General features: G+C 71.0%; 45 protein-coding genes, 1 tRNA gene and 1 rRNA gene. 17 read left to right on the top strand and 30 right to left on the bottom strand.

Features of this window, described 5'->3' with window-relative positions; translation table 11 throughout:
* Nucleotides 1–55: 55 nt before the first annotated feature.
* Complete coding sequence (locus ACWCQ1_RS40535; RefSeq protein ID WP_133046172.1) at nt 56–1,288, top strand: serine protease family protein; 1,233 nt, start codon at nt 56–58, stop codon at nt 1,286–1,288.
* Nucleotides 1,289–1,452: 164 nt separating this feature from the next.
* Here the strand turns inward: ACWCQ1_RS40535 and hflX are convergent, their stop codons facing one another.
* The 6 genes from hflX to miaA all read right to left on the bottom strand — a co-directional run bounded on the left by hflX (nt 1,453) and on the right by miaA (nt 10,093).
* Entirely contained in the window at nt 1,453–2,946 is a 1,494-nt protein-coding gene (gene hflX / locus ACWCQ1_RS40530) for a GTPase HflX (RefSeq protein ID WP_358606246.1), read from the bottom strand.
* Between the two features lie 134 nt (nt 2,947–3,080).
* Nucleotides 3,081–4,607 carry a M1 family metallopeptidase gene (locus ACWCQ1_RS40525; protein ID WP_451028667.1) on the bottom strand — a complete coding sequence of 509 codons (1,527 nt, stop codon included), beginning with the start codon at nt 4,605–4,607 and terminating at the stop codon, nt 3,081–3,083.
* 588 nt (nt 4,608–5,195) lie between these two features.
* Complete coding sequence (locus ACWCQ1_RS40520) at nt 5,196–7,301, bottom strand: RelA/SpoT family protein (protein ID WP_358606252.1); 2,106 nt, start codon at nt 7,299–7,301, stop codon at nt 5,196–5,198.
* Between the two features lie 298 nt (nt 7,302–7,599).
* Nucleotides 7,600–8,496 (bottom strand): diaminopimelate epimerase, encoded by an 897-nt coding sequence (gene dapF, locus ACWCQ1_RS40515; RefSeq protein WP_358606255.1) that lies wholly within the window; start codon nt 8,494–8,496, stop codon nt 7,600–7,602.
* A 46-nt stretch (nt 8,497–8,542) separates the two neighbouring features.
* Complete coding sequence (locus ACWCQ1_RS40510; RefSeq protein ID WP_133046224.1) at nt 8,543–9,046, bottom strand: hypothetical protein; 504 nt, start codon at nt 9,044–9,046, stop codon at nt 8,543–8,545.
* A 108-nt stretch (nt 9,047–9,154) separates the two neighbouring features.
* Nucleotides 9,155–10,093 (bottom strand): tRNA (adenosine(37)-N6)-dimethylallyltransferase MiaA, encoded by a 939-nt coding sequence (miaA, locus tag ACWCQ1_RS40505; protein WP_358606258.1) that lies wholly within the window; start codon nt 10,091–10,093, stop codon nt 9,155–9,157.
* Between the two features lie 182 nt (nt 10,094–10,275).
* On the opposite strand from miaA, the gene ACWCQ1_RS40500 reads away from it, so the two are divergent.
* Nucleotides 10,276–10,551 carry a hypothetical protein gene (locus ACWCQ1_RS40500; protein WP_451028666.1) on the top strand — a complete coding sequence of 92 codons (276 nt, stop codon included), beginning with the start codon at nt 10,276–10,278 and terminating at the stop codon, nt 10,549–10,551.
* 61 nt (nt 10,552–10,612) lie between these two features.
* Entirely contained in the window at nt 10,613–10,882 is a 270-nt protein-coding gene (locus tag ACWCQ1_RS40495) for an antitoxin (RefSeq protein WP_133046179.1), read from the top strand.
* A 116-nt stretch (nt 10,883–10,998) separates the two neighbouring features.
* Here ACWCQ1_RS40495 and ACWCQ1_RS40490 read toward each other — a convergent pair whose 3' ends face one another.
* From ACWCQ1_RS40490 to ACWCQ1_RS40475, 4 genes are read right to left on the bottom strand one after another with little or no spacing between them, the layout of a single operon-like run.
* The gene (locus tag ACWCQ1_RS40490) at nt 10,999–11,712 is read right to left on the bottom strand and encodes a class III extradiol dioxygenase subunit B-like domain-containing protein (protein WP_133046180.1); all 714 of its coding nucleotides are present in this window, start codon (nt 11,710–11,712) and stop codon (nt 10,999–11,001) included.
* A 10-nt stretch (nt 11,713–11,722) separates the two neighbouring features.
* The gene (locus tag ACWCQ1_RS40485; RefSeq protein WP_133046181.1) at nt 11,723–12,019 is read right to left on the bottom strand and encodes a hypothetical protein; all 297 of its coding nucleotides are present in this window, start codon (nt 12,017–12,019) and stop codon (nt 11,723–11,725) included.
* A gap of 33 nt (nt 12,020–12,052) precedes the next feature.
* Nucleotides 12,053–13,579 carry a tRNA (N6-isopentenyl adenosine(37)-C2)-methylthiotransferase MiaB gene (gene miaB / locus ACWCQ1_RS40480; protein WP_358606265.1) on the bottom strand — a complete coding sequence of 509 codons (1,527 nt, stop codon included), beginning with the start codon at nt 13,577–13,579 and terminating at the stop codon, nt 12,053–12,055.
* Complete coding sequence (locus ACWCQ1_RS40475; protein WP_133046183.1) at nt 13,576–14,031, bottom strand: pyrophosphohydrolase domain-containing protein; 456 nt, start codon at nt 14,029–14,031, stop codon at nt 13,576–13,578. Before ACWCQ1_RS40475 ends, miaB begins: the two co-directional genes overlap by 4 nt.
* Before the next feature lie 86 nt (nt 14,032–14,117).
* Here ACWCQ1_RS40475 and ACWCQ1_RS40470 point away from each other — a divergent pair, with 86 nt between their 5' ends.
* Nucleotides 14,118–15,116: a TAXI family TRAP transporter solute-binding subunit gene (locus ACWCQ1_RS40470; RefSeq protein WP_358606269.1), complete on the top strand. Its 999-nt coding sequence runs from the start codon at nt 14,118–14,120 to the stop codon at nt 15,114–15,116.
* On the opposite strand, the gene ACWCQ1_RS40465 is transcribed toward ACWCQ1_RS40470, so the two are convergent.
* The gene (locus tag ACWCQ1_RS40465; RefSeq protein WP_133046185.1) at nt 15,106–16,509 is read right to left on the bottom strand and encodes a sensor histidine kinase; all 1,404 of its coding nucleotides are present in this window, start codon (nt 16,507–16,509) and stop codon (nt 15,106–15,108) included. The genes ACWCQ1_RS40470 and ACWCQ1_RS40465 overlap by 11 nt on opposite strands.
* 9 nt (nt 16,510–16,518) lie before the next feature.
* The gene (locus tag ACWCQ1_RS40460; protein WP_208780423.1) at nt 16,519–17,205 is read right to left on the bottom strand and encodes a response regulator transcription factor; all 687 of its coding nucleotides are present in this window, start codon (nt 17,203–17,205) and stop codon (nt 16,519–16,521) included.
* A gap of 286 nt (nt 17,206–17,491) precedes the next feature.
* Here ACWCQ1_RS40460 and ACWCQ1_RS40455 point away from each other — a divergent pair, with 286 nt between their 5' ends.
* The 7 genes from ACWCQ1_RS40455 to ACWCQ1_RS40425 all read left to right on the top strand — a co-directional run bounded on the left by ACWCQ1_RS40455 (nt 17,492) and on the right by ACWCQ1_RS40425 (nt 23,975).
* Complete coding sequence (locus ACWCQ1_RS40455) at nt 17,492–18,271, top strand: amino acid ABC transporter ATP-binding protein (RefSeq protein WP_133046187.1); 780 nt, start codon at nt 17,492–17,494, stop codon at nt 18,269–18,271.
* A gap of 59 nt (nt 18,272–18,330) precedes the next feature.
* On the top strand, nt 18,331–19,170 hold the full coding sequence (locus ACWCQ1_RS40450) for a glutamate ABC transporter substrate-binding protein (RefSeq protein ID WP_208780422.1): 840 nt from the start codon (nt 18,331–18,333) through the stop codon (nt 19,168–19,170).
* Between the two features lie 127 nt (nt 19,171–19,297).
* Nucleotides 19,298–19,963, top strand: a complete 666-nt coding sequence (locus tag ACWCQ1_RS40445; protein WP_358606274.1) for an amino acid ABC transporter permease — start codon at nt 19,298–19,300, stop codon at nt 19,961–19,963.
* Nucleotides 19,960–20,868, top strand: a complete 909-nt coding sequence (locus ACWCQ1_RS40440) for an amino acid ABC transporter permease (protein WP_358606277.1) — start codon at nt 19,960–19,962, stop codon at nt 20,866–20,868. Before ACWCQ1_RS40445 ends, ACWCQ1_RS40440 begins: the two co-directional genes overlap by 4 nt.
* A 175-nt stretch (nt 20,869–21,043) precedes the next feature.
* Nucleotides 21,044–22,645, top strand: coding sequence for an FAD-dependent monooxygenase (locus ACWCQ1_RS40435; RefSeq protein ID WP_451028665.1), 1,602 nt, complete (start codon nt 21,044–21,046; stop codon nt 22,643–22,645).
* A gap of 347 nt (nt 22,646–22,992) precedes the next feature.
* Nucleotides 22,993–23,529, top strand: coding sequence for a cupin domain-containing protein (locus ACWCQ1_RS40430; RefSeq protein ID WP_208780418.1), 537 nt, complete (start codon nt 22,993–22,995; stop codon nt 23,527–23,529).
* Nucleotides 23,526–23,975: a rhodanese-like domain-containing protein gene (locus tag ACWCQ1_RS40425; protein WP_451028664.1), complete on the top strand. Its 450-nt coding sequence runs from the start codon at nt 23,526–23,528 to the stop codon at nt 23,973–23,975. The genes ACWCQ1_RS40430 and ACWCQ1_RS40425 overlap by 4 nt, the downstream gene beginning before the upstream one ends.
* Here the strand turns inward: ACWCQ1_RS40425 and recX are convergent.
* A complete protein-coding gene (recX, locus tag ACWCQ1_RS40420) occupies nt 23,972–24,865 on the bottom strand; it encodes a recombination regulator RecX (RefSeq protein ID WP_451028663.1) in 894 nt (297 codons plus the stop codon). The two genes, ACWCQ1_RS40425 and recX, sit on opposite strands and share 4 nt — an antisense overlap.
* 3 nt (nt 24,866–24,868) lie before the next feature.
* Nucleotides 24,869–26,002 carry a recombinase RecA gene (gene recA, locus ACWCQ1_RS40415; protein ID WP_451028662.1) on the bottom strand — a complete coding sequence of 378 codons (1,134 nt, stop codon included), beginning with the start codon at nt 26,000–26,002 and terminating at the stop codon, nt 24,869–24,871.
* 317 nt (nt 26,003–26,319) lie between these two features.
* On the opposite strand from recA, the gene ACWCQ1_RS40410 reads away from it, so the two are divergent.
* On the top strand, nt 26,320–27,150 hold the full coding sequence (locus ACWCQ1_RS40410) for a hypothetical protein (RefSeq protein WP_451028661.1): 831 nt from the start codon (nt 26,320–26,322) through the stop codon (nt 27,148–27,150).
* Here ACWCQ1_RS40410 and ACWCQ1_RS40405 read toward each other — a convergent pair.
* Nucleotides 27,144–28,448, bottom strand: coding sequence for an AI-2E family transporter (locus tag ACWCQ1_RS40405; protein ID WP_207929882.1), 1,305 nt, complete (start codon nt 28,446–28,448; stop codon nt 27,144–27,146). The two genes, ACWCQ1_RS40410 and ACWCQ1_RS40405, sit on opposite strands and share 7 nt — an antisense overlap.
* Nucleotides 28,449–28,508: 60 nt before the next feature.
* Nucleotides 28,509–28,703 (bottom strand): DUF3046 domain-containing protein, encoded by a 195-nt coding sequence (locus ACWCQ1_RS40400; RefSeq protein ID WP_451028660.1) that lies wholly within the window; start codon nt 28,701–28,703, stop codon nt 28,509–28,511.
* Between the two features lie 80 nt (nt 28,704–28,783).
* Here ACWCQ1_RS40400 and ACWCQ1_RS40395 point away from each other — a divergent pair, with 80 nt between their 5' ends.
* The gene (locus ACWCQ1_RS40395) at nt 28,784–29,728 is read left to right on the top strand and encodes a hypothetical protein (RefSeq protein WP_133046196.1); all 945 of its coding nucleotides are present in this window, start codon (nt 28,784–28,786) and stop codon (nt 29,726–29,728) included.
* 11 nt (nt 29,729–29,739) lie between these two features.
* Here the strand turns inward: ACWCQ1_RS40395 and ACWCQ1_RS40390 are convergent, their stop codons facing one another.
* Genes ACWCQ1_RS40390 through ACWCQ1_RS40380 form a run of 3 tightly spaced genes read right to left on the bottom strand, consistent with a single transcriptional unit; the run spans nt 29,740 to nt 31,666 of the window.
* Nucleotides 29,740–30,048: an AzlD domain-containing protein gene (locus ACWCQ1_RS40390; RefSeq protein ID WP_133046197.1), complete on the bottom strand. Its 309-nt coding sequence runs from the start codon at nt 30,046–30,048 to the stop codon at nt 29,740–29,742.
* Nucleotides 30,045–30,800, bottom strand: coding sequence for an AzlC family ABC transporter permease (locus ACWCQ1_RS40385; protein ID WP_133046198.1), 756 nt, complete (start codon nt 30,798–30,800; stop codon nt 30,045–30,047). Before ACWCQ1_RS40385 ends, ACWCQ1_RS40390 begins: the two co-directional genes overlap by 4 nt.
* Nucleotides 30,707–31,666 (bottom strand): AraC family transcriptional regulator, encoded by a 960-nt coding sequence (locus tag ACWCQ1_RS40380; protein WP_451028659.1) that lies wholly within the window; start codon nt 31,664–31,666, stop codon nt 30,707–30,709. The genes ACWCQ1_RS40385 and ACWCQ1_RS40380 overlap by 94 nt, the downstream gene beginning before the upstream one ends.
* Before the next feature lie 504 nt (nt 31,667–32,170).
* Here ACWCQ1_RS40380 and ACWCQ1_RS40375 point away from each other — a divergent pair.
* Genes ACWCQ1_RS40375 through ACWCQ1_RS40365 form a run of 3 tightly spaced genes read left to right on the top strand, consistent with a single transcriptional unit; the run spans nt 32,171 to nt 38,888 of the window.
* Nucleotides 32,171–37,210, top strand: a complete 5,040-nt coding sequence (locus ACWCQ1_RS40375) for an ATP-dependent helicase (RefSeq protein ID WP_451028658.1) — start codon at nt 32,171–32,173, stop codon at nt 37,208–37,210.
* 44 nt (nt 37,211–37,254) lie between these two features.
* Nucleotides 37,255–38,091 (top strand): Fpg/Nei family DNA glycosylase, encoded by an 837-nt coding sequence (locus ACWCQ1_RS40370; RefSeq protein WP_451028657.1) that lies wholly within the window; start codon nt 37,255–37,257, stop codon nt 38,089–38,091.
* A 32-nt stretch (nt 38,092–38,123) separates the two neighbouring features.
* Nucleotides 38,124–38,888, top strand: a complete 765-nt coding sequence (locus ACWCQ1_RS40365; protein ID WP_451028656.1) for an SDR family NAD(P)-dependent oxidoreductase — start codon at nt 38,124–38,126, stop codon at nt 38,886–38,888.
* A gap of 564 nt (nt 38,889–39,452) precedes the next feature.
* On the opposite strand, the gene ACWCQ1_RS40360 is transcribed toward ACWCQ1_RS40365, so the two are convergent.
* The 8 genes from ACWCQ1_RS40360 to ACWCQ1_RS40325 form a co-directional block, all read right to left on the bottom strand.
* The gene (locus tag ACWCQ1_RS40360; protein ID WP_133046205.1) at nt 39,453–39,827 is read right to left on the bottom strand and encodes a helix-turn-helix domain-containing protein; all 375 of its coding nucleotides are present in this window, start codon (nt 39,825–39,827) and stop codon (nt 39,453–39,455) included.
* A gap of 109 nt (nt 39,828–39,936) precedes the next feature.
* Complete coding sequence (locus ACWCQ1_RS40355; protein ID WP_451028655.1) at nt 39,937–40,482, bottom strand: CinA family protein; 546 nt, start codon at nt 40,480–40,482, stop codon at nt 39,937–39,939.
* Nucleotides 40,479–41,201 carry a CDP-diacylglycerol--glycerol-3-phosphate 3-phosphatidyltransferase gene (gene pgsA / locus ACWCQ1_RS40350; RefSeq protein ID WP_451028654.1) on the bottom strand — a complete coding sequence of 241 codons (723 nt, stop codon included), beginning with the start codon at nt 41,199–41,201 and terminating at the stop codon, nt 40,479–40,481. Before pgsA ends, ACWCQ1_RS40355 begins: the two co-directional genes overlap by 4 nt.
* On the bottom strand, nt 41,198–42,667 hold the full coding sequence (gene rimO / locus ACWCQ1_RS40345; protein WP_451028653.1) for a 30S ribosomal protein S12 methylthiotransferase RimO: 1,470 nt from the start codon (nt 42,665–42,667) through the stop codon (nt 41,198–41,200). The genes pgsA and rimO overlap by 4 nt, the downstream gene beginning before the upstream one ends.
* Nucleotides 42,668–42,751: 84 nt before the next feature.
* The gene (locus tag ACWCQ1_RS40340) at nt 42,752–43,588 is read right to left on the bottom strand and encodes a helix-turn-helix domain-containing protein (RefSeq protein ID WP_451028652.1); all 837 of its coding nucleotides are present in this window, start codon (nt 43,586–43,588) and stop codon (nt 42,752–42,754) included.
* A gap of 245 nt (nt 43,589–43,833) precedes the next feature.
* The gene (locus tag ACWCQ1_RS40335) at nt 43,834–46,539 is read right to left on the bottom strand and encodes a DNA translocase FtsK (protein WP_451028651.1); all 2,706 of its coding nucleotides are present in this window, start codon (nt 46,537–46,539) and stop codon (nt 43,834–43,836) included.
* 135 nt (nt 46,540–46,674) lie between these two features.
* Nucleotides 46,675–47,355, bottom strand: a complete 681-nt coding sequence (locus ACWCQ1_RS40330; RefSeq protein WP_208782618.1) for a response regulator — start codon at nt 47,353–47,355, stop codon at nt 46,675–46,677.
* A gap of 244 nt (nt 47,356–47,599) precedes the next feature.
* Nucleotides 47,600–53,071, bottom strand: a complete 5,472-nt coding sequence (locus ACWCQ1_RS40325; protein WP_133046212.1) for a HAMP domain-containing protein — start codon at nt 53,069–53,071, stop codon at nt 47,600–47,602.
* 375 nt (nt 53,072–53,446) lie between these two features.
* On the opposite strand from ACWCQ1_RS40325, the gene ACWCQ1_RS40320 reads away from it, so the two are divergent.
* Nucleotides 53,447–56,200, top strand: a complete 2,754-nt coding sequence (locus ACWCQ1_RS40320) for a SpoIIE family protein phosphatase (protein ID WP_133046213.1) — start codon at nt 53,447–53,449, stop codon at nt 56,198–56,200.
* 53 nt (nt 56,201–56,253) lie between these two features.
* Here the strand turns inward: ACWCQ1_RS40320 and ACWCQ1_RS40315 are convergent.
* The 3 genes from ACWCQ1_RS40315 to rrf all read right to left on the bottom strand — a co-directional run.
* Nucleotides 56,254–56,329 (bottom strand) — tRNA-Thr (locus ACWCQ1_RS40315).
* Nucleotides 56,330–56,405: 76 nt separating this feature from the next.
* A complete protein-coding gene (locus ACWCQ1_RS40310) occupies nt 56,406–57,068 on the bottom strand; it encodes a DegT/DnrJ/EryC1/StrS family aminotransferase (RefSeq protein ID WP_133046228.1) in 663 nt (220 codons plus the stop codon).
* 114 nt (nt 57,069–57,182) lie between these two features.
* A 5S ribosomal RNA gene (gene rrf / locus ACWCQ1_RS40305) occupies nt 57,183–57,270 on the bottom strand; the annotation flags it as partial.

Below are 57,270 nucleotides of genomic sequence, written 5' to 3'. Positions count from 1 at the left end.
AGACGGGCCGGTTCGGCAGAAGCCCGGCGCGTTCATCTCAGGGGGAGTTCAGACCATGCGATCCATACGGCCGTCGTTCCACGTCCGGCGAGGCGGGGGTGCGAGTCGCAGGACCACCCCCGTGTTCGCCGCCGTAGCGCTCTCCTCGGTGCTGGCGCTCACCGCGACCGCCTGCAACGGCAACGACACCAACGCGGGCGGTCAGTCCTCCGCGTCCGCGTCCGACACCGCGAGCAGCGGCGACGGCAAGATCAAGATCCCGGACGACATCAGGAAGAAGCTCAAAGAGCACGGGATCGACATCGACAAGTGGAAGAACGGCGCCTGGAAGAACTGGAACAAGGACGACTGGCTGCGCGAGGCCGACGATTTCATCAACCCGATCATCAAGGGCCTGTGGAACACGGACCGGATGCGGCGGGCCGACGACCCGAACAAGAGCGTCGACAACAACGACCTCTCCGGTGACCAGGGCGTGACCGACCCGACGCCCGCGCCGGTGGACGCGAAGGCCGTCGCGCCTACGTACCACGCCAACGCGGCGACCTCCGGCAAGGTGTTCTTCGACTCCCCCCAGGGCACGATGGTCTGTTCGGCGACGGTCGTGGAGGACCCGGCCCACCCCGGCAAGTCCAACCTGATCTGGACGGCGGGGCACTGTGTGCACGCCGGCAGGAAGGGCGGCTGGTACCGCAACATCGCCTTCGTGCCGTCGTACAACGACTCGGGCAGGACGGCGGCCGAGCTGCAGAACGCCACCCGGGAGCAGGTGGCTCCCTACGGCGTCTGGTGGGCGGACTGGGCGCAGACCTCGCAGCAGTGGATCGAGCAGGGCGGTGAGACGGGCGGCGACGGGGCACCGTACGACTACGCCGTCATCCATGTGACGCCGGAGAAGGGCGGGAACGGCAAGTCACTTCAGGAGACGGTCGGGTCGGCGCTTCCTGTGAACTTCAACGCCCCGGCGGTGCCGAAGGTTCCCAGCATCACCGCGACGGGTTATCCGGCTGCGGCGCCGTTCGACGGACAGAAGATGTACCGGTGCACGGACAAGCCGGGACGGCTGTCGCTGAACGCCTCCGATCCGACGATGTACCGCATCGGCTGCACCATGACCGGCGGTTCCTCGGGCGGTGGCTGGGTCGAGACCGGCTCGGACGGCGAGCCCGCGCTGGTGTCGAACACCTCGATCGGCCCGGTCAGTTCGGGCTGGCTGGCGGGACCGAGGCTGGGTGACGTGGCCAAGGGCGTGTACGCGTCCGTGAGCAAGAAGTTCGCCGGTCAGTGACCGGCCGGTAGGCACAGGCGGGGCCGGGGCGCCTCACAAAAACCTTCACCGTCCCGTCCCCGTTCGCCCTCAACCGCGCGGGCACAGTGGTGTCGCTCGTGACCCCGGGACATGGCGAAGGCCCGCCCTCCGAACATTCGGGGGGCGGGCCTTCGCGCTGTCGGTCAGACCGCGGGGACGGGCACGTACGGCGCGAGGTCCGCCGCCAGTTCCTCGTGCACCCGCGCCTTGAGCAGGGTGCCCTCCGGGGTGTGCTCCTCGGAGATCACCTCGCCCTCGTCGTGCGCGCGAGCCACCAGCTTGCCGTGGGTGTACGGCACCAGTGCCTCGATCTCGACGGACGGCCGGGGCAGCTCGTTGTCGATGAGGGCGAGCAGTTCCGCGATGCCCTGGCCGGTGCGTGCCGAGACGGCGATCGAACGCTTCTCGACCCGCAGCAGCCGCTGCAGGGTCAGCGGGTCGGCCGCGTCCGCCTTGTTGATCACGACGAACTCCGGCACGTCGACGGCGCCGACGTCCCTGATCACCTCGCGCACGGCGGCGAGCTGCTCCTCCGGGTTCGGGTGCGAGCCGTCCACCACGTGCAGGATCAGGTCGGACTCGCCGACCTCCTCCATGGTGGAGCGGAACGCCTCGACCAGGTGGTGCGGCAGGTGGCGTACGAAGCCGACGGTGTCCGCCAGCGTGTACAGCCGGCCGCTCGGGGTCTCGGCCCGGCGCACGGTCGGGTCCAGGGTCGCGAACAGGGCGTTCTCGACCAGCACGCCCGCGCCCGTGAGGCGGTTGAGCAGGGAGGACTTGCCGGCGTTGGTGTAACCGGCGATGGCGACCGACGGCACCTTGTTGCGCTTGCGCTCCTGGCGCTTGATCTCACGGCCGGTCTTCATGTCCGCGATCTCCCGGCGCATCTTCGCCATCTTCTCGCGGATCCGCCGCCGGTCCGTCTCGATCTTGGTCTCACCGGGACCACGGGTGGCGAGGCCGCCGCCCTTGCCGCCGCCCATCTGCCGCGACAGCGACTGACCCCAGCCTCGCAGCCTCGGCAGCATGTACTGCATCTGCGCGAGCGCGACCTGCGCCTTGCCCTCCCGGGACTTGGCGTGCTGGGCGAAGATGTCCAGGATCAGGGCCGTACGGTCGATGACCTTGACCTTGACGACGTCCTCGAGGTGGATGAGCTGGCCGGGGCTGAGCTCACCGTCACAGATCACGGTGTCGGCGCCGGTCTCGACGACGATGTCCCGCAGCTCGACCGCCTTGCCGGAGCCGATGTAGGTCGCCGCGTCGGGCTCGCTGCGGCGCTGGATCACGCCGTCGAGCACGAGCGCGCCGGCGGTCTCGGCGAGGGCGGCGAGCTCCGCGAGGGAGTTGTCCGCGTCCTGGGCGGTCCCGGAGGTCCAGACGCCGACGAGGACGACCCGCTCCAGCCGGAGCTGGCGGTACTCGACCTCGGTGACGTCCTGGAGCTCGGTGGAGAGCCCGGCGACACGGCGCAGGGCCGCGCGCTCTGAGCGGTCGAACTGGTCGCCGTCCCGCTCTCCGTCGATCTCGTGGCTCCAGGCGACGTCCTCTTCCATCAGGGCATCGGCCCGAAGACCTTCGGGATAGGTGTGCGCGAAGCGCTGCGTGTCCTGGGAAGGGGATGAAGAGGAGGTCATTGGATCCTTACGTCGATGGGCAGTGAGTCTGCGGCGTCGTAGTGCACAACGCACGAGTACCCCTGGAGATTCCCGAGTCCCGTGCCGCGCCGGCCAGAAGATGGTCGCACGGTACGGGACGTCTCGTCATCGCCTTATTTCCGCGGTCCCGCCTTGCCGGGCGCGACCGACGTCCAGTCCGGGTGGCCGGGCATGGGCGGGGTCTTCTCGCCGTACAGCCAGGCCTTGAAGAAGCCGCCGAGGTCACGTCCGGAGATGTCGGAGGCGAGCCGTTCGAAGTCGGCGGTGGTGGCGGTGCCGTCGCGGTGCAGGGCCACCCAGGCGCGTTCGAGGCGCTCGAAACGCTCGCGGCCGATCTCCTGGCGCAGGGCGTAGAGGGCGAGGGCGGCGCCGTCGTAGACGTTCGGCCGGAAGAGGCTGATCTTCTGGCCGGGGGCGGGTGCCTTGGGAGCGGCAGGGGGTCCTCCGGCCGCGCGCCAGCGGTCGGAGGCGGCGTACGCGGCCTTCATGCGCGCCTCCATGGGCTTGCCGGCCTTCTCCTCCGCAAACAGGGCCTCGTACCAGGTGGCGTGTCCCTCGTTGAGCCACAGGTCGGACCAGGTGCGGGGGCTGACGCTGTCGCCGAACCACTGGTGGGACAGCTCGTGCACCATGATCGACTCGACGTACCACTTGGGGTAGGCGGGCTCGGTGAAGAGCTCTCTCTCGAAGAGAGAGAGCGTCTGCGTCTCGAGTTCGAAGCCGGTGGTGGCCTGGGCCATGAGAAGGCCGTACGTCTCGAAGGGGTACGGGCCGACCTTGCTCTCCATCCAGGCGATCTGGTCGGGTGTTCTGGCCAGCCAGGGTTCGAGCACCTTCACGTCCTTGGTGGGGACGACGTCGCGCACGGGCAGGGCGTGGGGCCCCTCGCGGTGCAGGACGGTGGAGCGGCCGATGGACACCTGGGCGAGCTCGGTGGCCATCGGATGCCGGGTGCGGTACGTCCATGCGGTGGACCGGCCGACGCGGTCGACGCCGGAGGGCAGACCGTTGGCGACGGCCGTGTAGCCGTTGGGCGCGGTGATCCGGATGGTGAACATCGCCTTGTCGGAGGGGTGGTCGTTGCACGGGAACACCAGGTGCGCGGCGTCGGCCTGATTGGCCATGGCGAGGCCGTCCGAGGTGCGCACCCAGCCGCCGTCCCCGTCCCCGGTCTCCGTGGGGTCGCTGGTGTGCCGCACGCTGATCCGCGTCCAGCTGCCCTCCTGCAGCGGCTCCTCCGGCGTGACGACAAGGTCCTCGCCGGCGCCGGCGAAGGAGGCGGGCTCACCGTCGACCTCGACGGACTCCACCTTGCCGTGCGCGAAGTCGAGGTTCAGGCGATCGAGGTCCCGGGTGGTCCAGGCGTCGATCGTGGTGACCGCCTGCAGGGGCTTGCTGTTGGAGCCGGAATAGGTGAAGGAGAGGTCGTACGACGCCACGTCGTACCCCGGGTTGCCGAGGTACGGGAAGAGACGGTCACCGATGCCGAGAGGCGCCGGCGGGGCGCTCGCGGCGAGAAGGCAGACCGAGACGGCGGAGGCGAGCAGCGCGGCCGCCTTGAGCCGGCGGGGCTTTCCGGTGTGGGGGGCGACGGCACGCGCGCGCGTGGAGGCCGCCAGAGCGCGGGGGGTGAGCAGCATGGACCACGGCTACCAGTGCGCATACGCCCCACGGAGCCGACGCGCACCCGTACCACCCGAACGGGTCGGAGGCGCGCACGCATGCGCCACACGCCGGGCACGACATCACGCACCGCCCCCGTACGCACACGCCGCTACCGACAGTGGGGCGTGTGCAGGACGAGTGAGGAGGCTGCGGGACGGCGTGCGGCGGGCCCGGCGGGTGCGCGTGCGGGTGCAGTGCAGGCGTAGGGCGTGGAGGACAGGCGGCGGTCTGCCCCGCTGCCGCTCTGCACACCCCTCACCGAGCGTGACCACCCCACGCGAGCGTGCGCAGCGAACGCCGGCCATCTCCGCGCGCGCCGGCCGCCTCCGCCGCACGCCGGGCCCGCACCCCGCGCTCCGCTTTACCTCACCGCGCGCCCGTCTCCTTCGCCGCGCGCCCGACCCGCACCACGCGCGCCCCCCTTCAGCGCACGCCGGGCATGTGCGCCGTACGCCTCCCTTGCTCAAGGGCCAAGCGCGCCCCCTGCCATAAGCGGGTGGCTCCGCTCAGCGCAGTGGGGGCCCCACGCGCGCGTGGCAGCCGTCAGGCGGGCGGGCGCGGTTTCACGTGTTGGATGGGTGCGGCTGGGTTCGGTTCACGTCGTACACGCCTGGCACGTTGCGCATGGCCCGCATGAGGGCCGGCAGGAGGGCCGCGTCGGGAAGTTGGACGGTGTACGTGTGCCGGACGCGCTGTTGGGTCGGGGGCTCGATGGTCGCGGAGACGATCTCGGCACCCTCGAGGGCCATCGCCTCCGTGAGGTCCGCCAGGAGGTGCGGACGGACGAACGATTCGGCGAGCAGGGTGACCCGGCACTCGGTGGTGTCCCCCCAGCGCACCCCTACCTCCGCGCGCCCCCCGCTCTTCATCCGCGCCACGGCGGCGCATTCGAGCCGGTGAACGGTGACCACACCACCGCGCACGGCGAACCCGGTCACCTCGTCGGGCGGCACGGGCGTGCAGCACCCCGCCAGGCGTACCGTCGCGTCGGGCTGGTCGACGATGACGTCCGCGGCGGGCGGGGCGACCGCCCCCTCGGGCGTGGGCCGGCGAGCGGACGAGGGCTCGGCGTCGTCCGCCGTGTCCGTGTGCGCCGGATGGGCCGCCAGCCAGCGCTGGATGGCGATGCGCGCGGCCGGCGTGTGGGCATGCTCCAGCCACTCCCTGGAGGGCTCGGAGGCGGGGTCCTGTCCCATGAGCAGCTGGACGGTGTCGCCGTCCTGAAGCACCGTGCTCAGCGTCGCCAGGCGGCCGTTCACGCGGGCGCCGATGCACGCGTGCGCGTCCTCGCCGTACTGCGCGTACGCGGCGTCCACGCAGGTGGCGCCCTCGGGCAGGCCCAGCGTGCCGCCGTCGGGGCGGAAGACGGTGATCTCGCGGTCCTGGGCGAGGTCCTCACGCAGGGTCGACCAGAAGGTGTCGGTGTCGGGAGCCGCCTCCTGCCAGTCGAGGAGGCGGGAGAGCCAGCCGGGCCGCGTGGGGTCGGCGCGCTCGCCGTCGGCCGGGTCGTCGGGGGCGGGCGCGTACGGGTTGCCCAGCGCGATGACGCCCGCCTCGGCGACCTTGTGCATCTGGTGGGTACGGATGAGAACTTCGGCGACCTGCCCGTCCTGGCGGGCGACCGCGGTGTGCAGCGACTGGTACAGGTTGAACTTCGGTACCGCGATGAAGTCCTTGAACTCCGAGACGACCGGCGTCATACAGGTGTGGAGTTCGCCGAGGACGCCGTAACAGTCCGCGTCCTCGTTGACGAGCACCAGCAGCCTGCCGAAGTCCGTGCCGCGCAGCTCCCCGCGCTTGCGGGCGACGCGGTGCACGGAGACGAAGTGCCGTGGCCGGATCACGACTTCGGCCGGGATGTCGGCCTCGCGCAGCACGCCGCGCACCTCGTCGGCGACGTCGGCGAGCGGGTCGTCCGCGCGGGAGGCGTTGTCGACGATCAACTCCCGCGTGTGTTCGTACTCCTCGGGGTGGAGGATCGCGAAGACCAGGTCCTCCAGCTCGGTCTTGAGCGCCTGGACGCCGAGCCGTTCGGCGAGCGGGATGAGGACGTCCCGGGTGACCTTGGCGATGCGGGCCTGTTTCTCGGGGCGCATGACACCGAGGGTCCGCATGTTGTGAAGCCGGTCGGCGAGTTTGATCGACATCACCCGGACGTCACTGCCCGCGGCGACCAGCATCTTGCGGAAGGTCTCGGGCTCGGCGGCGGCGCCGTAGTCGACCTTCTCCAACTTGGTGACGCCGTCGACGAGATAGCGGACCTCGGCGCCGAACTGCTCCCCGACCTGATCCAGCGTCACGTCGGTGTCCTCGACGGTGTCATGGAGCAGAGAGGCCGTCAGGGTCGTTGTCTCGGCGCCGAGTTCGGCGAGGATCAGGGTGACCGCGAGGGGGTGCGTGATGTAGGGCTCGCCGCTCTTGCGCATCTGGCCGCGGTGCGAGGACTCGGCCAGCACATAGGCGCGGTGCAGGGGGTCGAGGTCGGCGCTCGGGTGGTGCGCGCGGTGCGCGTCGACGACATGGCCGATGGCGTCGGGCAGCCGGTCGCGGGCCGCGGGGCCGAGCAGGGCGGCGCGTCCCAGGCGGCGCAGGTCGATCCGCGCCCGCCAGCGCGCCGCCGGGCTCGATACCGGACCTGGGGTCGCGGGATTCGTGGCCTCCGCACTCATGGGCACCTCCGGCTGCGTGGACCGGCGGACGGGGTGCCCCAGGGCGGACACGGCTCAGGGGGTGGCAACGGTCCCCCGTCCGGGCCGGTGCTTGATGCTACCGAGCCCATCACGCGCGTCTGACCGCCTCTCGCCGAGCGTGAAACGGATCACCCATTCGAGCGAAGGTCCGGAGGTTTACGGTTTCGCGCCACGCGAATGGCGGATGGCTGTGCTTTCGAACTTCCGCACGGCACCTCAGTAGTTGACACCCGCACCACTGGGCGCGATTGCCTACGATCCGAAGCCCGCACGGCGCTCAGCGGAGAAACGATTCCAGCCACTCGGCGTCGATCTCGCCCTCGGCGACGATCACCGCGGGACCGGTCATCTCGATCTCACCGTCGGGTCGCTCGGTGATCACGAGCGTTCCGCCGGGCACGTCGACGGTGTACGTCACCGGTGTCCCGGTGACCGCCGGGTCGGCGCCGTCGCGGCGGGCGGTGGCCACGGCGACCGCGCACGCGCCCGTGCCGCACGACCGGGTCTCGCCGGAGCCGCGCTCGTGCACGCGCAGGGCGACATGGCGCGAGCCGCGGTCGACCACGAACTCCACGTTCACCCCGTCCGGGTAGGCGGAGGCCGGGCTGAAGGGGGGCGGCGCGTACAGGTTCCCGGCGTGTGCGAGGTCGTCCACGAAGGCCACGGCGTGCGGGTTGCCCATGTTCACGTTCCGCGCGGGCCAGCTGCGCTCGCCGACGCTCACCGTGACGTCCGCCTCGGGGAGCAGCGCCTTGCCCATGCCGACGGTGATGTCACCCGCGGAGCCGCTGCCGGACGCGGTCTTGGCGATGTGCACGGTCTTCACTCCCCCGCGCGTGGCCACCGCGAGATCGCCCTCGGCGACATGACCGGCGCGCTGGAGGTAGCGCGCGAAGACGCGCACGCCGTTGCCGCACATCTCCGCGACCGAGCCGTCGCCGTTGCGGTAGTCCATGAACCACTCGGCCTCGGACGCCATGTGCCGCGCCTCGGGGTGGGCGGCGGATCGCACGACGTGCAGCAGACCGTCACCGCCGATGCCCGCCCGGCGGTCGCACAGGGCGGCGACGGCGGCCGGGGGCAGCTCGATGGTGTTCTCGGGGTCCGGGACGATCACGAAGTCGTTCTCGGTGCCGTGGCCCTTGAGGAAGGCGATCCGCGCGCGCGTGCTCATGCCTCGATCGTACGGTGCCCCTCGGACCGCGCCGAAAAGGCACCGTCTACCGCAGCCGGGCGACTCTCCACACGGCGAGCACGATGATCGCGGCGACCACGACGACGTAGGCCAGGACCACCCGCCAGTCCGGTCTGCGGCCGGAGCCGCGCTGCGGCAGCCCGGGCCAGGTGTAGCCCACCCGGCGGGCCGCCATCATGCCCCAACCCGCCGCACAGGAGCAGATCAGCAGGCCCAGCATGGCGATCACCGCGCCGCTGTCGCCGAAGTCGAAGGCGAGCGGGAAAGCGAACATCAGGGAGCCGACCGCCGCCAGGGCGACGATGGGGGCGAGCTGCCAGATGCGCAGCCTGCGCTGCGGGCGCAGCTCGACCTCGACCTCGGGCCCGCCCGCGAACATCTCCTCGGGCTCGGGGCCGTCGGCGGTCACTCCGCCCTGCATCTCGTCGGGCCCGTCGGGGCTCAGACGATCCTCGTCCTGCTCCGGCTCACCGCTGTCGACGGTGAGGGGCTCCGTGCCTTGTGCAGTGTCGCGAGGGCCGGCCTCCATCGCCACGCGCCCTCCCAACTCGGACTCCACTTGGTCGATCGAAGCTCGATGATGGCACGGCGCCGGAGGCCCGGACGGCGGCCTGAGCGTCCCGATGCCATGACGTGATCAGGCTGTAACCGGTCGTTCGACCAACGCCAGTGCGAGCCGCGGAAGTTCTGTGACGTCCGCCGCAGCCCCACTGAGCCAGTTCACCCGTGGGTCGCGCCTGAACCATGAATCCTGACGGCGCGCGAAGCGCTTGGTGGCGCGTACGGTCTCGACCCGCGCCTCCTCCAGCGTGCACTCCCCCGAGAGCGCCGCGAGCACCTGCTGGTAGCCCAGCGCGCGCGAGGCCGTACGCCCCTCGCGCAGGCCGCGCGCCTCCAGCGCGCGCACCTCGTCCACGAGCCCCGCCTCCCACATGCGGTCCACCCGGCGGGTGATGCGGTCGTCGAGCTCGGGGCGGGCCACGTCGACGCCGATCTGAACGGTGTCATAGACCGAGTCATGGCCGGGCAGGTTGGCGGTGAAGGGGCGGCCGGTGATCTCGATCACTTCGAGGGCCCTGACGATACGGCGGCCGTTGCTCGGCAGGATCGCCTGCGCCGCCCCGGGGTCGGCCGCGGCCAGACGCGCGTGCAGCGCGCCGGAACCACGCAGCGTTAGTTCGTCCTCGAGCCGGGCCCGGACCTCGGGGTCGGTGCCGGGGAACTCCAGGTTGTCGACGGCCCCGCGGACGTACAGACCGGAACCGCCGACCAGGACGGGCCAGCGGCCCTCGGCGAGCAGGGCGTCGATCCGCGCGCGGGCGAGCTTCTGGTACTCGGCGACGGACGCCGTGACCGTCACGTCCCAGATGTCCAGGAGGTGGTGCGGGACGCCGCCGCGCTCCTCGGGCGTCAGCTTGGCGGTGCCGATGTCCATCCCCTGGTAGAGCTGCATGGAGTCGGCGTTGACGACCTCCCCGCCCAGGCGCTGGGCGAGGAAGACGCCCAGATCGGACTTTCCGGCCGCGGTGGGACCGACGACGGCGATGACTCGGGGGGCGGGGGGTGCGCTGCTCACCGGACCAGTCTCCCAAACGCGGGGAGCACTCCTCGAACGAGTTACGTGACGGGGCGTGGCCGAGGTCGTTGCCCGTTGCGAGGTTTTCGCCGCCGCTTTCCGCGGGCGGCGAGCCGGGCGACGCGAACGGGCGCACCGGACGACGCGGGATTTCCCCCGCACGAGTAACGTATGGAGTGGATATGGGCGTTTTCGCACGACTTCTCCGGAGGTCGAAGGCCACGGAGGAGGCGTCAACCGCGGCGGCTCAGGACGGCACACCGACGGCGCAGTCCGAGGCGGCGGCGGTAGAGCCGGCGGAGACCAAGGAGTCCGCCGAGGCCAACGAGCCGGCGGAGGCCGAGCGGACGACGGGCGAGGCTGACGGGGACACCTCCGGCGAGAGCGTCGAGATCCCCCAGCAGCAGTCCGCCGAGGAGGCTGCCGACAGCGAGGCCGGCGAGGGCGCCCGCACGTAACGGCGCCGCGCGCGAGCGCCCCGGGAACGGACAACGGCCCGGGCTACAGGGAAGGTGGACCATGGGTCTCCTGCACAATCTGAGGGCCAAGCTCTCCCCGGCGAAGGACAAGGTCTCGGGCCTCGCGCAGCAGCACGGGGACAAGATCTCGCACGGTCTCGACAGGGCCGCGAAGGTGGTCGACGAGAAGACCAAGGGCAAGTACAGCGCCAGGATCCAGACGGGGACGGGCAAGGCCAAGGGCGCCATGGACCGGCTCGCGCACAAGGGCGACACGGGGACGGGCACCGGCACGGTGCCGCCGGACACCCCGACACCGCCGGCTTCCTGACCTTCCCGGCGCATCGGCGGACGGCCGCGGGGCCCGAGGGCTCCCGGCCGTCCGCCGTTCCCGCGGTCGGTGCGGCGCTACTGCGGGGCGCCGCCGCTATCACTACGGCCAGGCCCTTACGACCAGGTGGCGACCACGTACCCGACCCCGTACGGCGCGTCCTCGTACAGCAGCGCACCTGTGAGGTCCGCACCCTCGGCGGCGCCCGCGAGGACCTGCCAGGCGGCCCGGCCCGACGCCTTCAGCTCGTACGCCAGCCCGGCGTCCAACGCCTCGAGGGCCGCCACGTCGGCCGCGCCCAGGGCACGTGCGACCTCCGCGTCGAAGGGGGCCGCCCGCTCGTCGAGGTAGCCGGGTGCCTTGAGCGTGCGGCAGGCGCTGGCGTCGCCCATCACCAGCAGTGCCACCCGCTCGGCCCGGGCGGCGATGTCCCTTCCGACTTGAATACACCGCTCGGCCTCGAGAGGTTCCCCCACGCCGAGTCCTTCGATCGGGGCGTCGGCCCATCCGGTCCGTTGCAGCAGCCAGGCGGCGACGGCGAGGGAGGGCGGAAGGTCGCGCTCGGCGGCGATTCCCTTGTCCGCGCCCAGCCGGACACCGACGTCCACGCCGAAGCCACGGAAGGAGCCCGGCGTGCCCTCCGGGTGCGTACCGCGACCGCTCTGCTCCGCGGGGCCGACCACCACCAGCAGGTCGGGCCGGGACGCGGCGAGCACCCCGAGCGCGTCCGCGCACGCGGTCCGGGCACCGTCCAGTTCCGGGGCGGCACCCGCGGCCACCTCGGGCACGAGAAGAGGCGGACAGGGACAGACGGCGGCGGCGACAAGCATGATCGGCAGCCTACTTCCAGGCCCAGGGCCAGGACTCCGGGTGAGTACTCCACGCGAGTTCGGCGAGCCGGTACATCACGCGGTGCGTCGTCATCGCGCCTTCGACGTTCACGTAGTAGGCGTCTCCCTCACCGATCCGGTAGACCTGCCGGCGTTTCTGCCGCAGGCCGACCCCCGGACGGTGGGTGCAGGCGATCTCGTACAGACGGGCCCGGGCCTCGTCCCGAGAGCCCTCGAAGTGCGCCACCTCGTCGACGTCGTTCTGGTTGCCGATACTGCGGTCGACGACCACCACCCAGCGCCCCATGCCCCACCCTCTCCCCTGCGTACAAGGCGCCGCTCAGTGCGCCGCGCAGCCCCCCGTGACCACCGGCAGCGGCTCCGGGGCGCCGATCTTCGGGAGGCCCAGCATCACGCCCGCCGGCTTCGTGGTCTCCGCCGCGTTGCGCTTCTCCCACGCGTCACCCGCGCGCGTGCGGCGCACATCGAGGACGGCGCCCTCGGCGAGGAGGTGGTGCGGGGCGGCGTACGTGATCTCGACGGTGACGACGTCTCCGGGGCGGACCTCCTGGTCGGGCTTGGTGAAGTGGACCAGGCGGTTGTCGGGGGCGCGGCCGGAGAGGCGGTGGGTGGCGCCGTCCTTGCGGCCCTCGCCCTCGGCGACCATCAGCTCCAGGGTGCGGCCGACCTGCTTCTTGTTCTCCTCCCAGGAGATCTCCTCCTGGAGGGCGACGAGCCGCTCGTAACGCGCCTGGACGACCTCCTTGGGGATCTGGCCGTCCATGGTCGCCGCCGGGGTGCCGGGGCGCTTGGAGTACTGGAAGGTGAAGGCCTGCGCGAAGCGCGCCTCGCGGACCACGTGCAGGGTCTGCTCGAAGTCCTCCTCGGTCTCGCCGGGGAAGCCCACGATGATGTCGGTGGTGATCGCCGCGTGCGGAATCGCGGCCCGCACCTTCTCGATGATCCCGAGGTAGCGCTCCTGCCGGTAGGAGCGGCGCATCGCCTTCAGGACGGTGTCCGAGCCGGACTGCAGAGGCATGTGCAGCTGCGGCATCACGTTCGGCGTCTCGGCCATCGCCGCGATCACGTCGTCGGTGAAGTCGCGGGGGTGCGGCGAGGTGAAGCGGACGCGCTCCAGGCCGTCGATCGTGCCGCAGGCCCGGAGCAGCTTGCTGAACGCCTCACGGTCGCCGATGTCGGAGCCGTAAGCGTTGACGTTCTGTCCGAGGAGGGTGATCTCGGAGACGCCCTCGGCGACCAGCGCCTCGATCTCGGCGAGGATGTCACCGGTGCGGCGGTCCTTCTCCTTGCCGCGCAGTGCCGGGACGATGCAGAAGGTGCAGGTGTTGTTGCAGCCGACGGAGATGGAGACCCAGGCCGCGTAGGCGCTCTCGCGCCGGGTCGGCAGCGTGGACGGGAACGCCTCCAGGGACTCGGCGATCTCGACCTGCGCCTCCTCCTGCACGCGCGCGCGTTCCAGCAGCACCGGCAGCTTGCCGATGTTGTGCGTGCCGAAGACGACGTCCACCCAGGGCGCCTTCTTCACGATGGTGTCCTGGTCCTTCTGCGCCAGACAGCCGCCGACCGCGATCTGCATGCCGGGCCGCGAGGCCTTCTTCGGGGCGAGCCGGCCGAGGTTGCCGTACAGCCGGTTGTCGGCGTTCTCCCGCACGGCGCAGGTGTTGAAGACGACGACGTCCGCGTCGCCGTCGGAACCCTCGGGGGCGCGCACATAGCCCGCCTCCTCCAGCAGCCCGGACAATCGCTCGGAATCGTGGACGTTCATCTGGCACCCGTAGGTACGCACTTCGTAGGTCTTGGGTCCCTGGACGTCCACTGCGAGGCTCCGGTCGCTGCTGCTGGTCATGCGTCAAGGGTAGGCGCTCCCGTGAACCCCCCGTCCCGGGATTCTCCCGGGGCCCCGTCCGGCACCCAGCCCTGCCGCCGCAGCACGCCCGACACGTCCGGCGCCTCGTAGTGCTCGCCCTTGAGGACCTTGCCGTCGGCGCGGCGGGCGACGCGGCCGTCGGGGCCCAGCTTGGTCATGTTGGAGCGGTGGATCTCCGCGATGACGGCGTCGAGGTCGATGCCGTGGACGAGGGCGGTGCCGTACGCCACGTACACGACGTCGGCCAGTTCGTGCGCGAGCCGGTCGAGGGGGCCGGTCACCGAGACCTCGGCGACCTCCGCGGCCTCCTCGGCGAGCAGTTCCCGCCGGTGGGCGGCGAGCCGGGGCGGGACCTCGGTGGGCGTGGTGCGGGCGTCGAGCCCGACGGCGAGGTGGAACGCACGGACCAGATCGGCGGGCGATGAGCTCATACGGCGACTGTATCGGCCGCCACTGACAGCGCTCCCGTGCGTTCCGCCCTGGTCAGCACCGCGCGCGGGCTGGCAGGATCGCCCGCATGTCCCAAGTGCTCGCCCGGATCGGCAGGCGTCGGGCCCTGCAGGGCGCGGCCGTCGGCTTCGTCGTGTTCGGCCTGCTGCTGTGGTGGCTGCTGCCGCTGGGCGAGAATCCGCCGAGCGGCACCATCAGCTTCAGCACCGGAACGCCGGCGGGGGTGTACCAGCAGTACGGCGTACGCCTGCGGAACGCCTTCCACAAGGACATGCCGGACCTGACGGTGGACCTGCGGACCAGCGACGGCTCGCAGGAGAACGTCCGGCGGGTGGCGACCGGCGGCGCCGACTTCACCATCGCGGCGGCCGACGCCGTGGACACGTACGAACTCGGCCATCGGACCGGTTACGACCGGCTGCGCGGGGTCGCTCGCCTGTACGACGACTATGTGCAGCTGATCGTCCCGCGCGACTCCACCGTGCGGTCCGTCGCGGACCTTCGGGGCAAGCGGGTGGCCATAGGGCCGGCCCGTTCCGGTGTACGGCTGATAGCGGACCGGGTGCTGAAGGCGGCCGGCCTCGACCCGCAGAAGGACGTCGAGCCGTCCGCCGACGGCATCGACACCGGCCCGGATCAGCTGAAACGCAACGAGATCGACGCGTTCTTCTGGTCGGGCGGACTGCCCACGCAGGGGCTGGAGACACTGGCGGAGCGCTTCACCTTCCGGTTCGTTCCGATCCCCGCCGATCTCGTCGCCAAACTGCACGAACAGGGCGGCGCCACCCGCTACTACCGCGCCACCAACATGCCGGAGTCGGCCTACCCGAGCATCCAGAACGGTGTCGCCGTACCGACGATCGCGGTGTCCAACATCCTGATCACACGGGCGGACGTCAGCCCCCGGCTCACCGAGTGGGTGACCCGTACGGTAATCAAGAGCCGCGACGACATCGGCGGGCATGTGCACTCCGCGCAGCTCGTGGACCTGCGCACCGCGATCTACACCGATCCGCTGGCCCTGCACGAGGGCGCCAAGCGCTACTACCGCTCGGTCAAGCCGTAGGGCGGGTGCGCGGCACGGAGACCGTCACCGTCAGCCCGTGCGGCTCGTGGTGGGCGTACGAGATGGTGCCGCCGCCCGCCGCGAGCAGGGTGCGGGAGATGGACAGGCCGAGTCCGGAGCCCTTGATGTTCTGGTGGCGGCCGCTGCGCCAGAAGCGGTCGCCGACGCGGGCGAGTTCCTCGTCGGTCAGTCCCGGGCCGTGGTCGCTGACGACGACGGTGGACCTGTCGCCGTCGGTCGCGACCCGCACCTGGACGCACTGGTCCTCCGGCGTGAACTTGACCGCGTTGTCGATCACCGCGTCCAGCGCGCTGGAGAGGGTGACCGGATCGGCCCAGGCGGTGGTCGGCGGGCAGTCGCCCACCAGCCGTACGCCCTTGGCCTCGGCGGTCGGGGTCCACGCGGCGACGCGCTCGGCGGTCAGCGCGCCGATGTCGGTGGTCCTGAGGTCGGCCTCGGTGTGCTCGGCCAGGGCGAGGTCGAGCAGGTCGTCGAGCACCTCGGCCAGGCGCTTGCCCTCGGTGCGGACCGATGCGATCTCCTCGTTGTCCTCCGGTAGTTCGAGCGCGAGCAGTTCGATCCGCAGCAGCAGCGCCGAGAGCGGGTTGCGCAGCTGGTGCGAGGCGTCGGCGACGAAGGCCCGCTGCTGCTCCAGCACGTCCTCGACGTTGTCCGCCATCTCGTTGAACGCACGGGCCAGGCGCCGAAGTTCCGGCGGACCGCCGGCGGCCGCGACCCGGGACTTGAGCCGGCCGCTGGCGATGGCGTGGGTGGTGGCGTCGAGGACCCGTACGGGCCGGAGCACCCAGCCGGTCAGCCGCAGCGCGGCACCGACCGCGAGCAGCATCGCGGCGATCTCGCCGAGGCCGATGACCAGCCAGCCGTGCAGGATGCGTGAACGCATCTGTCCGGTGGGCGAGTCGGTGACGACGACCGCGACGACGTCACCGTCCCGGATCACGGGCGAGGCGACCACAAGACGTCCCCGTTGCCAGGGCCACACCTGCTTCGGGTCATGGCTGCGGCGGCTGAGTTTCGCCTCGTCGAACGCGTCGCGCACCACTCCGTCATGGGGCAGGAAGAAGCTCGCCGGCGCCTGGGCCATGGGGATGTCGGTACGGCAGAAGACCCCCGCCCGGATGCCGTAGACGTCGTGATAGCTGGTCAGTTCACTGCTCAGGGTCTCCAGGCGCTCGTCCGTGGACGTACGGGTCGAGCTGCAGGCGTCGGTGACGAACTGGGCGAGGGAGGCGAAGCGCGCGGTGTCGTCGATCCGGTCGACGACCACCTTCTGCTGCTGCGCCGCGGCCACGCTCACCCCGAGCGGGATGCCGAGCGCGAGCAGCACGGCCGCCATCAGGACGATGAGCAGCGGAAGAAGACGTGTACGCACGCGTGGCCGTTACGAGGCCGGGGCGACGAGCCGGTAGCCGACGCCGCGGACCGTCTCGATCAGGGCCGGCATGCGCAGCTTGGCGCGCAGGGAGGCGACGTGCACCTCCAGGGTGCGTCCGGTCCCCTCCCAACTGGTGCGCCAGACCTCGCTGATGATCTGCTCCCGACGGAAGACGACCCCGGGGCGCTGCGCGAGCAGGGCGAGCAGATCGAACTCCTTGCGGGTCAGTTGGACGACCGAACCGTCCACGGTGACCTGGCGGGTGGGCAGTTCGATGAGCACGGGACCCAGGCGCAGCGCGCTGTCCTCACCGTGCGCGGCGTCCTCGTGGGCGGTGCGCCGGCTGACGGCGTGGATGCGGGCGAGCAACTCCCCGGTGTCGTACGGCTTGACCACGTAGTCGTCGGCGCCGAGGTTGAGGCCGTGGATGCGGGAGCGGACGTCGGAGCGCGCCGTGACCATGATCACCGGAGTGCTGGTGCGCTTGCGGATCTTGCCGCAGACCTCGTATCCGTCCTGGTCGGGCAGGCCCAGGTCGAGCAGGACGACACCGAAGCCGTCGCCCTCCGGTACGAGCGCCTGAAGAGCCTCCTCGCCGCTGCGCGCGTGGGTGACGTCGAAACCGTGCCGTGCCAGAACCGCTGAGAGAGCGGCGGCGACATGGTTGTCGTCCTCGACGAGGAGCAGTCTCATCCGGGCCCCCTTCGGTTCATCGGCCGTACGTTCAGGATGGGTAAAAACGCGGTCCACACGCGCGTGCGCACCCAGCAGTCACGCTGATGGACGCAGACGGAGTCAAGCGGGTTCCTGTCGCCCGCCGCTTCCGTTATCCGGCCGATACAGCTGAGCGGACAACTGCTACGACCCGTGTCCGATTGCTATCGGATCGTGATGCTCAGATCTCCCTCAGATGTAATGACGCTGGTCGCGGCCGCTCACTACTGTCCTCCGAAACCGAGGAGGACGGAGCCCGATAGCGATGACCGAAGTATCGGTGGCCAAGGAAGATGCTGTGCCCCAGGCCGGCGAACTGGTCGTCCTGAAGAGCGTCAACAAGCACTTCGGCGCGTTGCACGTACTCCAGGACATCGACCTGACGATCGCCCGCGGCGAGGTCGTCGTGGTGATCGGACCCTCCGGGTCCGGCAAGTCCACCCTGTGCCGCACCATCAACCGCCTGGAGACCGTCGACTCGGGCGCGATCACCATCGACGGCAAGCCGCTGCCCCAGGAGGGCAAGGAGTTGGCCCGGCTCCGCGCCGACGTCGGGATGGTCTTCCAGTCCTTCAACCTCTTCGCGCACAAGACCGTGCTCGAGAACGTGATGCTGGGCCAGATCAAGGTGCGCAAGGCCGACAAGAAGCAGGCCGAGGAGAAGGCGCGCGCGCTGCTCGACCGGGTCGGTGTGGGCACCCAGGCCGACAAGTACCCCGCTCAGCTCTCCGGCGGCCAGCAGCAGCGCGTCGCCATCGCCCGCGCCCTGGCCATGGACCCCAAGGTCATGCTCTTCGACGAGCCGACCTCGGCCCTCGACCCCGAGATGATCAACGAGGTCCTCGAGGTCATGCAGCAGCTCGCCCGGGACGGCATGACCATGATCGTCGTCACCCATGAAATGGGCTTCGCGCGATCGGCCGCGAATCGCGTGGTGTTCATGGCGGACGGCCGGATCGTCGAAGAGGCCACCCCCGACCAGTTCTTCAGCAACCCGCGCAGCGACCGCGCCAAGGACTTCCTGTCGAAGATCCTCCACCACTGACACGCGCCGGCTCCGCCGTCGGCGCTCCCTCTCTTCTCACCAGCCAAAGGATGTTCACCATGCAGCTCCGCAAGGTCACCGCCGCCTCGGCCGCCGTCCTCGCCCTCGCCGTGGCCGCCACGGCGTGCGGGTCGAGCGACAAGAACGACAGTGGTTCCTCGGGCGGCGGAGGCAAGATCAAGGTCGGCATCAAGTTCGACCAGCCGGGCATCGGCCTGAAGGAGCCGAGCGGCTCCTTCTCCGGCTTCGACGTGGACGTGGCGACCTACGTGGCGGGCAAACTCGGCTACAAGCCCGGCCAGATCGAGTGGGTCGAGACCAAGAGCGCCGACCGTGAGAACGCGCTGGCCCGCGGCGACGTCAAGTTCATCGCGGCCAGCTACTCCATCAACGACGAGCGCAAGCAGAAGGTCGACTTCGCCGGCCCCTACCTGCTGGCCCACCAGGACCTGCTGGTCAAGAAGGACTCGGACATCTCCAAGGCCACGGACCTCAACGGCAAGAAGCTGTGTTCCGTGACCGGTTCCACCTCGGCGCAGAACGTCCAGAAGACGATCGCCCCGAAGGCCAACCTCAAGGAGTACAGCGGCTACTCGGAGTGCATCGCCGCCCTGCAGAGCGGTGCCGTGGACGCGGTGACCACCGACGACTCGATCCTCGCGGGCTTCGCCTCGCAGGACAAGTACAAGGGTCAGTTCAAGCTCGCCGGGCTCAAGCTCAGCAACGAGAACTACGGCGTCGGTGTGAAGAAGGGTGACAGCGCGACCCTCAAGAAGATCAACGACGCCCTGACCACCATGGTCAGCGACGGCTCCTGGCAGAAGGCGGTCGACAAGAACTTCGGCCCGGCCGGTTACAAGAACGAGCCGGCGCCGAAGATCGGCCAGATCGTCAAGTAGCCGGATCGTCAAGCAAGGCAGGGCCCAGCTCTCCAGGGTTCCCCGGGCGCGCCGCCGTACCTCGCGATCACGGCGGCGGCGCGCCACGCCCTTCTCGTACGCCACACACCCGGAAGCGCGGGAGATCGTGTTCGACTTTCTTCAAGGTTATGACGTCCTCGGGGCGTTCTGGATGACGGTGAAGCTGACCGCACTCTCCGCCGTCGGTTCCCTGGTCTGGGGCACCCTGCTGGCCGCGATGCGGGTCAGCCCGGTCCCGCTGATGCGCGGATTCGGCACCGTCTACGTCAACATCGTCCGGAACATCCCGCTGACGGTCATCATCCTGTTCACCTCACTCGGCCTCGCCGACATCTTCGGCGTGAACATGGGAGCCTCCGACTTCAAGGTGCAGGGCTTCCGGCTGGCCGTGCTCGGCCTCATCGCCTACACGGCGGCCTTCGTCTGCGAGGCGCTGCGCTCCGGCATCAACACCGTGCCCCTGGGGCAGGCCGAGGCGGCCCGCGCCATCGGGCTGAGCTTCAGCCAGACCCTGCGGCTCGTCGTGCTGCCGCAGGCGTTCCGTGCGGTCATCGGCCCGCTGGCCAACGTGCTGATCGCCCTGACGAAGAACACGACCGTGGCCGCCGCAATCGGGGTCGCCGAGGCCGCCTATCTGATGAAGTCGATGATCGAGAACGAGGCCCAGACGCTGCTCATCGGCGCGGTCTTCGCCTTCGGTTTCGTGGTGCTGACCCTTCCCACCGGGCTCATCCTGGGCTGGCTGGGCAAGCGACTGGCGGTGAAGCGATGAGTTCGGTCCTGTACGACACACCCGGCCCCAGGGCCAGGAAACGCAACGCCCTGCTCTCGGTCGTCTTCGTCGTTCTGCTCGCCCTGGTGGCATGGTTCGTCTGGCTGAAGCTGGACGACAAGGGCCAGCTGAAGTGGTCCCTGTGGCAGCCCTTCACCACGTCCGAGGCGTGGAGCACGTATCTGCTGCCGGGTCTGGGCAACACGCTGAAGGCCGCCGCACTCGCCATGGTCATCGCGCTTCCGCTGGGCGCGGTCTTCGGTATCGCACGGATGTCCGACCACCGGTGGGTGCGGGTCCCGGCCGGGGTGGTGGTCGAGTTCTTCCGCTCGATCCCGGTCCTGCTGCTGATGCTGTTCGCCAACGAGTTCTACGCCCGCTCCACCGGCGTGACCAGCGAGGACCGCCCGCTGTACGCGGTCGTCACCGGTCTGGTGCTCTACAACGCCTCGGTGCTCGCCGAGGTCGTGCGCGCCGGCATCCTCGCCCTGCCCAGGGGGCAGACGGAGGCCGCGTACGCGATCGGCCTGCGCAAGGGCCAGACGATGACCGGCATCCTGCTCCCGCAGGCGGTCACGGCCATGCTGCCGGCCATCGTCAGCCAGCTGGTCGTCATCGTGAAGGACACCGCGCTGGGCGGCGTGATGATCGGTTTCCCCGAGCTGCTCAACACGCGCAGCACCCTGGCTGCCAACTACGCCAACGTGATCCAGAGCTTCGTCGTGGTGGCGATCATCTTCATCGTCGTCAACTTCGTCCTCACCAGCTTCGCGAGCTGGCTGGAGCGCCGGCTGCGGCGCAGCAAGCGGAGCACGGGCGCGGTCCTCGGCGCCGAGGACATGGAGGAACTCAACCCCGCGGCGGTCGGCGGTACCTTCGGGGCCGGGGGCGGCGGCACCATCTGATGATCAGTCAACTCGGCTGATCCACACCGAGGCAGTGGCTTGATCGCCACTGCCTCGGTCACTTGACGCAAACACCGCCAATGGGTTGCATACGTTCTGTGATCGTGCACCCTGCTCCAACTTCCTGTTCACATATGTCCCTCAGGACACCGTCGCGGGCAGGGGGCGCCGCGCCGTGGACCCGGTGATCATCGTCGGTGCGGGGCCCGTCGGGCTCACGCTCGCCCTGGCGCTGGCCCGTCAGGAAGTGCCCTCCGTCGTGCTGGACGAGGGTCCCGGCAAGGACGAGCCGCGTCCCGCGCGCACGGTGGTGCTACGCGAGGACACCGCCGCCCTGATCGAGCGGCTGACCGGCCTGCCGGTGGAGGAGGCCGGACTGCGCTGGGCCGGATGGCGGTCGCTGCGGCGCAAGCAGGTGATGCGTGAGATCGCGTTCGGCGACGACGAGCCCGCTCCGCTGCACATCGCCCAGCACGTCCTGACCGGCGCCCTGCGCGAGGCCCTGGCCGGCGAGCGTCTCGCCAGGATCGCCGTCGACAGCCGTCTCGACTCCGTCGAGCAGGAGCCCTCCGGAGTCACCGCCCACACCCGCGGCCCGCAGGGCACCTGGTGGCGCGGCAGCTACCTGGTCGGCTGCGACGGCCCGCGCTCCACCGTGCGCAAACTCCAGGACATCCGCTTCCCCGGCCGTACGGCGGTCGAGCGACACGCCGTGGCCGCCCTGCGGGTGGAACTTCCGTGGGACGGTGAGGCGTTGCTCCATCGGATGCCGCCGTGGCGGACGGCCGGGCCCTCGGGCGGGGAGGTCACCGGGCGACCGCTGCCGGACGGGGTGTGGCGCCTGGACTGGCTGCTGCCGCCGGGCAAGGACCTGGTCACACCCGAGCTGCTGCTGGCCCGCGTCCGGGAGACCCTCGCCGGCTGGACGGGGGGCTCCACACCGCCGTACGACCTGCTCGACACCGGCGTCCACACCGTCCACCACCGGCTGGCGCGCCGATGGAGGGTCGGCCGGGTGTTCCTCGCCGGGGACGCGGCGCACCTGCTGGGCGCGCTGGGTACCCAGGGGCTCGACGAGGGGCTCAGGGACGCCGACAACCTCGCCTGGAAGCTGGCGCTGGCCTGGCACCAGGGGCCGCACGAGGCGCTGCTGGACAGCTACCAGGCGGAGCGGCGCGGCGCGGTCGCCGCCCGGCTGCGCGCCGCCGACCAGGTGCTGCCCCTGCTGCGCGGCGGTGGCGGGCTGCGCGCGTACGTGCCCGGCGCTGCCCGGGGCGCCGAAGCGCTGCTCACGGACGGTCACCTGGGGCGCGGGACGCTCGGCACGCCGGGGGCGTACGCCTCCTCGCCGCTCGCGCCCCGGCACCTCGAGGGCGAGGTGCCGGTGGCCACCGCTCCCGGGGCGCCGGTCGCCGATGTGCTGGTGACCGCGGAGGACGGCTCCTTCGTCGGGCTGCGGGAGCGCCTCGGACGCGGCGCTCTGCTCGTCGTCCTGGTCGCGCCGGGTACGGGGGTGTGGGACCGCAAGCACTGGGTGACCGCCGGGATCATGCCCCGGCTGGCGGCCGCCGTGACCGCGCTGCCCCATCCGGCCGAACTGCTGGTCGCCGAGAGCTACCCGGGCGCCCCCGCGCACACCGTGCTCCTGGTACGGCCCGACGGTCACCTCGTGACGGCGCTGGGCGGGGTTCGTCCGGCCGACCTGTACGCGGCGGCGGAGGCGACGCTGGGCAACCCGGCGAAGACGGAGGCCGAGGCGGGCGCGGGGGCGCGTTGAGGCGGACGGGGAGCGCGGAGGGGCGTCGTGGGATGTGGCGCGGGAACCGGGTCGAGAGGTCTGTGTCGCAGGGTCTGCGGCGCTCTCGTACGCACGTACGCCATACACGCGGTCACTGTGCGGTCCACATAGTGACAGTGAGTTGACCGGTCTGCACCGACATGGTGTACTCCGCATCGTGACCGACACCTGTGTGCGCCTGTGGCGGAGGGTCCATCTGGACCTCGTCCGCTACCCGGGCTGCCTGTGTCGCGAGTCCTGCTGAATTCGCATCCTCTTCCTCACCCGCGTGCGCCGCTTCCGTGCTGTCGCGCGCGCTCCGCGAACGCTCTTCAGGACGGTGTCACGTGTCTGTCTCCCCCTCCGCGCCCACGACGGCTCCCACGGCCTCCACGCCGACGCAGGCCGACCTCCTCGACTTCGTACGGCGCACGGCCGCCGACGCCGAGCTCATCGCCTCGCTCCCGCTCGATCCCGAGGGCCGCACCTGGGTACGGCTGGAGGGTCCCGGCGGCAGCGAGGCCTGGCTGATCGGCTGGCCGCCCGGCACGGGCACCGGCTGGCACGACCACGCCGAGTCCGTCGGCGCCTTCATCACGGCCTCCGGCGAGCTGAAGGAGAACTCACTCGCCGCGCGGCTGCCCGCCGACGGCTGGAAGACCCTCGAACTGACCGACGGGGTGGACCGGGAGCGGCGGTTGCCCGCCGGCAAGGGGCGCGCCTTCGGTCGTCACCACGTCCACGAGGTGCTGAACGAGTCCACCGACCAGCACGCCGTCTCCGTCCACGCCTACTACCCCCCGCTCCCGCAGATCCGCCGGTACAGCCGCGTGGGCCAGGTCCTGCGCCTGGAGCAGGTCGAGCGTCCGGAGGACTGGCAGTGACGGACACGGTGGCGGGGCCGTCGCGCAGTGCGGGCGAACGGCCCCTGGGCATCGACGAGTTGCTGGAGCGGGTGCGCGCGGGGTTCGACCGGGTCGAGCCGAGGGAGGCGTACGAGGGTGCCCTCGCCGGTGAGGTGCTGCTGGTGGACATCCGGTACGCGGCCCTGCGCGAGCGCGACGGGCTGATCCCCGGTGCCCTCGTCGTCGAGCGCAACGAGCTGGAGTGGCGCCTCGACCCGCGGGGCAGTCACCGTGTCCCCGAGGCCACGGGCCACGATCTGCGGGTCGTGGTGATCTGCAACGAGGGGTACGCGTCGAGCCTCGCGGCCGCGTCACTCCACCAGTTGGGGCTGCGCCGGGCGACCGATCTGGTCGGTGGCTTCCAGGCGTGGAAGGCGACGGGTTTGCCGGTGGCGTCGTGGGCGGCACTCGACGCCGAGCGCTAGAACCCCTCGTCCTCGAGGAACTCCGCGTCCTCCCCCTCCTCCTCCAGCGCGCGTCGGACCACCCGCAGGGCCATTCCCTCGGGATAGCCCTTGCGGGCGAGCATGCCCGCGAGACGGCGCAGCCGCTTGTCACGGTCGAGACCGCGCGTGGAGCGCAGCTTGCGGGCGACGAGTTCCCGCGCCGTCTCCTCCTCCTGCTCGGAGTCGAGCTGGGCGACGGCCGCGTCGATCAGCGTGGAGTCGACGCCCTTGGTCCGCAGTTCCTGGGCGAGCGCCCGCCGGGCCAGCCCCCTGCCGTGGTGCCGGGACTCCACCCAGGCCTCCGCGAACGCGCTGTCGTTGATCAGCCCGACCTCCTCGAACCGGGACAGCACCTCCTCGGCGGCCTCGTCCGGGATCTCCCGCTTGCGCAGGGCGTCCGCGAGCTGCTTGCGCGTGCGCGGGGTCCCGGTGAGCAGGCGCAGGCAGATCGCCCTCGCCCGCTCCTCCGGGTCCGCCGGTGGCTCCTCCCGCTCGGCCCTCGACGAGAAGGAGGAGCCACCGTCCTCACCGGCCGGCTCACCGCGGCGCCGCTGCCGACGCCCACGGGAGCCGCCCGTTGTACGGGCCCCGCCACGGGCCCCGTCGTGCCGGCGCGTGCCGCCACCGGACGCGCCCGGGCCCCGCGGCCCACCGTCGTCCGGCCACTGCCCGCCGGGCTCGTCACCGAACGGCCCCGCGGTGTCGTACGGCCCCCCGTGGCCGTACGACACCGCGCGGCCGTGTCCCCCGTCCGCGCCGTCCGCGTACGCCTCGCCATCCGGACCGGCGAAACCCCCGTCACCCGCCCCGCCCCGCCCACGCGGAGCGTCCGGGTAGGCGTACTCGGACCAGTCGGTTCGCCGCGTCATGGATCAGCTCTTGGCAGCCGGGGCCTTGGTCTTGGCCGCCTTGGCCGCCGGAGCGGACACGGTCTTCGCCGCGTCGTCCGCGGAGGCGGTGGCGGAGACGGCGGTGGCGTCCGCGCCCGGCTCGGCCGTCGGCTCCTCCGGCCGCACACCCACGCCCAGCTTCTCCTTGATCTTCTTCTCGATCTCGTTGGCCAGGTCGGGGTTGTCCTTCAGGAAGTTGCGCGCGTTCTCCTTGCCCTGGCCGAGCTGGTCGCCCTCGTACGTGTACCAGGCGCCGGCCTTGCGGACGAAGCCGTGCTCCACGCCCATGTCGATCAGACCGCCCTCGCGGCTGATGCCCTGGCCGTAGAGGATGTCGAACTCGGCCTGCTTGAAGGGCGGCGCGACCTTGTTCTTGACGACCTTGCAGCGGGTGCGGTTGCCGACCGCCTCCGTGCCGTCCTTCAGGGTCTCGATGCGGCGGATGTCGATGCGCACCGAGGCGTAGAACTTCAGCGCCCGGCCACCGGTGGTGGTCTCCGGGGAGCCGAACATCACGCCGATCTTCTCGCGGAGCTGGTTGATGAAGATGGCGGTGGTCTTGGACTGGTTGAGCGCGCTGGTGATCTTCCGCAGGGCCTGGCTCATCAGACGGGCCTGCAGACCCACGTGGCTGTCGCCCATCTCGCCCTCGATCTCCGCGCGCGGGACGAGCGCGGCGACGGAGTCGATGACGATGAGGTCGAGGGCGCCGGAGCGGACCAGCATGTCCACGATCTCCAGAGCCTGCTCGCCGTTGTCCGGCTGGGAAAGGATCAGGTTGTCGATGTCGACGCCGAGCTTGCGCGCGTACTCGGGGTCGAGCGCGTGCTCCGCGTCCACGAACGCGACCTGGCCGCCCGCCTTCTGGGCGTTGGCCACCGCGTGCAGGGTCAGGGTCGTCTTGCCGGAGGACTCCGGTCCGTAGACCTCGACGACACGGCCGCGCGGCAGGCCGCCGACGCCGAGGGCCACGTCGAGCGCGGTCGACCCGGTCGGGATGACCTCGATGGGCTCCATCGACCGGTCGCCCATGCGCATGACCGCGCCCTTGCCGAATTGCCGTTCAATCTGTGCGAGTGCGGCATCCAGGGCCTTCTCGCGGTCGGTTCCTGCCATGGGTTCCACCCGATTTGCTTGAGTCGATCGCTTCACGTCAAAGACGCTAACGCCTGCCACTGACAATGCGCCCCGACGCCCGTCCGGCCTGTGGATAACTCGGGTACTTATCCGTCAAAAACGTGCCGAATCACCCGTGGAGAGCCTCGCCGGAGCCTTCATAAGAATGGATGTTCGATTTTCGTGTCAAGCGCACCACGCGGCACCCCCGAGACTCTGTCAACCCACCGACAGCCCGGGCTGCTCCCGGCGGCGTACGGCGGATGCCTTCGACGGGACGACGACCGGGAGGGGGCTGTCCCGGAAGGCTCAGGGGCATGAGGACCGAGAAGAGCACCCGAGAGAGCGGCGAAGCGGCGCGGCGCCCCGCCGACGTCCCGGCACCGGCCGTACCACTCACACGGTTGCCGGGCTTGCGCCCGGTGGAGCGTCTCTGTCACGCCGTCGGGCTCCTGTTGATCCTCTCCGGCCTCGCGCATCTGCTGGTGTTCGCCGTCGACGGCGGCCCCTGGTACGGGCCCGTCTCCTGGCGCAAGCCGGTGACCTTCGGGCTGTCCTTCGGGGCGACCCTGATCGCGGTCACCTGGGTCACGTCGTATCTCCGCGTCGGACCACGCCTGCGTACCGTGCTGCTCGCCGTGTTCGCGGCCGACTGCGTCGTGGAGGTCGGCGGCATCACCCTCCAGGCCTGGCGCCGGGTGCCCTCGCACCTCGACACGGAGACGCCCTTCGACACCGCCGTGTCGATGACGCTGGCGGTGGGCGGGGGTGTCCTCGTGGTGCTGCTCACCGTGTTCGCGGCGGCCTCGTTCCGGCACCGGCCCGCGGGACCCGCCGGAATGGCGCTCGCCGTGCGTTCCGGGTTCGCGATCCTGCTCGTCGCACTCGCCTCGGGCGCCGCGATGATCGCGCGCGGTGTGGTGCTCACCCGTACCGGCCACCAGGAGGCGGCATACCACTCGACGGCCCCGCTCAAGCCCCTGCACGGCGTCAGCCTCCATGCCGTCCTGGTGCTGCCCGCGCTGGCCTGGCTGCTGTCCCGTACCTCATGGAGCGAGCCCAACCGGCTGCGGCTGGTGGCCGCGGCGACCGGGTGCTACGTCCTCGCCGTCATCGCCACCGGCGTATGGGCCGTCCTCACCTACTGAGCCTCGTCAGCCAGCCCGGTCGGCTCCCGCCCCCGGGAGGAGTCCTCGCCGCGCTCCCCCGCCTCGTCCCGTACCGCTCCCGTCCGCGCGGTCCACAGCTCGCGCGCGCGTGTGAGGAGGCCGGGACCCGATCCCCCTCGCCGGTGGCCCTGGACCCGGGGATCGTCGGTGACCGCGTACCGCTTCACGTACGCCCCCAGGAACGCCTGCAGCGTGGCGACCGCCGGGATGGCTATCAGGGCGCCCACCGCACCGAGGAGCGCGGTGCCGGCGATGACCGAGCCGAAGGCCAGGGCGGGATGGATGTCGACGGTCTTCGCGGTCAGCTTGGGCTGCAGCATGTAGTTCTCGAACTGCTGGTAGACGACGACGAAGATCAGCACCCACAGCGCGTACCAGGGATCGACGGTGAACGCGATCAGCATGGGCAGGGCGCCCGCGAGATACGTGCCGATGGTCGGGATGAACTGCGAGACCAGGCCCACCCAGACGCCGAGCACGGGCGCGTAGGGCACACCCAGGATCTGCAGCAGGATGTAGTGGGCTATGCCGGAGATGAGCGCCATCAGACCGCGCGAGTACAGATACCCGCCCGTCTTGTCGACGGCTATCTCCCACGCGCGGAGCACCTCGGCCTGCCGCGCGGGCGGCAGTACGGAACAGATCGCGCGCCGCAGCCGGGGGCCGTCGGCGGCGAAGTAGAACGAGAAGAGCGCGATCGTCAGCAGCTGGAAGAGGCCGCCCAGGACCTGGGCGGAGACGTTCAGGACGCCGGTGGCGCTGTGCTGCACGTAGTTGCGCAGCCAGGTGGAGCGGAGCAGACCCTGCTGGACGTCCACCCGCTTCAGGTGGGTGTGGAAGTGGGTGTTGACCCAGTTGATGACCGAGTCGAGATAGTCCGGGAAGTTCTCGACGATCTTGATGATCTGGCCCGCCAGCATCGAGCCGAGCAGGGTGACGAAGCCCGCCGCGAGGACCATCACGGCGAGGAAGACGATGCCGGTGGCGAGCCCCCGGCGCATGCCGCGCGAGGCCATCCAGCTCACCGCGGGCTCGATGGCGAGGGCCAGGAAGAACGCGATGAGGAGGTTGATGAGCAGCCCGGTGAGCTGGTGGAAGGCCCAAGTGCCCAGCTGGAAGGCGGCGTAGAGGGCGAGCACCAGCACCACGGCCCGCGGCAGCCAGCGGGGCATGGCGGCGCTCGACCTGTCACCGCCGTCGGCCGGGCGGTCGGGCGGCGTCGTGCCGAACGGGGATGCGTCCTGGGCCGTCGGCCCGGTCTCGTCAGTGGGTGCCACGCGTCAAGTCTCGCCCACCGCTGTGACAATCGGATGCCACCCTGCGATCTCCACGACCGGTCAGCGCTTCTCCCCCGGAACGTCCATGACCGCGCAGACCACGCGCCACACTTCCTTGGCCTCCCAGCCGGCGTTCAGCGCCTCGCGCACCGTGCGTCCGCCGAGCTCCGACATCACGTGGTCGCGCGCGAAGGTGTCGGCGTACTCCGGACCGAAGTGATCCGCCATCCGCTCCCAGAAGACCGTCAACCGCATGCCTCCAGTATCCCGCCCCTGAGGGTGGGCCTGAGCCGGGACCACTTGCCGAGACCGCTTTCCGCCCTACGGTCTGTCGCATGTCCGAAACAGGAGCTTCCCCACTCCCTGCCACGCCCCCGGCGCACTCCCCGCTCTTCCGCGCCGAGCACTTCGTCTGGCTCACCGCGCGCGTGCTCGAGCAGCGCGTCTTCGCACACCACTTCCTGAACGGAAGCGCCGACCCGGTGGAGATCGCGCTGGACGCCTACCGCAACGAGGACGGCGGGTACGGCCACGCCCTGGAGCCCGATCTGCGCGGCCCGGTCAGCCAGCCGCTGCACACTGGGCACGCGCTTCGGGTCCTGGACGCCATCGGGCGCTGCGGCGGACAGCGGGTGGAGCGCGTGTGCCGTTATCTGACCTCCGTTTCCACCAAGGACGGGGCGCTCCCGGCGATCCATCCCAGCCAGCGCGGCTACCCCGCGGCCCCGTTCATGCCGATCGTGGACGATCCGCCGAGCGAACTGCTCGCCACCGGGCCGGTGGTGGGCCTGCTGCACCGCAACGAGGTGTGGCACGCCTGGCTGTTCCGGGCCACCGACTACTGCTGGCAGGCGATCGACTCCCTGCGGGAGTCGCACCCCTACGAGATCGAGGCCGCCGTGGCCTTCCTGGACTCCGCTCCCGACCGCCCGCGCGCGGAGGCCGCAGCCGACCGTCTCGGCCGTCTGGTGCGCGAACACCGGCTCGCCGCGCTGGATCCGAGCGACCTCGCCGCGTACCCCGTGGCGCCCGGCTACGCCCCCGGCGAGCATCACTTCCCGCACGACTACGCGAGGACGCCGAGCTCACTGGCGCGCGCGTGGTTCACCGACGACGAGATGGCACGCTCCCTGGACTTCCTCGCCGACGCCCAGCAGGAGGACGGCGGCTGGCCGGTCCGCTGGCGCCAGTGGGCGCCGGGCACCGCCCTGGAGGCACGCCCCATGGTGACGATCGAGGCACTGCGCACCCTCAGGGCGCACGGTCGCGTCATCGGCTGACCCGGCCGGCTTCACCCACCCATGGCCCGCACACCGGCGGTGACGATCACGGCCGCCGCCACGACGAGCAGGAAGGGCGCCCGCAGCACCAACGCGACTGCGGCCGCCGCGATCCCCGCCAGCCGCGCGTCGAGAACCAGACGGTGCCCGTCGGCGAACGTCTGCTGGGCGGTCAGCGCGGCCAGGAGAGCCACCGGCAACAGCGCGGCCAACCTCCGCACGAGCGGGCGCTCCAGGGTGCCCGCGGGCACGAGCAGGCCGATGAGCTTGACGGCGTAACAACCGAGCGCGGTGGCGCCGATCGCGATCCAGGTGTTCAACGGCTCTCCTCTTCCGCGTGGTCGTCATGGGCGGCGTCGCGTGGAGTTCCCTTGCGCCGTCCCTCCAGGAAGAGCACGGCAGGGGCGGCGAGCGCGGCCACCAGGACGGGTGCGCCGGCGGGCAGTACCGGCAGCAGGCCGAGCCCCAGCAGGACGGCGAGGCCCGCGACGGCACGCTCGGTGGTTGTCCTGAGCATCGGCGCGAGCAGCGCCAGGAACACGGCGGGCCCGGCGGCGTCGAGTCCCCACGCGTCCGTGTCCCCGATGGCCTGGGCACCGAGTGCGCCGAGCAGAGTGGTCAGGTTCCACAGCAGGTACAGGCTCAGCCCGGTGACCGTGAACCCGATCCGGGCACTGCGCCGCGTCGGCTGCGCGAGCGCCACGGCGGTCGTCTCGTCGATGACCCACTGGGCGGCGAACGGCCGTACCGCGCGCGGGAGGGCCAGCAACTGCGAGAGACGCAGCCCGTAGAAGGCGTTGCGGACTCCCAGGAAAAATGCGCCGGCGGCGGCCGTGAGCGGGTTGCCACCCGCCGCGAGCGCGCCCACGAGCGCGAACTGGGACGCCCCGGTGAACACCAGGAGGCTGAGCACACAGGCCTGCAACACCGTGACCCCGCTGCCGGCCGCGGTCACCCCGAAGGCGAAGCCGGACAGTCCTACGGCGACGCCGACTCCGAGGGCGTCCCGGACGACGGCGGCGTCGGGCTTGTCCTCGCCCCGTATGTCTGCGAAAGCTGTCTGTTCTGCCACCCCTCCGACGGTACGAGCAGCCCACGCGGAGCGTCTTGTACGTTCTTGCGCTCCCGCTGGTAGGCCCCCGGAGGGACCCCCACGATCCGGGCGAAGTGCCTGTTCAGATGCGGTTGATCGGTGAATCCCACGGCGACGGCCGCCTCCGAGGGCGGCGTACCGGCGTCCAGCAGCCGCCGCGCCCTCCGCACCCGGGCGTCGGTCAGCCAGGCGTGGGGCGGCATCCCGTACGCGTCCCGGAACGCCCGCAGCAGCGCGAACGGACTGGTCCCGAGATCAGCCGCGAGCCCCTCCAGGGTCGGCGGCCCGGCCATCCGCTCCTCCAGCACGGCCCGCGCGCGTGAGGCGATCCGGCCGCCCGCCGTCCGCACCACCCGCTGCGGCAGGTGACCGCCGTTGAGCCGCAGCAACCTGGTCACGGCCACCCTCAACAGGGTGTCGGCGGCCAACGCGTTCCCTTCGTCGACGGCCCGCAGCACCTGGTGCACCAGCCCTACGGCATAGGGGTCGTCGAGCACCGGACTGACGAACCCCGGAGTCCCGCGCAGGGTCGTGGTCTCGGCGGCGATCTCCGCGACCACCTCCGGCGACGGATAGACGGCGCCGTACCGCCACCCCTCCGGCACCCCGGCCCGTCCGGTGTGCGGTGTGTCGGGATTGACCAGGGCGAGTGTCCCCGCGCCCGCGTACTGATCGGCCCCGCGGTGGTTGAAGACCTCGACCCCGTCCGCGATGGCCGCGATCACGAAGTGCTCGTGGGTGTGCCGCACGAACGCCTTGCGGATGTACCGGGCCCGCAGCAGGTCGACTCCCGGCAACTCCGCATACCGCCAGTGCCGTGCCACCTCACTGCCCGAACCCGCCACACCCCCATTCTCGGCGAGACCGACGAGGCCTGGCGAACCCATTACGCCCGCGACGGCCCGCGACGAGCCTGGAAGACCCGCGACACGAGCCTGGAGGACCCGCGACCGCCGCGACGACCCTGGACGACCCGCTGCGGCCCGCCCAGCCGGGGTCCCAGCACCGGGCCCCGACCACACGGCCACACCGCGAGAACCCCCGAGAACGGAGCACACCGCGAGGCCCCCGACCGACGGGACCACACCGCGAGGCTCCCGATCGCCACAGCCCCCGACCGCTCGTGGGCCGTACCGCCACAGCCCAGCCGCCCTGGGCCACACCGCCACACGACGGGAATCACGGTCACATCCCACACCCCACACCCCGACCGCCCACGGCCACACCACCCCGCCCCCGACCACCCGCCGACCGCCGACCGCCGACGGAGACGGCCCCCCACCCACCACCCCCGCGGCGCGAACCCGCAGGTCAGCGCCATTGTCAGTGGCCGGGTGCAGGATGGACGCATGGTCAGCTCCGCACACCGAGCCCTGGACGGCTTCTCCCCCGCGACCCGCGGCTGGTTCACGGGGGCCTTCTCCGCGCCCACCGCGGCCCAGGCGGGCGCGTGGAACGCCATCAGAGAGGGCTCGGACGTGCTGGTGGTCGCCCCCACCGGTTCCGGCAAGACCCTCGCCGCGTTTCTCGCCGCCCTGGACCAGCTGGCCTCGACGCCCCCGCCGGCGGACCCGAGGAAGCGCTGCCGGGTGCTGTACGTGTCGCCCCTGAAGGCCCTCGCGGTCGACGTGGAGCGCAACCTCCGCAGCCCACTGACCGGCATCCGCCAGGAGTCCGTCCGGCTGGGCCTGCCCGAGCCCGAGGTCAAGGTCGGCATCCGCTCCGGCGACACCCCGCCCGCGGAGCGCCGTGCCCTGTCCACCCGCCCGCCGGACATCCTGATCACCACCCCGGAGTCCCTGTTCCTGATGCTGACGTCGGCGACCCGCGACGCGCTGACCGGCATCGAGACGGTGATCCTCGACGAGGTGCACGCGGTGGCCGGCACCAAGCGCGGCGCCCATCTCGCCCTCTCCCTGGAGCGCCTCGACGAGCTCCTGCCGAAGCCGGCCCGCCGCATCGGCCTCTCGGCGACCGTCCGCCCGGTCGACGAGGTCGCCCGGTACCTCTCGCCGCACCGCAAGGTGGAGATCGTCCAGCCGAAGTCCGGCAAGGAGTTCGACCTCTCGGTGGTCGTCCCCGTGGAGGACCTCGGCGAGCTGGGCGGCTCCCCGGTCGCCGACGGCTCGGAAGGCCAGGAGCGCCCCTCCATCTGGCCGCATGTCGAGGAGCGGATCACCGACCTGGTCCAGGCCCACCGCTCGACGATCGTGTTCGCGAACTCCCGCCGTCTCGCCGAACGCCTGTGCAACCGGCTCAACGAGATCGCGTACGAGCGGGCGACCGGCGAACCCCTGGACGAGCACCACGCTCCGGCCGAACTGATGGGCGGCTCGGGCGCGGCCCAGGGCGCCCCGCCGGTCATCGCGCGCGCCCACCACGGCTCGGTCTCCAAGGAGCAGCGGGCCCTGGTCGAGGAGGACCTCAAGGCGGGCCGCCTCCCTGCCGTGGTGGCGACCTCCAGCCTCGAACTCGGCATCGACATGGGCGCGGTCGACCTCGTCGTCCAGGTCGAATCGCCCCCCTCAGTGGCCTCCGGCCTCCAGCGCGTGGGACGGGCGGGCCACCAGGTCGGCGCCGTCTCCACGGGCGTGGTCTTCCCGAAGTACCGCGGCGACCTCGTCCAGGCGGCCGTGGTCACCGAGCGCATGCGCACCGGTTCCATCGAGTCCCTGAAGGTCCCCGCCAACCCCCTGGACGTCCTGGCCCAGCAGTTGGTGGCCATGACCGCCCTGGACACCTGGCAGGTCGACGACCTGCTCGCCACGGTCCGCCGGGCGGCCCCCTTCGCCTCGCTCCCGGAGTCGGCCTTCACGGCGACCCTGGACATGCTCGCCGGCCGCTACCCGTCGGACGCGTTCGCCGAGCTGCGCCCGCGTGTGGTCTGGGACCGTGTCACCGGCACGGTCACCGGCCGCCCCGGTGCCCAGCGCCTCGCCGTCACCTCCGGGGGCACGATCCCGGACCGCGGGCTGTTCGGTGTCTTCCTCGCCGGGTCCGACCCGAAGAAGGGCGGCGGCCGGGTCGGTGAGCTGGACGAGGAGATGGTCTACGAGTCCCGGGTGGGCGACGTCTTCACGCTGGGCACCAGCTCCTGGCGCATCGAGGACATCACGCGCGACCGCGTCCTGGTCTCCCCCGCGCCGGGAGTGCCGGGCCGTCTCCCCTTCTGGAAGGGCGACCAGCTCGGCCGGCCGCTCGAACTGGGCCGGGCGGTGGGCCAGTTCCTGCGCGAGGTGGGTTCGCTGCCCAAGGAGGACGCCCGGCTGCGCCTCCTCGCGGCGGGCCTGGACGCCTGGGCCGCCGACAACGTCCTGTCGTACCTGGACGAGCAGCGCGAGGCCTGCGGCCATGTCCCGGACGACCGGACGATCGTCGTCGAGCGCTTCCGTGACGAGCTGGGTGACTGGCGGGTCGTCGTCCACTCCCCCTTCGGCGCCCAGGTCCACGCCCCGTGGGCGCTCGCCCTCGGCGCCAAGCTCTCCGAGCGCTACGGCATGGACGCCCAGGTGATGCACGCCGACGACGGCATCGTGCTGCGCCTGCCGGACGCCGATCTGATGGGCCTGGACCTGCTCGACCAGGAGCCGATGAAGGCGGGCACGGAGTACGACGCGGAACAGGCACCGGTCGGCGCGGCGGACGTCGTCTTCGACAAGGGCGAGGTCGACCAGATCGTCACCGATCAGGTGGGCGGCTCGGCCCTGTTCGCCTCCCGCTTCCGCGAGTGCGCCGCCCGTGCGCTGCTTCTGCCCAAGCGCAACCCCGGCAAGCGCACCCCGCTGTGGCAGCAGCGCCAGCGTGCCGCCCAACTGCTGGAGGTCGCCAGCGAGTTCGGCTCGTTCCCGATCGTCCTGGAGGCCGTCCGCGAGTGCCTGCAGGACGTCTTCGACGTCCCCGGTCTCGTGGAGCTGATGGGCGACCTGGAGTCCCGCAAGGTGCGCCTGGTCGAGGTCACCACTCCCGAGCCGTCCCCCTTCGCCCGCTCGCTCCTGTTCGGGTACGTGGCCCAGTTCCTCTACGAGGGGGACTCTCCGCTCGCCGAGCGCCGCGCCGCCGCCCTGTCGCTGGACTCACGGCTGCTGGCCGAGCTGCTGGGCCAGGCGGAGCTGCGCGAGCTCCTCGACGCCGAGGTGCTGGCCGAGCTGGAGCGGGAGCTGCAATGGCTCACCGAGGACCGGCGGGTGAAGGACGCCGAGGCCGTCGCCGACGTCCTGCGCCTCCTCGGTCCGCTGACCGACGCCGAGCTGGCCGAGCGCGGGGCGGAGCCGCAGTGGGCCCAGGAGCTGGCCGGCACCCGCCGCGTGATCCGGGTGCGTATCGGCGGCGGCGAGCACTGGGCGGCGATCGAGGACGCGGGCCGGCTGCGCGACGCGCTCGGCACGGCCCTGCCGGTCGGTGTGCCGGAAGCCTTCATGGAACCGGTCAAGGACCCGCTGGGCGATCTCCTCGCCCGCTACGCCCGCACTCACGGCCCCTTCACGTCGGCCACGGCCGCGGCCCGTTTCGGCCTGGGCGTGGCGGTCACGGAAGGCGCCCTGCAGCGGCTCGCCGCCAGCGGCCGTGTCGTACAGGGCGAGTTCCATCCGGCGGGCATCGGCCAGGAGTGGTGTGACGCGGCCGTGCTGCGCAGGCTGCGCCGCCGCTCCCTGGCTGCCCTTCGCCACGAACTCGAACCGGTGGCACCGCAGGCCCTCGCCCAGTTCCTCCCGCAGTGGCAGCACATCGGCAAGGGACACGCGCTACGCGGCATCGACGGACTGGTGCGGGCGGTCGAGCAGTTGCAGGGCGCGTCCGTGCCCGCCTCGGCCCTGGAGAAGCTGGTCCTGCCGTCCCGCGTCACCAACTACACCCCGGCGATGCTGGACGAGCTCACCGCGGCCGGAGAGATCGTCTGGGCCGGCGCGGGCGCCCTGCCGGGCAAGGACGGCTGGGTCTCCCTCTACCTGGCCGACGCGGCCCCTCTGCTCCTGCCCCCGCCGCACCCCCTGGAGCTGACGGCGCTGCACGAATCCGTCCTGACCGCCCTCTCCGGCGGCTACGGCCTGTTCTTCCGCCAGATCGCCGACCAGGTCCGCGCAACCACCCACCCCGACGTCACCGATCCCCAACTGGCCGACGCCGTCTGGGACCTGGCCTGGTCGGGCCGGCTGACGAACGACACCCTCACCCCCATGCGGTCCCTGCTCGGATCGGGCCGCACCGCGGGCTCGACGGCCCACCGCGCCAAGCGAGCGGTCCCGCGCGGCCGCTACGGCTCCCTCACGGCGGCCGCCCGTCCCGCCTCCCGCAGCGGCCCGCCCACGGTCGCCGGCCGCTGGTCCCTGCTCCCGTCCCGCGAGGCCGACACGACGGTCCGCGCGCACGCGCTCGCCCGCACCCTCCTCGACCGGCACGGCGTGGTCACCCGGGGGGCCGTCGCCGCCGAGGGCGTCGAGGGTGGCTTCTCGGCGACGTACCGCATCCTGTCGGCGTTCGAGGAGAGCGGGCAGGCACGGCGCGGCTATGTGGTGGAGGGACTCGGCGCCGCCCAGTTCGCGATGGACGGCGCGGTGGACCGCCTCCGCGCGGTGTCCAACGCCCGCGACCGGGGCGAAGCCCTGCCCCAGCCGCCCACCGACGGCATCCCGGGAGACAGCGCCTTCGGCTCCCCCCACGCCTTCACCCCGCCGGGCGACCGCGCGGCCGACGGTGACACCCCGCTCGGCCACACCCCCTACGGCGCCGACTTCCCCGACTCCTTCGACTGGGCGGACGCCTTCGACAACGCGGACGGCAGCGCCCCGAGCGGAGACCGGACGGACGCAGGCCGTCCCGGCCTCGAGGACGACTTCGGCGTCCCGCGCACCCCGTCGAGGGACGAATACGTCTCCCCACGCGACTTCCCCCGCGACCTCTCCTCCCCGGGAGCGGGCGGCCCGCGAGGCGGCTCAGTCTCCCCCTTCGGTTCCTACGACTCGTACGGCGCCGCCCTCCCCAACCGCCGCCGCACGCCCGACAACCGGGCCGTGGTCCTGGCCGCCGCCGACCCGGCCAACGCCTACGGCGCCGCCCTCCCCTGGCCGGAGCCCCCGACCGGCGCGGGTCACAAACCGGGCCGCAAGGCGGGCTCCCTGGTCGTGCTCGTCGACGGCGAGCTGACCCTCTACATGGAGCGCGGCGGCAAGACCCTGCTGGCCTGGCCCGCGGAACCGGACGGCACAGCGACCGACGATCCCCGGCTGCGGACGGCCGCCGAAGCCCTCGCCGCCGCCGCCCGTGCGGGCTCCCTCGGCACGGTCACGGTCGAGCGGGTGAACGGCGCCTCGGCCCTCACTTCCCCCATCGGCGCCCTCCTGGAAGGAGCGGGCTTCATCGCGACGCCCCGTGGGCTGCGGCTGCGGGCGTGACCAGCACACCGCGCCGGCCCGCCGGCTCGTGCCACCCTTGACCCATGCCCGAAGGAGACACGGTCTGGCAGACCGCGAGACGCCTGCACGGCGCCCTCGCGGGCAAGGTGCTGACCCGCAGCGACCTCCGGGTGCCGAAGTACGCCACGGCGGACCTCACGGGCCGTACGGTCCTTGACGTCACTCCGCGCGGCAAGCACCTCCTGACCCGTGTCGAGGGCGGGCTGACCCTCCACTCGCACCTGAAGATGGACGGGTCCTGGAAGGTGTTCGCCAACGGCCGGCGCTGGACCGGCGGCCCGTCCCACCAGATCCGGGTGATCCTCGGCAACGAGGACCACACGGCCGTCGGCTACCGCCTCCCCGTCCTGGAGCTCATGCGCACCTCGGACGAACAGCGCGTCGTCGGCCACCTCGGCCCCGACCTCCTCGGCCCGGACTGGAACCCGGAGCGGGCTCTCGCCAACCTGCTCGCCGACCCGGCGCGCCCCCTCGGCGAGGCCCTGCTCGACCAGCGCAATCTCGCCGGCATCGGCAACGTCTACAAGAGCGAGCTGTGCTTCCTGCTCGGCGTCACCCCCTGGCTCCCCGTCGGTGCCCTGCCCGCCGAGCGCGCCGCCAAGCTGCCGGAGTTCGCCAAGAGGCTGCTGGAGGCCAACCGCGACCGCCCGGTCCGCAGCACGACCGGCCGGCGCGGTCAGGACCTGTTCGTGTACGGCCGCGCCCCGCGCCCGTGTCTGCGCTGCCGCACCTCGATCCGTGTGGCCGACCAGGGCGACGGCTCCCGCGAGCGCCCCACCTACTGGTGCCCGCGCTGCCAGACGGGACCGGCCCCGAGCACCGCGTCACTCCGCGGAGCTCCACGCCGTACGACTAATTGACGACCCGTCAGAAACCCTCGTACCGTCCCTTCATGCCCGTCAAGGCGTACGACCTCACCGGACGCACCGCATTCGTCACCGGGGCCGCCGGCGGCATCGGCCGTGCCTCGGCCGTCCTGCTCGCCGAAGCCGGCGCCACGGTCCACTGCGCCGACCGCGACGCACAGGGCCTGCACGAGACGGCCACCCTGGTCAAGGACGCGGGTGGCACCGCGCACACCCATCACCTCGACGTCACCGACCGGGGGCAGCTGGGCCGGGCCGTCGCCTCCTGCGAGCGCCTGGACGTCATGGCGGCGATCGCCGGGATCATGCACAGCAGCCCGGTCCTGGAGACCCGCGACGAGGACCTCGACCGGGTGCTGGACGTCAACTTCAAGGGCGTCCTGTACGCCTGCCAGGAGGCGGCCCGTGCGATGCTCGCCCGGAAGGTGCGCGGCAGCATCGTCACCATGGCGTCCGGCGCCGTCGACACCGGCCGACCGGGGCTGCTGTGCTACGGCGTCGCCAAGGCCGCCGTCGTGCAGCTCACCAGGACCCTGGCGAGCGAGGTGGGCCGGCACGGCATCCGGGTCAACGCGGTCGCGCCAGGTTGGACCCGTACACCCATGACCGACCGGCACGAGGCCGAGGCGCAGGCTCAGACCGAGGCGATGATGGCCCGGCTGTCCCCGCTGGCCCGGGTCGGCGAACCCGAGGACGTCGCCCACGCCGTGCTCTACCTGGCCTGCGACGCCTCGTCCTTCGTCACGGGCCAGATCCTGCGTCCGAACGGCGGAGTGGCGATGCCCTGGTAGCGCGGGCCACCGCCCGCCAGGCCGCCCGCCACCGCCCCGCCCCCAGGGCCCCCTCCGCCCGGGCCTTCGGCACACAGTGCACCGGCAGCAGGCTGAGCCCCCACCCGCCTGCTGCCACCGCCCCCTCCAGCACTCCGGCACCGGGCGTGAAGGCGAGCCGCAGCACGGCCCACCACCACAGCGCCCCGAACCCGAGAAGCGCCCCCCAGCGCGCTGCCGGCCGTGCCATGGACCACCTCCAGCCCCGAAGCTAGACCGCCGCCGCCACCGACGGGAGGGCGCACCAACGGCACAGGGGCGCACCGCTCACCTTGGGGAGCCACAGTCCCGGGCGTTCCCCGCGACAACGCGCCACGGGCCTCCACCTTGACCGCCCCTCGCCACCCCGGCAAACGGACCGGCACGGCCGTAGCGGCCCGGGCCCGGTCGCGGAGGGAGAAGCCCCCGAACAGCACGAAAACCCCGACCGCACCTCTCCAGGTCTCCCTGGAGAAGCCCCGGCCGGGGCCCCGCACACTTTTTCGGTGCCGGTCAGCGCCTCATCGGTCTACACCCGCGTGAGGGTCACGCGGCGACCACGTCCACCGCCTCCGCGGGCGCCTTGATGGTCACCCGTTCCGGTGGCACACCGGTCACCGAGACGGAACCCAGCATCGGACGGACCGGTGCCGGGACGGACTCGGTGGCCGCAGCAGACTGGGCCAGCTCGGCGAGGGCGAGTTCGTCGCTCACTTCTCGCATGAGCTCGGACATCCGTACGTCCAGCGCGTCGCAGATGGCGGCGAGCAGTTCGGAGGAAGCCTCCTTCTGCCCCCGCTCCACCTCGGAGAGATAGCCGAGTGAGACTCGGGCGGACGAGGAGACTTCGCGCAGAGTACGGCCCTGGCGTTGGCGCTGCCGACGCAGCACGTCACCCAGCAGGCGACGGAGCAGGATCATCGGTGGCTCCCTCCTCGGACCGCGTAGCCGCATCCTTCTCGCCCCACCGTACCGCCTCGCGCCGCGGCCGTGCGGGGAGCGATGTCGTGTTCACTCAGGGCTGCAAACATCAAAACCCCCCGTTCTGTTCCGTATCCTGTGCCCGCTCATTCCCATGGTGTTCGCTCGCAAGCTCACTCAGGAGCAGTGCGAGTACGCTCCGTACACTCTCTCTACGAATTTCCGCGCGGTCGCCGTTCAACCGCAGGGCCAGTACTTTTCCGCCACCGGCAGAACCAGGAATCGTCGCGAACGGCCCGTCGACGGCCACGAACACCGTCCCGACGGGCTGTCCGTCCTGCGGCTCCGGGCCCGCGACACCCGTCGTCGCGATGCCCCAGTCGGCGCCGAGCGCCTTGCGCACGCCGGCCGCCATCTGGCTCGCGACCTGCGCGTCCACCGCTCCGCGAGCGGCCAGCAGGGGGGCGTCGACGCCCAGCAGGTGGTGCTTGAGTTCGGTGGCGTAGGCGGTCACCGAACCGCGGAAGGCCTTGGACGCCCCGGATACCGCTGTGATGTCCGCCGCAACGAGCCCGCCGGTGAGGGACTCGGCGACGGCGAGGGTCTCGCCCCTCACGGTCAGTAGTCGCACCACGTCGGCGGCCGGGGAACTCACGCTTCCGCCTCCTCCAACGCGGCCCGGCGCTCGGCGATTCCCCGCCTGCGCAGCACAATGGCCTGTCTCACATAGTCCAGCCCGGTCACCACGGTCAGGACGACCGCCACGGCCATCACCCAGAACCTCAGGGTGGCCAGCCACCCCGTCAGCGCCAGGACGTACATCCCGACGGCCACGCCCTGCGTGAGCGTCTTCAGCTTGCCGCCGCGGCTTGCCGGGATGACGCCGTACCGGATGACAAGGAAACGCAGGAGCGTGATCCCCAGTTCCCGGCCGAGGATGACGATCGTCACCCACCACGGCAGGTCGCCCAGCGAGGAGAGACAGATCAGCGCCGCCCCCATGATCGCCTTGTCGGCGATGGGGTCGGCGATCTTCCCGAAGTCGGTGACGAGGTCGTAGGTGCGCGCCAGATGCCCGTCGAACAGGTCGGTGATCATGGCGACGGCGAAGGCGGCCCAGGCGACGGAGCGCCAGGCCGGGTCATATCCGCCGTCGGCCAGCATCAGGGCGACGAAGGCGGGGACCAGGAGCAGCCGGAGCATGGTCAGCAGATTGGCGATGTTCCAAACGCTGGCCTGGTCGACGGCCGCGGCCTCGATCTTGCCGCCCCGCGCGGGCTTCGTCCCGCCCGCCGCCTCGGCATCGGTGCCGTCGGTCTTCGGAGCACCCGCCTTGGAGGAGCCGTTCGCCGCCGATGCCGGCACTCCGGTCATCTGCCCGCCTCCTCACTACACGCGAGCGAGCCCGTGAGCGGCTCGGCCACCAGGTCGACACCTTCCGTACCGACCACCTTGGCCTCGACGATACGGCCGACGCTCAGTCCCTCGCCGCTCGTGAGCAGCACCTGGCCGTCGGTCTCGGGCGCCTGGTGCGCCCCGCGGCCGTACACGCCCTCCTCGTCCACGGATTCCACGAGCACGTGCACGCCCTCGCCGAGGCGCTCCTCGGCGCGCTGGGAGACGAGCTCCTCCGCCAGCCGGGAGACACGGGCCAGCCGCTCGGCGACGACGTCCTCGTCCAGCTTGTTCTCGTACGTCGCCGCCTCGGTGCCCTCCTCGTCGGAGTACCCGAAGACGCCGATGGCGTCCAGCCGCGCGCCGTTCAGGAAGCGCTCGAGCTCCGCCAGGTCGGCCTCGGTCTCGCCGGGGAAGCCGACGATGAAGTTGGAGCGCACTCCCGCCTGGGGCGCCTTGCTGCGGATGGTGTCGAGCAGTTCCAGGAAGCGGTCGGTGTCGCCGAAGCGGCGCATCGCGCGCAGCACGTCGGGCGCGGAGTGCTGGAAGGAGAGGTCGAAGTACGGGGCGATCTTCGGGGTGGAGGTGAGGACGTCGATCAGCCCGGGACGCATCTCGGCGGGCTGGAGGTAGCTGACGCGCACCCGCTCGATGCCGTCGACCTCGGCGAGCTCCGGCAGCAGCGACTCCAGCAGACGGATGTCGCCGAGGTCCTTGCCGTACGAGGTGTTGTTCTCGGAGACCAGCATGATCTCCTTGACGCCCTGCTCGGCCAGCCAGCGTGTCTCGTTCAGGACGTCGCTGGGGCGGCGGGAGATGAAGGAGCCGCGGAAGGACGGGATGGCGCAGAAGGAGCAGCGCCGGTCGCAGCCCGAGGCGAGCTTCACCGAGGCGACCGGGGAGCCGTCCAGCCGGCGGCGCAGGGGCGCGCGGGGGCCGGAGGCGGGCGCGAGGCCCTCCGGGAGGTCCACTGGGCCGTGCCCGGGCAGGGCGACCTCGGCGGCCGACTCCTGCCGCTCGGCGGGGCTGATGGGCAGCAGCTTGCGCCGGTCGCGCGGGGTGTGGGAGGCGTGGATGCCGCCGTTGAGGATGGTCTGCAGGCGGTCGGAGATGTCCGCGTAGTCGTCGAAGCCGAGCACGCCGTCGGCCTCGGGGAGGGCCTCGGCGAGTTCCTTGCCGTACCGCTCGGCCATGCAGCCCACCGCCACGACGGCCTGGGTTCTCCCGTGGCCCTTGAGGTCGTTGGCCTCCAGCAGGGCGTCGACGGAGTCCTTCTTGGCGGCCTCGACGAAGCCACAGGTGTTGACGACGGCGACGTCCGCGTCCTCGGCGTCCTCCACGAGCTCCCAGCCGTCCGCCTCCAAGCGGCCTGCGAGCTCCTCCGAGTCCACCTCGTTACGGGCGCAGCCAAGGGTGACGAGTGCGACGGTACGGCGTTCAGGCATGCGCTCAAGACTACTTTGTCTCACTGACAGCCCATGTCGACGGGGCTGGCGATCTTCGCCAGCCCCGTGGGAACGACCGTGGTGCTAACCGACCTGGGGGTCGCCCTTGGTGTACGTCAGGCGCTCGACCGCGCCCGGCTGGAAGTCGTCCTCGATCTTCTTGCCGTTGACGTAGAGCTGGATGGCTCCGGCGTCCCCGAGGACGAGGTTGATCTTGTCGCTGTCCTGAAAGGTCTTGGACTCGCCCTGCTTGAGCAGTCCGTCGAACAGCAGCCGGCCGTTGTGGTCCTTGGCCGAGATCCAGCTGCGTCCGTCGGCGGCGGAGACCTGGACGGTCACCTTGTCCTGCGGCGCGGCCGCGATGGCGCTGTCGGAGGGGTCGGACTTCGGGGTGGCGGGCTTGTTGTTCTTGGGCGTGGGCGAGGCGGACTTGCTGACGGAGGGCGTGGACCCTTCGGCGACCTGGTTCTTGGCACCACTGTCGTCGCCGCCCTTGAAGGCGGTGAACCCGACGAAGCCGACCACGGCGACGATCGCGGCGACCATCGCCGCGGTCCAGTTCGGCCCGCGCCGCTCGGGACGGATGCGTTCCGCCTCGAAGAGCGGCGCCGCCGGGGTCGGCGCGGGACGGCCGCCGTGGTCGGCGTCGTACTGCGCCAGCAGCGGGGCCGGATCGAGGTGGACGGCCTTGGCCAGGGTCCGGATGTGCCCGCGCGCGTAGACGTCCCCGCCGCAGGGGGCGAAGTCGTCCGCCTCGATGGCGTGCACGATGGCGACGCGGACCCGGGTGGCGTTGCTGATGTCGTCGACGGTCAGCCCGGCATCGATCCGCGCCTGTTTGAGGGCGCGGCCGACGGACAGGGCTTGCTCGCGATCGTCTTCGAACGGACGCTCGTCTTCAGGGGAGTTGCCGATGGACACGGGGGCGCCTTTCGAGCGTTTAAGCCACCTGTGCTGGAGGTTCAGTCTAGGGGGGGTGCGAAAGGGTCGGGCAACCGGGCGGTGGAGCTTGTTAGCCCATCGGTATGGCCGGACACACCGATGGTGGGGCACGCGCTTGTCGCTTCCCTCAACTTGACGTACGCCGAAGGGAAACGGTTGCTCAATGATCCCTTACGGGTGAGTCACGATCAGACATCGGCGGCCGCACCCGTTCGGGTCCTCTCTCAAGCCTCCCCGCGGATCACCGCGAGCACGCCGTCCAGTTCGTCGGGCTTCACAAGAACGTCACGGGCCTTCGAGCCCTCGCTCGGTCCGACGACCCCCCGCGACTCCATGAGGTCCATCAGCCGCCCGGCCTTGGCGAAGCCGACACGCAGCTTGCGCTGGAGCATGGACGTCGACCCGAACTGGGTGGAGACCACCAGCTCGGCCGCCTGGCAGAGCAGGTCGAGGTCGTCGCCGATCTCCTCGTCGATCTCCTTCTTCTGCTTGGTGCCCACGGTGACGTCGTCCCGGAAGACGGGCGCCATCTGGTCCTTGCAGTGCTGGACGATCGCCGCGACCTCCTCCTCGGTCACGAACGCGCCCTGCATACGGGTGGGCTTGCTGGCCCCCATCGGCAGGAAGAGCCCGTCGCCCTTGCCGATCAGCTTCTCGGCGCCGGGCTGGTCGAGGATGACGCGGCTGTCGGCGAGCGAGGAGGTGGCGAAGGCGAGCCGCGAGGGCACGTTCGCCTTGATCAGGCCGGTGACGACGTCGACCGACGGCCGCTGCGTGGCGAGCACGAGGTGGATGCCGGCCGCGCGCGCGAGCTGCGTGATGCGCACGATGGCGTCCTCGACATCGCGCGGGGCGACCATCATCAGGTCGGCGAGCTCGTCGACGATCACCAGCAGGTACGGGTAGGGCTGCAGCTCCCGCTCGCTGCCCTCCGGGGACTTCACCTTGCCGTTGCGGACGGCCTCGTTGAAGTCGTCGATGTGCCGGTAGCCGTACGCCGCGAGGTCGTCGTAGCGCAGGTCCATCTCGCGTACGACCCACTGGAGCGCCTCGGCGGCCCGCTTCGGGTTGGTGATGATCGGCGTGATCAGGTGCGGGATGCCTTCATACGCGGTCAGTTCGACGCGCTTGGGGTCGACGAGGACCATGCGGACGTCCTCGGGGGTCGCCCGGACCATGACCGACGTGATCAGGCAGTTGATGCACGACGACTTGCCGGAGCCGGTGGCTCCGGCGACGAGGACGTGCGGCATCTTCGCGAGGTTGGCCATCACGTAGCCGCCCTCGACGTCCTTGCCGAGCGCGACGAGCATCGGGTGGTCGTCCTCGGCGGCGGCCGCGAGACGCAGGACGTCGCCGAGGTTGACCATCTCGCGGTCCGTGTTGGGGATCTCGATGCCGACCGCGGACTTGCCGGGGATCGGGCTGATGATCCGCACGTCGGGGCTGGCGACGGCGTACGCGATGTTCTTGGTCAGCGCGGTGATCCGCTCGACCTTCACGGCGGGGCCGAGTTCGACCTCGTAGCGCGTGACCGTCGGCCCGCGCGTGAAGCCGGTGACGGCGGCGTCGACCTTGAACTCGGTGAAGACGTTGGTGAGCGAGGCGACCACGGCGTCGTTGGCGGCGCTGCGCGCCTTGCCGGGCCCCCCGCGCGTGAGGAGGTCGAGCGAGGGCAGCGCGTAGGTGATGTCGCCGGACAACTGGAGCTGCTCCGCGCGCGCGGGCAGTTCGCCGGGCGCCTCGGGCGCCGGTTTGGTGAGGTCGGCGACCTCGACCTTCAGCTTCTCCTGCTTGGGCCGCGCGGCCGGCACAGGTGTCGGAGTGGGCGTCGGCGTCGGCGTCGCCTCCTCGCGGTCGCCGACGCTGACTCCCTGGGTGAGGTCCGCGACGACCGGCGAGGGCGGCATCCCGTGCAGGACGGCGCCGTCGAGCGCGGCAGCGGCGGCCGCCGCGACGTCCACGGCGTCCATGGGGCGCCCCATGTCGGGCTGGGGCACGGCGGAGCGACGGGGGCGGCCACGGCGCTTGGAGAGGGCCTCCTGCTCCGCCCTGTCGGGGTCGTACGCCTCGGGGGCCGAGCCACGCTTCCGGGCGCGCGGAGGCATCGTTTCGCGCCACTGCTCGTCGTAGCGCTGGTCGTCCTCGGTGTACTCGTCCTCGTGCGGATCGTCGACGATCCCGAGCTTCACCCCGAGCAGCCGCAGCCGCTGCGGAATCGCGTTGACGGGGGTCGCCGTGACCACCAGCAGCCCGAAGACCGTCAGCAGCACCAGCAGCGGTACGGCCAGCACGTCGCCCATGGTGTACGTCAGCGGAGTCGCCGCTCCCCAGCCGATGAGGCCACCGGCGTCCCTTATGGCCTGCATGCCGTCACTGCGGGCGGGCGAGCCGCAGGCGATGTGGACCTGGCCGAGCACGCCGATGACGAGCGCGGACAGGCCGATCACGATGCGGCCGTTGGCCTCGGGCTTCTCGGGGTGCCGGATGAACCGCACCGCGATCACCGCGAGCAGTATCGGCACCAGCAGGTCGAGCCGGCCGAAGGCGCCGGTCACCAGGATCTCGACGAGGTCGCCGACGGGGCCGCGCAGATCGGCCCAGGTGCCCGCGGCCACGATCAGTGCGATGCCGAGCAGGAGCAGAGCCACGCCGTCCTTGCGATGTGCGGGGTCGAGGTTCTTCGCGCCGTTCCCTATGCCGCGGAAGACGGCGCCCACGGCGTGCGCGACGCCGAGCCAGAGGGCGCGGACAAGCCGGTAGAGGCCGCCGGTCGGGTTGGGCGCCGGCTTCGGCGGCGCCGCCTTCTTCGCAGCGGCCTTCCTGGCGGGCGCCTTCTTCGCCGGGGCCCTTTTCGCGGCGGCCTTCTTCGCCGGAGCCGCCGCCTTCTTCGCGGGCTGCTTCTTGGCAGCGGAGGGACGTGAGGCCATAGGTGTGAGATTACCGGTGGAGGCGACGACGGACACGCGTGCCCACGGCTTCACCCGTTCGTGTCGCCTTTGAGTGAACGTGGAACTGACGCGTCCTCATCCGCGGTTGTCCCGCAACTGTCCTCTGGATGAAGGTCAGTTCTGCGAGGTCACCGACGGCGCGCTCCCGGTGCCCGGCTCCAGCGCGTCCAGCGCCCGCCGCAGCCCGGTGAGTTTGCGTTCGAGATGCGCCGCCGTGGCCACCGCGGCCGCGTCCGCCGACTCGTCGTCGAGCTGCTTGGACAGCGCCTCGGCCTGCTCCTCGACCGCCGCGAGCCGCGCGGACAGCTCGGCGAGCAGGGAGGCCGGCTCCTTGCTGTCACCGACCGTGGCCTTGCCGCCGCCCTCCAACTGGAGCCGCAGCAGCGCCGCCTGCTCCCTCAGCTGGCAGTTCTTCATGTAGAGCTCGACGAACACCGAGACCTTCGCGCGCAGCACCCACGGGTCGAACGGCTTGGAGATGTAATCGACCGCGCCGGCCGCGTAACCGCGGAAGGTGTGGTGCGGGCCGTGGTTGATCGCAGTGAGGAAGATGATCGGGATGTCCCGGGTCCGCTCGCGCCGCTTGATGTGGGCGGCGGTCTCGAAACCGTCCATGCCCGGCATCTGGACGTCCAGCAGAATGACCGCGAAGTCGTCCGTGAGCAGTGCTTTGAGCGCTTCCTCCCCGGACGATGCCCGCACCAGTGTCTGATCGAGCGCAGAGAGGATGGCCTCCAGCGCCAGCAGATTCTCCGGCCGGTCATCGACCAGGAGGATCTTGGCCTTCTGCACCATGGCCCGCCCTCCTCGCCCCGGATGTGCACCGGGCGCCGCCCCTGGGGACGACTCCCTTTCGCCGCCCGTCCTTGTGCCGGTCATCGTAGCCGCACCCCGCCTGTCGCCACACCCTGTCACCGTGATGTCACTGTGCACGTAGCAGAAACGCAGCGGGAGACCAGAAGGTTCCCCGTATCCCGTACTTCTACACGGCGTCGGCCACACTGAGTCAGCAACTCCGCGTGAACATCGATGGTCCTCCTCACTCCCCTCGCATCCACTGCTCCATCACCGCCAGCAGGTGGTCGGGGTCGACCGGCTTGGTAACGTAGTCGGAGGCACCGGACTCGATGGCCTTCTCACGGTCGCCCTTCATCGCCTTCGCGGTCAACGCGATGATCGGCAGCCCCGCGAACTGCGGCATCCTGCGGATCGCCGTCGTGGTCGCGTAACCGTCCATCTCCGGCATCATGATGTCCATCAGGACGACCGCCACGTCGTCGTGCTGTTCCAGCACCTCGATGCCCTCACGCCCGTTCTCGGCGTACAGCACCGACAGGCCGTGCTGCTCCAGGACGCTGGTCAGCGCGAACACGTTACGGATGTCGTCGTCGACGATGAGCACTTTCTGGCCACCGAAGCGGATGCCCCGGTTCGGCTGCGGAGCGGCACCCTGCTCTGCGCCCGCCCACTGCTCCTGCCCGGCGGCCCGGTGGTCGCCGTCGAGCCCGCCCCGGCGGCGGCGCCTGAAGAGGGCCGCGGCGCCGTTCTGCGCCTGCTGGTACGACCTCACCTCGGCGGGCGTCTCGACCTCCACCGCGGACAGCTGGGACAGGTCCGAGGCGGCCACCAGGTCGCTGGCCCCGAGGGCCGCCACGGGCTGCTGGTAGCCCTGGGGAGGCAGTTCGCTGGGGTGCAGCGGCAAATACAGCGTGAAGGTCGAGCCGCGCCCCGGCTCGCTCTGCGCGTGGATCTCACCGCCGAGCAGCTGGGCGATCTCCCGCGAGATCGACAGCCCCAGGCCCGTACCGCCGTACTTGCGGCTGGTCGTGCCGTCGGCCTGCTTGAACGCCTCGAAGATCACCCGCATCTTGCTGGCCGCGATCCCGATGCCGGTGTCGGTGACCGAGAACGCGATCAGACCGGCGTCCGGGTCGGTGAGCGAACCGGCCTCCAGCAGCTGCTCCCGGATCGCCATGGGCACGTCCGCGCCGGCCGGCCGGATCACCAGCTCGACCGAGCCGGAGTCGGTGAACTTCACCGCGTTGGACAGCAGGTTGCGCAGCACCTGCAGGAGCCGCTGTTCGTCGGTGTGCAGCGTGGCGGGGAGCTCCGGGGAGACGCGTACGGACAGGTCCAGGCCCTTCTCCGCCGTGAGCGGCCGGAAGGTGGCCTCCACGTAGTCGACGAGCTGGACGAGCGCGATACGCGTCGGGGAGACGTCCATCTTGCCCGCCTCGACCTTCGACAGGTCGAGGATGTCGTTGATCAGCTGCAGCAGGTCCGAGCCGGCGCCGTGGATCGTCTCGGCGAACTCGACCTGCTTGGGCGTGAGGTTGGCGTCCGCGTTGTCGGCGAGCAGCTTGGCCAGGATCAGCAGCGAGTTGAGCGGCGTCCGCAGCTCGTGCGACATGTTGGCCAGGAACTCGCTCTTGTAGCGCATCGACACCGCGAGCTGCTCCGCGCGCTCCTCCAGGACCTGCCGCGCCTCCTCGATCTCGGTGTTCTTCACCTCGATGTCGCGGTTCTGCTGGGCCAGCAGCTCGGCCTTCTCCTCCAGTTCGGCGTTGGACGCCTGGAGGGCCTTCTGCCGGTTCTCCAACTCGGCCGAGCGTTCACGCAGCTGCTCGGTCAGCTCCTGCGACTGCTTCAGAAGCTGCTCGGTCTTGGTGTTGACGGAGATGGTGTTGACGCTGGTCGCGATCATCTCGGCGATCTGGTTGAGGAAGTCCTTCTGGATCTGCGTGAACGGCGTGAAGGAGGCCAGCTCGATGATGCCGAGCACCTTGCCCTCGAACAGCACCGGAAGGACGATCACCTGGGCCGGCGGCGCCTCGCCGAGGCCCGAGGAGATCTTCAGATAGCCGCTGGGCGCGTTCTCCACGAGGATCGTGCGCTTCTCCTCGGCGGCCGTCCCGATCAGCGCCTCACCGGGCCTGAAGGAGGTCGGCATGGAGCCCATCGAGTAGCCGTACGACCCGAGCATGCGCAGTTCGTACGCGTCCTCGTTCTCGGCGCTCAGGTCCTTGCCGTCGACCAACGGCATCGCCACGAAGAACGCGCCGTGCTGCGCGGAGACCACCGGCGTCAGCTCGCTCATGATCAGCGAGGCCACGTCCTGCAGATCGCGGCGGCCCTGCATCAGCGCGGAGATACGGGCCAGGTTGCCCTTGAGCCAGTCCTGCTCCTTGTTGGCGATCGTGGTGTCGCGCAGGTTGGCGATCATCTTGTTGATGTAGTCCTGCAGTTCCTGGATCTCGCCGGAGGCGTCGACGTCGATCTTCAGGTTCAGGTCGCCCCGGGTCACCGCGGTGGCCACGCGCGCGATGGCGCGCACCTGCCGGGTGAGGTTTCCCGCCATCTCGTTCACGGACTCGGTGAGGTCGCGCCAGGTGCCGTCCACGTCACGCACGCGTGCCTGACCGCCCAGCTGCCCCTCCGTGCCCACCTCACGGGCGACTCGGGTGACCTCCTCGGCGAAGGACGACAGCTGGTCGACCATCGTGTTGATCGTCGTCTTCAGCTCGAGGATCTCGCCCCGCGCGTCGATGTCGATCTTCTTCGTCAGGTCACCCTTGGCGATCGCCGTCGTGACCATGGCGATGTTGCGCACCTGGCCGGTCAGGTTGGACGCCATGCCGTTCACCGAGTCGGTGAGGTCCTTCCAGGTGCCCGCCACACCCGGCACATGCGCCTGACCGCCCAGGATGCCGTCCGTGCCCACCTCACGGGCCACCTTGGTGACCTGGTCGGCGAACGAACTCAGCGTCTTCACCATCGTGTTGAAGGTGTCGGCGAGCTGCTGGACCTCACCGCGCGCCTCGATCGTCACCGTCCGCGTCAGGTCGCCGTTGGCGACCGCCGCCGCGACCTGGGAGATGTTGCGCACCTGCATGGTCAGGTTCTTGGCCATCAGGTTCACATTGCCGCTGAGGTCCTTCCAGATGCCCGTGACACCCGGAACGTGCGCCTGGCCGCCCAGGATGCCCTCGGTGCCCACCTCGCGGGCCACCCGGGTCACCTGCTCGGCGAAGCTGGACAGCTGGTCGACCATCGTGTTGACGGTCGTGACGAGCTCGAGGATCTCGCCCTTGGCGTCGACGGTGATCTTCTTCGACAGGTCGCCCTTGGCGACCGCGGTCGTGACCTCGGCGATCTGGCGCACCTGGATGGTCAGGTTGTTCGCCATGAAGTTCACGGACTGGGTGAGGTCCTTCCAGGTGCCGGAGACGCCCTGGACCTCGGCCTGACCGCCGAGCTGGCCCTCCGTACCCACCTCGCGGGCGACCCTGGTGACCTCCTCCGCGAAGGACGACAGCTGGTCGACCATCGTGTTCAGCGTGTTCTTCAGCTCCAGGATCTCCCCGCGCGCGTCCACGGTGATCTTCTGGGACAGGTCACCGCGGGCCACCGCCGTGGCGACCTGCGCGATGTTGCGGACCTGCGCGGTGAGGTTCCCCGCCATGCCGTTCACGGAGTCGGTCAGGTCCCGCCACACACCGGCCACGCCGGGCACCTGCGCCTGACCGCCCAGACGGCCCTCGGTGCCCACCTCGCGGGCCACCTGGGTCACCTGGTCGGCGAAGCCGGAGAGCTGGTCGACCATCGTGTTGATGGTGTTCTTCAGCTCCAGGATCTCCCCGCGCGCGTCCACGTCGATCTTCTGGGACAGGTCGCCCTGGGCGACCGCGGTCGTCACCTGGGCGATGTTGCGGACCTGGGCCGTCAGGTTGCCGGCCATGCCGTTGACGGAGTCGGTGAGTTCCTTCCACGTACCGGCCACACCCGGCACGACCGCCTGACCTCCGAGTCGGCCCTCGGTGCCCACGTCCCGGGCCATGCGGGTCACCTGGTCGGCGAAGGAGGACAGCTGGTCCACCATCGTGTTCACGGTGTTCTTCAGCTGGAGCATCTCGCCGGAGACGTCCACGGTGACCTTCTGCGACAGATCGCCGTTGGCAACCGCCGTCGTCACCTGCGCGATGTTGCGGACCTGGCCGGTGAGGTTGCGGAAGGCGGTGTTGACGGAGTCCGTCAGGTCCTTCCAGGTACCGGCCGCGCCCGGCACCTGCGCCTGACCGCCCAGCTCGCCCTCGACACCGACCTCGCGCGCCACGCGCGTGACCTCGGAACCGAAGGACTGCAGCTGGTCCACCATCCCGTTGACGGTGTTCTTCAGCTCCAGCATCTCGCCGGCCACGTTCACCGTGACCTTCTGGGAGAGGTCACCGTTGGCCACGGCCGTGGTGACGGCCGCGATGTCCCTCACCTGAATGGTGAGATTCCGGAACACCGTGTTGACGGAGTCCGTCAGGTCCTTCCAGGTGCCGGCCGCGCCCGGCACATTGGCCTGGCCGCCCAGCTGCCCGGCGGCTCCGACCTCGTTCGCCACGCGCGTGACCTCGTCCGCGAAGATCCGCAGCGTCTCGGTCATCTGGTTGATCGTGTCGGCGAGCTGAGCGACCTCGCCGCGTGCGGAGACGGTGACCTTCTGCGACAGGTCACCGCTGGCGACGGCCGTGGTGACCTGCGCGATCCCGCGCACCTGGGCCGTGAGGTTGCCGGCCATCAGGTTCACCGAATCGGTGAGGTCCTTCCACACACCGGCCACACCCGGCACCTGCGCCTGCCCGCCGAGCTCGCCCTCCGTGCCCACCTCGCGCGCGACTCGCGTCACCTCGGAGGAGAAGGACGACAGCTGGTCGACCATCGTGTTGACGGTGTTCTTCAGCTCCAGCATCTCGCCGGCGACGTGCACGGTGACCTTGCGGGACAGGTCACCCTTGGCCACCGCCGTGGTGACCAGCGCGATGTCGCGGACCTGCGCGGTCAGCCGGTACGCCATGGTGTTGACGGAGTCCGTGAGGTCCTTCCACGAACCCGACATGCCACGCACGCGTGCCTGTCCGCCCAGCTTGCCCTCGGTGCCGACCTCGCTGGCCACGCGCGTGACCTCGTCGGTGAACGTCGACAGCTGGTCGACGAGGTTGTTCACCGTGCGGCCGACCTTCAGGAACTCCCCGCGCAGCGGGTGCCCGGTCCCGTCGGCAGCGTGGGTCCGCAACTCCATGCGGGGCGACAGGTCACCCTCCGCCACCGCGGTGAGCACCCGGCCGACCTCGGAGACGGGCCGTACGAGGTCGTCCACGAGCGCGTTGGAGGCCTCGACGGCGGCGGCCCAGGAACCCTCGTAGGCGCCCGTCTCCAGCCGCTCCGTGAGTTTGCCCTCGCGGCCGACCATGCGCCGCACCCGCGACAGCTCACCGGTCAGATGGAGATTGCGGTCGGCCACCTCGTTGAACACCGCGGCGATCTCCGACATCACGCCGTCCCCGGACACCGTGAGCCGCTTGCGGAAATTCCCGTCGCGCATGGCCACGAGGGCCGCCAGCAGTCGGTTCAGGGCTGCCGTGTCCACCGCCGTGGTCCCGCCGCGTGGTTTGCGCTGGTTGTTCAGGGACTGTCCGCCTTTCGCGCGCGTCTTAGTGCCCCGCGTCGCTGCGCCAGACTCCACTGTGTCCCTCCCGCAGGGGTCGACCGTTACTGCTGTGTTCCGGTACTACTGCTCGTGGTACCGGTACTGCTGCGCATTTCTGCCGGATATATCAGGTCACACCACGGGCTGCTGCCCGCTGTACGCGGAAGTCACTCAGCCTGCCCGGACCTTCACAAGAAGCTTGCCCAGTGTTTCACCCTGCCTGAACCCGGCCATAACAGTTCGGCAGCTTCGCACATCGTCCGCACACCCTCTGGGCGGAAACACTGCAGACCGGCATCCGCACGGACGGCGAAGGTAAGTAACCTTGCATGCGGCTGTCCAGCCGCACCGGTCCGTCCGGCATGGGCGGTGGCACGAGAACGAGCGGGCATCGGAGGGGCGGCCGCACACATGACCACCGGACTGATCCCCGGGGGACAGCCCCCGGACCCCCGGCCGACGGGCGGCCTGCCGCATCAGCGGCACGAGCCGGTCGGCCACGCAGCCCAGCACGTCGACAACAGGCCGAGGAGTTCTGTGATCACCGCGCGCGCGGCCGCCAGCTTCGAGCCCGTGGGGCGATCGGTAGCGACCGCCCGCTCCTTCGTCCGCGACACCCTCCAGGGCTGGGGCTTCGCCGACATCGTCGACGACGCCGTGGTGCTCACCAGCGAGCTGGTCACCAATGCCGTGGTGCACGCGGGCACCTCCGCCGACGTCCTGTGCCTGCGCACCGACCAAGGCGTACGGGTCGAGGTGGCCGACCGCTACCCGGAGCGCGAGATCCCCCTCCAGGGCCATCCCGTCAACATGGGCAGCCCCGACCGCGAAGGCGGCCGCGGCCTCCAGCTGTGCGCGGCACTCGCCGGCCGCTGGGGCGTGGAGTACACGCCCACCCACAAACAGGTCTGGTTCCAGCTCGACCTCCCCGAGCGCGCGGTGGGCACGCGCGCGGCGGGCCCGTCCCTCCCCGCCGACCTCCTGCCGCTCGCCGACGGCCGGGTCCGTGTCGCCGTCGTCCAGATCGACCGCACCGGCTCCATCACCTCGTGGAACGAGGACGCCGAGGAACTCTTCGGCTACCCCGCCGAACAGGTGATCGGAAAGCCCCTCACCGATCTCGCCGCCTGGCCGCACACCCCCGGCACCAGCACCGGTATCGCCGAGGCGCTCCAACTCTCCCGCTGGGAAGGCAGTTACGGCGTAAGGGGCGCCAACGGCCGCGTCACCCCGGTGTACGCCTCCCACCTCCGCGTCCGCGACACCGGCGGCGAGCCCTCCACGGTCTGTCTGCTCGTCCGGGACCACGAACGAGCCGTCCTGCAGACGCCGTTGCGCCTGCCGGCCTCCGACACCGCCTCCGCCGCCGACGGCCAGAACACCGACCCCTTCGAGGTGTTCATCGGCTCCCCGGCCCCGGACGACCTCGACGGCCTCCTCCAGCGCACGGTGGAGCGCGCCCGCGACATGCTGGACGCCGACTCCGCCTTCCTGCTCCTCGCGACCGACGACGAGACGGAGCTGGAGGTCCGCGCCTCCACCGGCCTGCCCTCCGCCCGCCAGCGCTTCGCGCGCGTGCCCGTCGAAGCCGGCCCCGGCCGCTACGGCTCAGCGCGCATGCCGGCCGTCCACGACGACCTGACGGCCGTCCCCGGCGCCGTACCGCTGCTGAGCGGCACGGGCATGCGCTCGGTCGTCACGGTCCCGCTGAAGGTCGAGGGCCGCCTCACCGGCTCCCTCGGCGTCGCGGCCGAGAGCCCCGGCAGATACTCCAACGAGGAGGCCCTGCGCCTGCAGTTCGCCGCCGACCGCATCGCGCTGGCCGTCGAGTCGGCGCGCCTCGGCGAACTGGAACGCCTGCGCCGCGGCTCCCTCAGCTTCCTCGTCGAGGCCTCCGACCTCCTCGCCGGCACCCTGGACCGCGACCAGACCCTGGCCCTGATGGCCCAGATGACAGTCCCCACCCTCGCCACCTGGTGCGCGGTCTACACGATCGCCGACCAGGCCTCCGAGCCGTACCTCTCCTACGTCCTGCACGAGGACGAGGAACTCATCGACGGCATCAAGTCGTTGCTCTCCAAGGTGCCCCCGCCCGACCCGGTCCCCACCCCCGGCGCCCGCGTCTGGTCCGCCCCCGGCGAGGTCGCCCATCAGGCGGCCCTGCGCAGCTCCATGCGCAGCCTCGGCCTGTCCGGCGGCCCCGCCCACCAGGTCACCTCCGGCATCGGCCCCACGCTCGCCACGGCCTCCGCGGTCGGCGGCGAGACCGTCGTCCTCCCCCTGGTCGCCCGCAACCGCGTCATCGGCATGCTGACCCTCGGCAAGCCCACCGACGAACACTTCCGCCAGGAAATCCTGGAACTGGCCGAGGACTTGAGCCGCCGAGCCGCCCTCGCCCTCGACAACGCCCGCCTGTACTCGGAGCGCACGGCCATCAGCCAGTCCCTCCAGCGCAGCCTCCTGCCGCCGGAGCTGCCCGAGATCGACGGCGTCGAGGTCGAGGTCATCTACCGCGCGGCCGGCGAGGGCAACGAGGTCGGCGGCGACTTCTACGACCTCTTCCCGATCAGCGACGGCGCCTACGGCTTCGCCATCGGCGACGTCTGCGGTACGGGTCCCAACGCGGCCGCCGTCACGGGCCTCGCCCGGCACGCCCTGCGCCTGTTGGCCCGCGAGGGCCTGTCCGGCCCGGCGGTCCTGGAGCGACTGAACTCGGCCATTCTCGACGAGGGCGCCCGCAGCCGCTTCCTGACCCTCCTCTACGGCGAGTTGCGCCCCCAGGAGGACGGCAGCGCGGAACTGAAGGTGGTCTGCGCCGGCCATCCCCTGCCGCTCCGCCTGCGCCAGGACGGCACGGTCGAACCGGCCGCCGAGCCCCAGCCGCTCCTCGGCGTCCTCGACGACCTGGAGCTCTACGAGCAGACGGTCACCCTCGACCCCGGAGACGTCCTCCTGTGCGTCACGGACGGCGTCACGGAGCGCCGTGAGGGCACGCGCATGCTGGGCGACGACGGCCTCACGGACGTCCTCACGACCTGCACGGGCCTGACCGCCGGCGCCGTCGCGGCCCGCATCATGCGCGCCGTGGAACGCTTCGCCTCGGACGCCCCGTCCGACGACATGGCGATCCTGGCGATGCGGGTCCCGGGCCTGCAGACGGACTGAGACGGGTTACGGGTACGAAAAAGGCCCCGCCCAATTGGGCGGGGCCTTTTGGCTGGAGCCCCCTAACGGAATCGAACCGTTGACCTTCTCCTTACCATGGAGACGCTCTGCCGACTGAGCTAAGGGGGCCTGTCGCCTTTTCGAGGTTTCCCCCGCGGCAACGGAATAGATCATACCCCGAACAGACGCCTGCTCCCAACCACGCTCAGAAAGCCGGCTGGAGCAATCCGCCCAGCGCATTGCAGGCGCCCACGATGCGCTGCATGTCCCGCTTCGTCAACGCGGCATCGACGGGCAGAGCAAGCGTTTCGTCGGCGGCACGCTCGGTCTCCGGCAGAGAAACGCAGCGACGGAACTCCGGCAGCCGGTGCACGGGCGTCTTCACCGGCACCCGGCACTCAACTCCCCTGGCCCGCACGGCGCGCGCGAACGCGTCACGGTCGGGCCGCCCATTGCCGGGCACCCGCACGACGTACTGCTGATAGGTGTGACCATCGCCGCCGTCCGGGGTGCGCACCCCCCGCAACTTCGCGTCGAGATAGGCCGCCCGCTCCCGCCGCTGCGCGACCTCGTCGTACGGCGCCTCGGACTCGCCCTGCTCCAGCACGAGCAGCCCGTGCCGCTGCCCGACACCGTGCAGCCGCGCGATGTCGGCCGGCCGCCCGAAGCGGTGTACGACAACCACCGCCGCGGTACGGGGAGTTAGGGCCGCCTCGACAGCGGAGGCGTCGAGGCAGTACGTCACCGGGTCTATGTCGGCGAACACCGGCAGCGCCCCGGCCATGGCGACCGCCTCGGCGACCTCGACGTTCCCGAAGGCCGGTACGACGACCTCGTCACCGAGTCCGACGCCGGCGGCCCTGAGCATTGCAGCAGTACCCATGCTGCGGATGGTGGTTGCGCAACGTGAACTTCAAGTGACGCACAACGAAAAAGGGCCGGACCCCGAACCGAAGTTCAGGATCCGACCCTTTGAATAATTGTTCGGCGGCGTCCTACTCTCCCACAGGGTCCCCCCTGCAGTACCATCGGCGCTGTAAGGCTTAGCTTCCGGGTTCGGAATGTAACCG

The sequence above is a fragment of the Streptomyces sp. NPDC002144 genome (assembly GCF_053593695.1).
Note: the sequence above shows the minus strand (reverse complement) of the source record. Positions and strands in the feature narration are given on the sequence as shown.

Excerpts from the sequence above, each read along its gene's own strand:
- ACWCQ1_RS40535 (WP_133046172.1), top strand. The coding sequence starts at position 56 with ATGCGATCCATACGGCCGTCGTTCCACGTCCGGCGAGGCGGGGGTGCG.
- hflX (WP_358606246.1), bottom strand. The coding sequence starts at position 2,946 with ATGACCTCCTCTTCATCCCCTTCCCAGGACACGCAGCGCTTCGCGCAC.
- ACWCQ1_RS40525 (WP_451028667.1), bottom strand. The coding sequence starts at position 4,607 with ATGCTGCTCACCCCCCGCGCTCTGGCGGCCTCCACGCGCGCGCGTGCC.
- ACWCQ1_RS40520 (WP_358606252.1), bottom strand. The coding sequence starts at position 7,301 with ATGAGTGCGGAGGCCACGAATCCCGCGACCCCAGGTCCGGTATCGAGC.
- dapF (WP_358606255.1), bottom strand. The coding sequence starts at position 8,496 with ATGAGCACGCGCGCGCGGATCGCCTTCCTCAAGGGCCACGGCACCGAG.
- ACWCQ1_RS40510 (WP_133046224.1), bottom strand. The coding sequence starts at position 9,046 with ATGGAGGCCGGCCCTCGCGACACTGCACAAGGCACGGAGCCCCTCACC.
- ACWCQ1_RS40500 (WP_451028666.1), top strand. The coding sequence starts at position 10,276 with ATGGGCGTTTTCGCACGACTTCTCCGGAGGTCGAAGGCCACGGAGGAG.
- ACWCQ1_RS40495 (WP_133046179.1), top strand. The coding sequence starts at position 10,613 with ATGGGTCTCCTGCACAATCTGAGGGCCAAGCTCTCCCCGGCGAAGGAC.
- ACWCQ1_RS40490 (WP_133046180.1), bottom strand. The coding sequence starts at position 11,712 with ATGCTTGTCGCCGCCGCCGTCTGTCCCTGTCCGCCTCTTCTCGTGCCC.
- ACWCQ1_RS40485 (WP_133046181.1), bottom strand. The coding sequence starts at position 12,019 with ATGGGGCGCTGGGTGGTGGTCGTCGACCGCAGTATCGGCAACCAGAAC.
- miaB (WP_358606265.1), bottom strand. The coding sequence starts at position 13,579 with ATGACCAGCAGCAGCGACCGGAGCCTCGCAGTGGACGTCCAGGGACCC.
- ACWCQ1_RS40475 (WP_133046183.1), bottom strand. The coding sequence starts at position 14,031 with ATGAGCTCATCGCCCGCCGATCTGGTCCGTGCGTTCCACCTCGCCGTC.
- ACWCQ1_RS40470 (WP_358606269.1), top strand. The coding sequence starts at position 14,118 with ATGTCCCAAGTGCTCGCCCGGATCGGCAGGCGTCGGGCCCTGCAGGGC.
- ACWCQ1_RS40460 (WP_208780423.1), bottom strand. The coding sequence starts at position 17,205 with ATGAGACTGCTCCTCGTCGAGGACGACAACCATGTCGCCGCCGCTCTC.
- ACWCQ1_RS40455 (WP_133046187.1), top strand. The coding sequence starts at position 17,492 with ATGACCGAAGTATCGGTGGCCAAGGAAGATGCTGTGCCCCAGGCCGGC.
- ACWCQ1_RS40450 (WP_208780422.1), top strand. The coding sequence starts at position 18,331 with ATGCAGCTCCGCAAGGTCACCGCCGCCTCGGCCGCCGTCCTCGCCCTC.
- ACWCQ1_RS40440 (WP_358606277.1), top strand. The coding sequence starts at position 19,960 with ATGAGTTCGGTCCTGTACGACACACCCGGCCCCAGGGCCAGGAAACGC.
- recX (WP_451028663.1), bottom strand. The coding sequence starts at position 24,865 with ATGACGCGGCGAACCGACTGGTCCGAGTACGCCTACCCGGACGCTCCG.
- recA (WP_451028662.1), bottom strand. The coding sequence starts at position 26,002 with ATGGCAGGAACCGACCGCGAGAAGGCCCTGGATGCCGCACTCGCACAG.
- ACWCQ1_RS40410 (WP_451028661.1), top strand. The coding sequence starts at position 26,320 with ATGAGGACCGAGAAGAGCACCCGAGAGAGCGGCGAAGCGGCGCGGCGC.
- ACWCQ1_RS40400 (WP_451028660.1), bottom strand. The coding sequence starts at position 28,703 with ATGCGGTTGACGGTCTTCTGGGAGCGGATGGCGGATCACTTCGGTCCG.
- ACWCQ1_RS40395 (WP_133046196.1), top strand. The coding sequence starts at position 28,784 with ATGTCCGAAACAGGAGCTTCCCCACTCCCTGCCACGCCCCCGGCGCAC.
- ACWCQ1_RS40375 (WP_451028658.1), top strand. The coding sequence starts at position 32,171 with ATGGTCAGCTCCGCACACCGAGCCCTGGACGGCTTCTCCCCCGCGACC.
- ACWCQ1_RS40370 (WP_451028657.1), top strand. The coding sequence starts at position 37,255 with ATGCCCGAAGGAGACACGGTCTGGCAGACCGCGAGACGCCTGCACGGC.
- ACWCQ1_RS40365 (WP_451028656.1), top strand. The coding sequence starts at position 38,124 with ATGCCCGTCAAGGCGTACGACCTCACCGGACGCACCGCATTCGTCACC.
- ACWCQ1_RS40360 (WP_133046205.1), bottom strand. The coding sequence starts at position 39,827 with ATGATCCTGCTCCGTCGCCTGCTGGGTGACGTGCTGCGTCGGCAGCGC.
- pgsA (WP_451028654.1), bottom strand. The coding sequence starts at position 41,201 with ATGACCGGAGTGCCGGCATCGGCGGCGAACGGCTCCTCCAAGGCGGGT.
- rimO (WP_451028653.1), bottom strand. The coding sequence starts at position 42,667 with ATGCCTGAACGCCGTACCGTCGCACTCGTCACCCTTGGCTGCGCCCGT.
- ACWCQ1_RS40335 (WP_451028651.1), bottom strand. The coding sequence starts at position 46,539 with ATGGCCTCACGTCCCTCCGCTGCCAAGAAGCAGCCCGCGAAGAAGGCG.
- ACWCQ1_RS40330 (WP_208782618.1), bottom strand. The coding sequence starts at position 47,355 with ATGGTGCAGAAGGCCAAGATCCTCCTGGTCGATGACCGGCCGGAGAAT.
- ACWCQ1_RS40320 (WP_133046213.1), top strand. The coding sequence starts at position 53,447 with ATGACCACCGGACTGATCCCCGGGGGACAGCCCCCGGACCCCCGGCCG.
- ACWCQ1_RS40310 (WP_133046228.1), bottom strand. The coding sequence starts at position 57,068 with ATGCTCAGGGCCGCCGGCGTCGGACTCGGTGACGAGGTCGTCGTACCG.